Here is a 56,208-nt window from a genome sequence, read left to right as displayed (position 1 = left end):
CAGCACGGCCTTCACGCCGCCGGCGACCGCGATGTGGTTGTCCTTGATCAGGATCGCGTCGTCGAGCCCGAAGCGATGGTTGAAACCGCCGCCGCAACGCACGGCATACTTCTCCAGCGCCCGCAGTCCCGGCGTGGTCTTGCGGGTGTCGCAGATGCGCATCTTGGTCACGCCGGCGTGGCGGATGTAGTCCGACGTCAGCGTGGCGATGCCGGACATGCGGCCGACAAAGTTGAGCGCGGTGCGTTCGCCGGTGAGTACCGCGTGGGCCGGGCCCGAGATGGTGAGCACATGCACGCCCTTGGCGACATTGACGCCGTCATGGGCGTGGGCCTGGATCCGGACGTCGGGCGATAGCTTCAGAAAGGTCGCAACAGCCAGCGGCAAGCCCGCGATCACGCCAGCCTGCCGCGCGACCAGTTTGGCAAAGGCCTGCGTGGTGGTCGGGATGGTCGCGATCGAGGTGACGTCGCCGGCGCGGCCGAGGTCTTCGGCAAGCGCCCGCGTCACCGCGTCATCGATCGCCAGCGGCGACAGAAATGCATGCGGATGCATGAGGGCGGCGGGGTTCAGGACATCGGTGACGCTCACCTTCAAACTCCCATGGATAGTTTAGCGGATCGTTTGGCGATTGCACCGTCCGACAACATTAGCGCGATCCCTCGCGCGTCGTCGAGCGTCGTCACGGTGCGGTGCCGTTGTGCCGGGTCTTCCGCCGGATAATCGGATCGATAATGCGCCCCGCGGCTCTCGCGCCGCGACCATGCGGATGCCGCGACGATCAGCGCGGTGGTCGCCATGTTGCGCAGCGCAATGTTGCCGGTGTTCTGCTCGATAGCGGCGAATGCCTGCACGGCTTCCATCAGCCGGTCGCCGTCGCGGACGACGCCGACATGCGAACTCATCATGGCGCGCAGATTGGCTTCGGTGGGTGCCGGCATGGCGCTGTCATGCGGCGTGTGCGACGGCACCGCGAGCGGACCACGCGCAAACACGTTGCCGTCGATGTCTTCGGCGATGCGCGCGGCATAGACCACGGCTTCGAGCAGCGAGTTGGAGGCGAGGCGGTTGGCGCCATGGGCTCCGGTGCTCGATACTTCACCGCCGGCCCACAGGCCTTTGAGAGAGGTGCGTCCGTGTCTGTCCACCGCGATGCCGCCCATGTGATAATGCGCGGCAGGGGCAATCGGGATCGGCTGTGTCGCGGGATCGATCCCCGCCGCCATGCAGCTTGCGTAGACCGTCGGAAATCTTTTGGCGAATGCCGCGCCAAGCGCCCTGGTCGCATCCAGATACGCGCCGCGGCCTGCGGCGATTTCCGCGAACACACCGCGCGCGACGATATCGCGCGGCGCGAGTTCCGCGAGCGGGTTGAGCGCCAGCATGAAGCGCTCGCCCTTGCCGTTGATCAGCGCCGCGCCCTCGCCGCGCAGGGCTTCGGTCGCCAGCGGCGCGGGATCGCGGCCGACCATGATGGCGGTCGGATGAAACTGTACGAATTCCGGATCGGCGATGATCGCGCCTGCGCGTGCCGCAATCGCAAGACCTGAGCCGCTGGCCTCGGCCGGATTCGTCGTCACGGCATAAAGATGCCCGATGCCGCCGGTCGCCAGTACGATGGCGCGCGATGGAATGATGACGGGTGCGGCTGTCTCGTCCCCCGCCTTGCGCAACTGCAGGCCGGACACGGCATCGCCCTCCGCGATCAGGGCTTCCGCGACGTAGCCTTCGATGACGCGGATCGACGGCGTTTTGCGCACCGCCTCGATCAGCGCCGCGATGATGGCCTTTCCGGCCATGTCGCCCTGAACGTGAACGATGCGCCGGGCGGAATGCGCCGCTTCGCGGCCGACGGCGAGCCTGCCTTCGAGGTTGCGGTCGAACGGCACGCCATATTGCAGCAGATCATGAATGCGCGCGCCGGCCTCGCGCGCGAGGGCGAGCGCGACATCTTCATCGACGATGCCGCCGCCGACCGCAATGGTGTCGGCGGCATGGGCCTCGGCGCTGTCGCCCTCTGCAACTGCGGCTGCGATACCACCTTGAGCCCACGCGCTCGACGCGCCTTCGCCGAGAGGAGCGGCGGAAATGACTGTGACGGGCCGGGGGCTAAGTTTCAGCGCACAAAACAGCCCCGCGAGTCCGCCGCCGACGATGATGACATCGTCGATGGCACGCGGGACATCAGCGTGTGACGTTTGGCTCATGACCGATTAGCCAATTCTGCCGGAAGATCCGGCTCAGTTCTTCAGATTGATCATGCGTTCCACCGAACGCCGGGCCTTGTCGATGATCATCGGGTCGATGGTCACTTCCTCACGCATGTAGATCAGGCTGTCGAGAATCTTCGGCAGCGTGATGCGCTTCATGTGCGGGCACAGGTTGCACGGCTTGACGAACTCGACGTTCGGCAGTTCGGCCTGCACGTTGTCCGCCATCGAGCATTCGGTGACCATGACGATCCGCTTCGGCTGGTGCTTGCGCACCCAGTCGATCATGTGCGCGGTCGAGCCGGTGAAGTCCGCCTCCGCAAGAACGTCGGGCGGGCATTCCGGATGCGCGATGATTTGCACTGATGGGTCGGCTTCGCGATAGGTGCGCAGTTCGTCGCCGGTGAAACGCTCGTGCACTTCGCACGCGCCTTTCCACGCAATGATCTTCACGCTTGTTTTCGAGGCGACGTACTTCGCCAGATACTGGTCGGGCAGGAAAATCACGGTCTCGGCGTTGAGGCTTTCCACCACCTGCACGGCGTTCGACGAGGTGCAGCAGATATCGACCTCGGCTTTTACGTCGGCCGATGTATTGACGTAGGCCACCACCGGCACGCCGGGGAAGCGCTCGCGCAACAGGCGCACGTCCGCGCCGGTGATGCTTGAGGCCAGCGAGCAGCCGGCGCGCGAATCCGGGATCAGCACGGTCTTGTCCGGGTTCAGGATCTTCGAGGTCTCGGCCATGAAGTGCACGCCGCACTGGACGATGACCTTCTCCTTCACCTTCGTCGCCTCGCGGGCGAGCTGCAGCGAGTCGCCGCCGATGTCGGCTACGCAGTGGAAGATCTCCGGCGTCTGGTAGTTGTGCGCCAGGATCACAGCGTTGCGCTGCTTCTTGAGATCGTTGATCGCCTTCACGTAAGGCGCCATGAACGGCCACTCGATCTCGGGAATGACGTCTTTCACCTTGGCGTAGAGATGCGCAGTGGCGCGCCCGACCTCGGGCGTCCATTCCAGCGAGGGCATCGGCAATGCGCGCGCACGCTCCGCATCAGTGACGCGGGCGCGGGCCACGCTCTCGGCGCGGCGGACGGGCATCCCGAAATCGTCGGGACCGTAAATTCCGGTAATCGGCATCGCAGCCTCCTGAAGTCACCTAATATACTCAATTTGAGCATATTGGGGCTTTGAGAAATCCGGCCTTTTGGGCCGGCGTTCCAAACTCGGTTTCCCCTGCTCGTCAGGCAAAGTCATTATACTCAAAACGAGCAAAACAAATATAGCAGGTCGGCCCCGGGCTCGCCAGAGGTGTGTTCGGAATTTTCCGCATGGCGGAAATGCATCTGCCCTCAACCCATGCGATCCTGAGGCTAAGGGCTTGGCAAACCGGGCCGGAGCCGCCAATCAGGGGGCCGGATTCAATCGCACAAGAAAAAACGGAGATCGGGTTTGGCAACCTTCAAGGCAATCAGGATCGACAAGGCCGACAAAGGCACCACGGCAGCGCTGACGCAGTTCGACGAAGCCGAACTGATGGAAGGCGACGTCACCGTCGCGGTCGAATGGTCCACGGTGAATTACAAGGACGGCCTCGCCGTCACCGGCAAGTCGCCGGTGGTGCGCCGTTTCCCGATGATTGCCGGTGTCGATTTCGCGGGCACGGTTCTGGAATCGTCGCATCCCGGCTGGAAGGCGGGCGACAAGGTGGTTTCCACCGGCTGGGGTCTGAGCGAGACTCATCTCGGTGCGTATGCAGAAAAGGCGCGCGTCAAAGGCGACTGGCTGGTGCGGTTGCCCGATGGCATGACCGCGCGTCAGGCGATGGCGATCGGCACGGCGGGGTTCACAGCGATGCTCTCGGTGATGGCGCTGGAGAAGCACGGTCTCACGCCGAAGAACGGTCCGGTGATCGTGACCGGTGCTGCCGGCGGCGTCGGTTCGGTGGCGGTGGCGATCCTTTCCAAGCTCGGTTTTCACGTCATCGCATCGACCGGCCGCGCGGCCGAGGCGGATTATCTGCGTGACCTCGGCGCAGCCGAAGTGATCGACCGCAACGAACTGTCCGGACCGGCCAAGGCGCTCGCCAAGGAGCGCTGGGCCGGAGGCGTCGACAGTGTCGGGTCGACCACCCTGGCCAACCTGCTGTCGATGACGAAGTACGGCGGGGCCATCGCCGCATGTGGTCTGGCGGCCGGTATGGATCTGCCGTCGTCGGTCGCGCCTTTCATTTTGCGCGGAGTGTGCCTTTTGGGCATCGATTCCGTGATGTGCCCGATCGAGCCGCGCAAGGCCGCCTGGACGCGCATCGCGAAGGACGTGGACCACGCGAAACTTGCTGAAATGACTACGGAAATCGGCCTTGGCGAAGTTTTCGATGCGGCTCCGAAAATTCTCGCCGGGCAGCTTCGCGGCCGGACGGTGGTGAAAATTTCCTGAGGACGTTCAGACTTTGCAAACCATGGTGCTCCAATGTTGCCATGGTTGGTATGGTAATCACCGGGTTAAGGCGTAAACCGCCGGGCGCTTCGCCCGGCCGGTTCTTCTGAATCCGCAGTTAGTCAGTTGGAGTAGCCCGTATGCTCGTCCGCATCGTTCTCGGAGCCGCGCTGGCCTGTTCGGCTGCAGCGCCAGTGTTCGCTGAAACCCTGAACGCGGACGAAGCCCGCAGGTTCGTCGCCAACAAGATGTTCGCCTTCACCTGCTTCGACGGCACCAAGGGCGTTGGCAAGATCACGCCGGATGGCGCGGCGGCGGGCGCGGTGCAGTTCAGCGGCGCCGGCGAGACACGTCATATGCGGCTGCCGTCCAACACGCTTCAGGTGCGCGGCCAGCAGATCTGCGCATCGATCAAGGGCATTCCCTTCGAGCCCTGCTTCAACCTGAACAAGACCGACAATGTCAGCTTCCGCGGATCGGTGTCGGGCATGGGCTTCGCCTATTGCGATTTCCGCAAGCACGGCAATGCGCGGGTGTTCCTCGCGCGTTCGATCTCGCGTCCGCGCTCGCTGCGCGCGCCGGGGACTCAATCGGCGGACGCGACACCGCGCGCCGAAGTGCGTCCGGCTTCGGTTCGCAGCGAACCGGCGCTTGAGCTGCGCCGCTCCGCCAGCGAGTAACTTCAAGGATACTGCTTCGCCGTCATTGCGAGGAGCGCTTGCGACGAAGCAATCCAGTCTTCTTGTTGCTTCTGGATTTCTTCGCTTCGCTCGCAATGACGAACAAGTGGATTACGCCGTCGTGCTGTCCACAGCCGGCGGCGTTCTCGTCTGCCTGAACAGGATGCGCTGGTACAGCCATCCGATTGCCACCAGCACCAGTCCCAGACCGATGAACGAGAACGCCCGGTAGGCCCCGGTCAGGTTCGACATGTCGATCAAAAACACTTTCAGGATGGTGATGGCGATCATCACCGCCGACGCAAGCCGCGCGCGTTGCGACGGCATCAGCAAACCGATCCCCAGTAGGACCACGCCGAACACCAGCCACGCCACCGAGTAGGTGTACTGCTCGGCGTCGAAGGTGCGGAAGCTGTTCAGGTAAGGTCCGTGATAGAGGTGACGGATTTGCAGCGTGATGTAGGCCAGCGCAAGGACCAGCGCACCGGCCGCGATGGTGTTGGCATAGGTCGCTGCGCGGCGTCCCGCCACCGCATAGGACAACAGCAGCGCGAGGATCGCCGGGATCGCGTAGCCGAGGATCAGCGGGTTGATGAACGTGCCCGATATCTCGATGCTGCGCAGCAGCGGATTGGCGATACCGAACAATCCAAGCACAACCGCGAGGCCCGCGAACCATGTCAGCAGCAGCGCCCCGGCGTTATGAATGACGCTGCCTGTCCGGATGCGAAGCCGCTCCAGTCCGATCGCCATCGCGAGTGCGACGCAGACCTGAAGGCCGACTTCGATCAGGCTCGACGATGTCCGATAGATGTCGCCGTTGTTGATGTAGTGGCGGATCTCGGTGAAGGCGAGCAGCACAGTGAACAGGATCGCGGCGGCTTCGACGCTGCGCAGCGGGCCATCGTCGCCGCGACGGCGCAGGAAAATGCTGCCAAGCCAGAACGAGGCTGCCGGAATGCCGTAGCCGAGCAGCAGCCAGTTGAAGATCGGCGTGGTGCCGAGATCGTTGCCGGCGATGCGCGGCTCGTGGCCGATCCGCAGCACAACGATGCCCGCCAGAATTGCTGCGAGCGCACGCAGGAACGGGATCGGCCGCTTCATGGAAATCCATGCGGTGCCGAGCGACATCAGCGCGAGTGCGATGGTGAGCCAGCCTTTTTCCAGTGCGAACGTAAATGACAGCGCCAGTGCGGCGAGCGTACCGGTGGCGAATATCGCGGTTGAGATCATCTGGCCCGGCCGTGCGTCACGCTTGGTCAGAAGTTCAGTCGCTGCGGCGAATGCACCGGCGACGGCAATGGCGATAATCGCGAAGGGGATCGAACGATCCAGATGCGCGATGCGCGCGTAGAGCGCGACCAGCAGCGCCAGCGGTGTGAACACACCGGCCGCCGCCCAGATCACGGGAATAATTGCACTGATCGAGCGGCCTTGTGCGAGGAAACCTGCCGCGCCGAACGCCACGCCGAAGCCCGCCGCCGTGATGAGATGCATGCTGATCGAACCTTCGTCGGCGCGCGTGCCGATACCGGGCATCGCGCCGCCGGGCATCACTGTGAGTTCGGGATTGGCGCGGATCGCCCATTCGGCAAACACGGCGAACACGAACAGCGCGGCTGCAACGATGGCGCCAGTGGCGCTCTCCGCGCGCCAGGCGATGGCGAAGGTGGCCGCGACCAGCAATGCGAACACAACCATCGCTGCATCGGCGTGGTTGTTGCCCAGCACCAGCGCCGTGGCGCCGAACAGGAACATCGCGAGCGATATCGACGATACAGGCTCAACCCGGCCTGGCTCCGCCGACGGGCCGAACATGAATCCGGCGACCACCAGAACTGCGGCGAGCGCGAAACTCACAATGATATCGAACGCATGCGGACCGAGCGTATCGGCACGGACGATATCGAACAGCATCCAGGCCGCACCGAATACGATGGTGGTGACGGCGAGCCAGCGCCACAGCCGGATACGTGCAAGGCCGAAGGCGGCGGCAGTCACGATGGCGATGTAGATGTAGAGCGCCCAGTAGTCGGGTTTGTCTGACGACACCAGCACCGGCGTCACGAATGCGCCGACGACACCGAGCCCCGCGAGAGCCGGACCATGCAGAAGTGCTGCGGCGAGGGTGCCGAGCGCGACCGCACCGAGCAGGACGAATGCGATAGGCGGCGCGAGGAAACCGTAGAGCGCGTAGGACGCGTACACCGTCGCGAATGCGACCGCGGTTCCGGCCGCCGTGAGAATTGCCGGGATGTTGGCAATCGGCAGCGGGGCGATGGACGAGAGGCTTTCCTTGCGGCGCGCGAATTCGCCGACAGCGAGCAGCGCCAGAGCCAACAGGCCGCCGAGCAGCACGCGCACCTTGGGGCCGAGCAGGCCGGCCTCGATGGAATACTTGACGAGAAACACACCGCCGAGTGCCAGCGTCAGCCCGCCGACCCACACAACCCAGCGCGTGCCGAGGCGCTCTTCGAGTCCGGGGCCTGTTTCGGCGGGTGTTGCAGGCGCTGCCGATACCACCTCGTCAACTGGTCCCGTGTAGGGCGCGTTCGCTGGCGGCAATGGGGGCGGCGTGACGGGTGCACGTTCGCTTGTGTCGGTTTCGGTTGCGGTTGTCTCCGGCACGATCGGCGGGGCGACGGAGGAGTCCGCCGTCAGCGGTGTGGGGCGCGCGCCGCTTGCGAGCGAGGCTTCGAGCTGCGTTAGCCGCGCGTTCAGTTCGCGCGACGTGTTGTTGGCTTTGCGTGCAAGAATTAAAGCAATGAGGGCAAGGACCAGCGCAATAAATTCCATCGTTCCTCCTTGCGCGATCCGCCTGCGCCTGGCGCAGGCTTCGGGTCGTGCGAAAATTCAAGGCGGCCCCGCATGCGAGGCCTTATTTTTAACGGCGTCCGCGTACGCGTAGTCCGGGTGCGGGCCGCTCCTGCAACACTTCGCGGCGGAAGCGAAACAGCGCAGCAGGCCGCCCACCGGTCTGTGTCGACATCTCGCCGGTCGGTTCGACCAACGCACCGGCCTCCACCAGACGGCGGAAATTCTGCTTGTGCAAATGACGCCCCGAGATCGCCTCAACGGTCCGCTGCAAGTCCGTTAGTGTGAACTCCGGCGGCAGAAGTTCAAACACCACCGGGCGATATTTCAGCTTGGCACGCAGCCGCGCGATGGCGGTCGCCAGAATTCTGCGGTGATCGAACCGCATCGGCGCGCCGAGCGCAGGCATCGTCTTGCGCGCCAGCGCCGCGGGGCGCTCGTCGCGCCGGGATTCCTCGATCAGGCCCGCCTCATAGAGCAGTTCGTAGCGGTCAAGCACGCGCTCTTCGTCCCACTGCGCCCCGTGGGTGCCGAAATAGAGCCGCACACGGTCGCCGCGCGTCAGCGCGCGCTCGGGTTCCGGCTTCTCGGATTGCGCCGCCCAGGCCTCAAGCGCGGGAAGAATCTCCTTCTCGATCACCGCCGGGCGCTCGTCGCGCCAGTCCTCCCACGGAAAGTAGCGGTACCACGGCTTGAAGGTCGCCCCCGCCACCTGCGGCTTCGAGGTGCTGTCCGCGGCGCGCGTCAGCGCGAGATATCCGACCGAGGCGACATGGGCGTCGGTGTCGCTGCGCTGGGCGTGGCGGCCGCGGTCGCCGAATGTGTAAAGCTGTTCGACATAGCCGAGGCGCAGGCCGGTCTGCTCCTCCACCCACGACCGCAGCCCGATTTCCAGCGTGCGATGTGCGACCGCGTCGAACGGACCGAAGGGAAGCCCTTCAAGAGCGTCGCCGTTGCTGCCGGATGCGGTCAGGATCGACGGTTCGTTGCCGTCGATCGACACGATCGCCGCCGTCAGTCCGATCTCGATCGGTGTGAGGATTTTATCGGTCATTGTGCGAGAGCCTCGTCATTGCGAGGAGCGCAGCGACGAAGCTTCGCTCGCAATGACGGATGATCTCCAAAACAGCTTGTACGGCCTGGCATCCGGGATGAAGCCGCTCTCTCATTCGAGGTCGACCCGGAACGGCCGGCCCTCGATGGTCATGTTGCCCGGACCCATGGCGTCGAGCGCGCGGACCATGCGTCCGTCACGCCCGAGCAATTCATCGGCTAGCGTAACGATCAGACGGTTGGGATACGCACTCGGCGATGCCGCGCGGATCTGCCGGGCGATGGAGGTCTCGTCGCGATTTGGATTGAGCGCGCACGCGGCCATGAACGCACTTGCGGTGGAGCGGCTGATTCCGGCGTAGCAATGAATGACCATGGGCGCCGCGCGATTCCATTTGCGGATAAAAGCCAGCGCCCGTTCGACATGTTCATGCGACGGCGCGGTGAATCCGTCCGCGGGCTCGTTAATGTCGTCCATCTGGATGCGCAGGTGATTGGCTTCCAGCACCGAGGCCGGGCGCACCACCTGGGCGACATTGGCCATCACGGTCAGGATGTGTTGCGCCCCGGTGGCCTCGACGGTCGCGGGCAGGGCGGCGAGCGAGCAGACGTGAATCATGGCGGTCCTTATGTTCCGCCCGAGTATATGCCTGCTGTCTTCGCTCGTCATGCTGCACGGCAAACATGCCGTGGATGATTATGACAAAAGCGCCTTGAATCGTGCGAGGAATTGCTTTTCGGCGCGACCGGCGGACCATGGAGTCACATAATCCTTTTCCGTCGCGGCGGGCAGCTTGGGATCGCGGCCGAACAGGCGCCTGGCTTCGGCCTGTGCGAAGCCCGCAAGGTGTGTCGCTTCCAGATAGGCCGCGCCCATGTCGGCGGCCTTGATCTGCTGTTCGATTTCGGCAGGGAGCGCGGCGGGCAGGCCAAAGCGAATGTGGATCGCCGACAGCAGCCGCTTCTCGACGATCTTGTAGGAACCGCCGATCACCGCCTTGAACGGCGAGATCATGTCGCCGATGACGTATTCCGGCGCGTCGTGCAGCATCGCCGCCAGCCGCACGCGATGATCGACGCGCGGCGTCTGCTGGCGCAGCACGGCTTCGACCAGCAACGTGTGCTGCGCCACCGAGAAGATGTGCGCGCCGTGGGTCTGCCCGTTCCAGCGCGCGACACGCGCGAGGCCATGGGCGATGTCCTCGACCTCGATGTCGAGCGGCGAGGGATCGAGCAGATCGAGGCGGCGGCCCGACAGCATGCGTTGCCAGGCGCGGGCCGATTGCTTGTGAGGATCTGTTTTCTTTGCGGTCATGTGAGGATGAGAATCGATTGTTGATGCGACGCGTGCGGGACGATTTGATAGCATCAAACCGCAAGCCGGGCATCGCCGAAACCGAACCCTTGGGTGTAGACTGCGTCTGAGTCAGGCCCCGCCCGCAGAGGTCATTGGTATGGTAGCGCCTCCGCAAGATACGCCCCGACGCAAGCGGCTGCTGAGTTTCAAGACCGCGCTCACGCCGATCTATCTGCTGGCGCTGGTCAATGCCATCGTGTGCTGGACGATCGCTTGGGTGTTCTGGGACCGGTTCGAGTTTTCCGCGACGTTGCTCGGTCTCGGTGGTTTTCCGATCGTGGTCGCGGTCTGCGCGTATCTCTATCTGCTGACCAAGAAGGTCGAGCGGAAATAGCGCGTCAGCGCCGCTTCGGTTTCTTCATTTTCCCGCATTTGCCGTGGCAATGGCAGGTCACGAGATGATCGTTGACCATGCCGGTGGCCTGCATGAAGGCGTAAACGATGGTCGGCCCCACGAACTTGAAGCCGCGCGCAACAAGCTCTTTCGACATCTTCGTCGAGACCGGCGTTGCTGCGGGCACCGACGCCATGGTCTTGAAATTGTTGACCTTGGGCTTGCCGTCGACGAAGTCCCACAGGAACGCTGAAAAGCCCGGACCTTCTTCCAAGATCTTCAGATAGGCTTTCGCGCCGTTGACCGTGCCTTCGATCTTGGCGCGGTTGCGCACAATCCCGGCGTCGTTCATCAGCGCGGCGACTTTCTTGTCGCTGTAGCGTGCGATCTTGGCAGGCTCGAAATCGTCGAACGCCTTTCGGAAATTGTCGCGCTTGCGCAGGATCGTGATCCACGACAGCCCGGCCTGAAATCCGTCGAGGATCAGCTTCTCGAACAGCGCGCGGTCGTCGTATTCGGGCACGCCCCATTCGGTGTCGTGATAGGCCATATAGAGCGGATCTTCGCCGGGCCACGGGCAGCGGACCAACCCATCGTCGTGCAGACGCGCGCCTTTCATGCGGACGCCTGCTTCGGCGCAGCCTTCACGTCATCGGGCGAAACGAGGCTGATCGGCAGGCCACCGGCGGTGAGCGCCAGTCCCGCATCAAGCGCATCGGAGACGCGATCGGTGCGCAGCAGGGCAAGGCCAAGGCCGTTGGCGGACGAGCCCATGGTGCCGACGGACTTGTCACCCGCATTCACCGGCAGGCCGATTTCCGGCACCGAGCCTTCGAGCCGCACTCGGATGGTGCGCGTCCGCGCGGTGCCGCGATGCTGCATCCGGGAGACGACCTCCTGGCCGACATAGCAGCCTTTGTCGAAATCGACGCCGTGCAGACGGTCCATGTTGGTTTCGTGCGGGAAGGCGTCGCTGTAGATGAAATCGACGCCGCCGCGCGGCACGCCGCAGGCGATGCGGTGCGCCTCGTACGCGTCACTTTCACTCACCTCCGCGCCGATGGCGGCAGCGGTCTCATCCACCAGATCATCCGGTACGAAGACGCGCCAGCCGAGCTGCGGATCGCGCGGGTCTTCGAACGCGAGGTCGGGCTTCATCGCGGGCGTACCGCCCCACGCGGCCATCACACCGAGTTGCGATGACAGGTTGTCGACGGTGACCTTCTTCCGCAGCTTGTAGAATCCGAGTTTGGTGGCGAAGGCCTGAGCCAGCGCCAGCGGAACGTCGAACACGAAGCCGCCGCCATGCGCTTCCGGCGCTTCGGTGAGGAGAAAGTCCACGATGATCTTGCCCTGCGGCGTCAAGAGCGCACCGAACCGGCCCACACCGGGCCGCACCAGTTCCACATTGGTGGTCATCAGCCCGTCGAGGAATGCCCTCGCATCTTCGCCGCTCACTTTGACGACGCCGCGATCCGGCAGAAACGCTGCTTTCATAAGGCTTTCTCGGTTCTCTCGGTATTCATTGGGGATATGCATCCCGCAGGTATGACACCGCAACGTAAGGCGCTAAGGTGCGGACAACAAGGCCCGCGCGGCCCTGCGCAGACTGTATTGGATGCGCAGAATCAGCCCAACACCAGACGAGTTTCGAGCATTGGCCCAGACATTTGATGTGATTCTAAAATCCGGCACCGTGGTCAACCAGGACGGCGAGGGGATCCGCGATATCGGCATCTCCGGCGGGCGGATCGCGGAAATCGGGGCGCTCGGTGGGGCCAGTGCAGGTGAAGTGATCGACTGCAAGGGCCTGCACATCCTGCCCGGCGTGATGGACACGCAGGTGCATTTCCGCGAGCCGGGTCTCACCCACAAGGAAGATCTGGAAACCGGATCGCGCAGCGCGGTTCTGGGCGGCGTTACCGCCGTGTTCGAGATGCCGAACACCAATCCGCTGACCGTGACGGAAGAAGCCTTCACCGCGAAGGTGAAGGCCGGGCATCACCGGATGCATTGCGATTTCGCCTTCTTCATCGGCGGCACCCGTGAGAACGTCAATCATCTGCCCGATCTCGAACGCGCGCCGGGCTGCGCCGGCGTCAAGGTGTTCATCGGATCAAGCACCGGCTCGCTGCTGGTGGAGGACGACGACAGCCTGCGCCGTATTTTCAAGGTGATCCGCCGCCGCGCCGCGTTTCATGCCGAAGACGAATACCGCCTCAACGATCGCAAGCATCTGCGCATCGAAGGCGATCCGCGCTCGCATCCGGTGTGGCGCGACGAGGACGCGGCATTGATTGCGACGCAGCGCCTGGTGAGGCTGGCGCGCGAGACCGGCAAGCGCATCCATGTGCTGCACATCTCGACCAAGCAGGAAATCGAGTACCTGCGCGACCACAAGGATGTCGCCTCCTGCGAGGCGACGCCGCATCATCTCACCCTCGCAGGCCCCGAGGCCTATGAACGGCTCGGCACCCGCGCGCAGATGAATCCGCCGGTGCGCGACGCCAGCCATCGCGAAGGCATCTGGCGCGGCATCGAACAGGGCATCATCGACGTGCTCGGCTCGGACCATGCGCCGCACACGCTGGAAGAGAAGGACAAGGTTTATCCCGCCTCGCCGTCCGGCATGACCGGCGTGCAGACGCTGGTGCCGATCATGCTCGATCATGTGAACGCCGGAAAGCTGTCGCTGGCGCGCTTTGTCGATCTCACCAGCGCCGGTCCGGCGCGGCTGTTCAACATTGCCTGCAAGGGCCGCATCGCCGCAGGTTACGACGCCGACTTCACCATCGTGGACATGAAGCGCGAGGAAACCATCACCAACAAATGGGTCGCCTCGCGCGCGGGCTGGACGCCTTACGACGGCGTGAAGGTCAAGGGCTGGCCGGTCGGCACCTTTGTGCGCGGCAGGCGCGTGATGTGGCAGGGCGAGGTCGCGACGCCATCGACTGGCGAGCCGGTGCGGTTTCTGGAGACGCTGAAGGCTTAGTGTCGGCGGGCCGTTATGGGGCACGGGATTCCAGTGTCTGTCATTCCGGGATGCGCCTCTTGGCGCAGGCCCGGAATCCATAATCTGGATTAGCCAGCGTAGCCCGGATGAAGCGAAGCGCAATCCGGGGCCGCTCACGCTGGTGCTGTCCGCATTTCGCTACGCTGTATGCGGGCTACAAGCCCGAAACATTTCGTGATGGCACGAACCCATTCCTTGACAATTTCATTGATAGGACTATATTCCTTCTTATCCTGCCCCGTTATGAGGGGCGTTTCGCGATCGTCACGATACGCGGGGCGGGATGCGGTGGCCGCTTGCGGCGTTCGGTTCGTGGCTGTGAAAAGCACCGCGAACGACGACGGCGCAGCAGCGGACGGCCAAAGTCGCGTGGTCCCGGCGTCGCGGTGCTGACGTCGAAAGGAGCGGGAGGGTCCGTCGTCCCTGTGGCGGTGGAAGTCACTCACGATCCAGAACGGTGGCGAAAGAGCCGTCCACCGGGGAGAGCGCGAACGAGGTCGTTCCAACCATTGCGTGCGGAACGCCGGATGCCTCCGGCGCAACCGTGGTGACGACACTCGTGTGCTTTCTACCTTGCACACGGGGCTGCGGATGCGCTCGCGCATCCGGCGTTCCGCGCGCCCTCAATCCTGAGAGGGCGGGACGTTCACCGCAAAACTCGGACGCAATCGCGTCGCGAGATCGCGAAGCTGTATCTGGAAATTGCAGACGTGATTGGAAATGGCTGTTTGAAAATCAAATCGGAGCGAGACGGGGCTACTGCCGAAATTCCACCACCGAAAATTCGCCGCTGCGGATGCGGCCGGCGAGGCCTTCGACGAACTTCGCCACCGCATCTTCGCCATAGGTGCTGACGAGTTCAGCGAACGCGGCGAACAGGCTCGCCTGCGCCAGGCAATCGCCATCGACGCCATCGTGACGCGCTTCCGCCCATGCCTCATTCAGATAGTTCAGCGCCGCCCGCTTCTGATCCTGATCGGGCGAAAGGCCGTGAGCGGACGTCCAAGGGTAGGAATGCGACATGAAATCAATTTGCCTGTGGAACGCGTCCGGCGGACTGCACGGTTGAAACTGCACAAGGAATAGCATGCAGGACGCGGCCCGCGAGCCGGTTCTTTAGGAAAGGTTAACGGCGGGAACGCAAGTTATTGCGTTATTTCCTGCATTTTCTTCCGGGCGCCGGAACGCCATCCACCGGAAAATGTCAGTTGGCGTAGCGCGCCGTCAGGTCCCGGGAGATTTTCGAGCCTTCTTCCAGGTAGCGGCGAATCGCGACATTCGCGGCCGGGGTGCAGGAGCGGTAGGTCTGCTGAAACCCGTTATAGCCGCGGTTGAAGCTCGCGATCATACGGCTGCGGCGCTCGCCGGAAGGTGTCTCGGCATCGACCAGCGCCTGCATCTCGGCGCGCCACTTCTGACCTTCATTGGTGCCGCAGATTCCGCGCAGGTAATGCAGCGTGCCGAGGATTTCGGCGAGCCTCTGCAAGTCGCCGTCGAACGGCGCAGCCGCGTCCTGGGCCCGGACCGGAACCGGACCGGCCACTGCCGCCACAAGGAAAATTGCGAAAATCCGCTTGATCATGAAGGCCGCCATATGCCCGTTCAACGGGCCGGAAGCAAGGCAAAGGCCCTCTTTACAGGCCCATCATGGCCGCGGCGGCCCGAATGGTTTCGTCCAGTCCCTGGGTGACCCGCAGGCCGTCGACCGCGGAGGAGGGCGAAAGCCAGCGGGCGTCGTCCAGTTCGTCGTTAAGCGCGACTTCATTCGCGACCCAGCGGGCGGCGAACGGCAGGACGACGAAATGGCCGTGGCCGCCGGTGCGGGCCGGCAGCGCTTCGCGGTAGCCGACAAGGCCGACGATCTCGATCACGAGGCCGGTTTCCTCGCGGATTTCGCGGGTCAGGGCGTCGGTCAGGCTTTCGCCGTACTCCACCCGGCCGCCGGGAAAGGTGTAGACGCCCTTGGCCGGCTCGCGGGCGCGGCGGACCAGCAGGATCTTGCCGTCGCGGAAAATGCCGGCGCTGACGGCCAGACGGGGACCGGTATGCGAGAAGTCTGCCACGGTCAGCGGTTCATGATCTGGTCGACGTCGTCAGCGTCGCTGCTGCCGCCGTTGATCATGGCCCCCGCCAGGGTGACGAGGGGCTTGATCCAGCCCGCGGCCTGTTCGGCGAGGATGGCGCGGGTTTCGTCATGCCGGGCCTGACGCATGGCCGCGCCCACCGACGTCAGGATCGAGGTCATGGTCGTGGTAATGTTGTCGAACTCGGTGCGCAGGGCAGGGTCGCTCGAATCATAAGCGCTGATGGCGAGATCGCGGGCCTTGAAATTCGAGGCCGCGAAGTGCTCGCGATAGCTCATGGGCTCCCAGCCGAGGAAGTCGTCGATGCATTCGGGGAGATCCGGGACCATTTCGAGAAGCATGATCGCCTCATTGAAATGATTCAGGTAATCGGTCGCCAGCCCGGTGCGGGGATTGATGTTGGCCTCAATCAGGCGCTGGGCGTGGGCGGCCGCATCGTCGGTGGGGGGCATTTCTTGCAAGGCTGATTTCGACATCGTCGTGGATGTTTGAGCATCTGAAGTTAAAGGTGGCTGAACAAGTTTTACTTATGTGTCATTTTCCACCGCAGATGACGTATTTCGAGTCTTTTTATGTGCGGGCGATACGTAATTGCGTCTAGTCCTGAAGCGCTGCGCCGCCTGTTCGGCTACAGCGAGCAACCCAATTTTCCGCCGCGGTATAACGTCGCTCCGACCCAGCCGGTACCGGTGGTTGTGCTCGAGAATGGCGCCCGTCAGTTTCGGCTGATGCGCTGGGGTTTCCTGCCGTCGTGGGTGAAAGACCCCCGCACGTTCGCGCTCATCATCAATGCGCGCGCCGAAACGGTTCTGGAAAAACCGTCGTTCCGCAACGCCATCAAGCGGCGGCGGTGTCTTCTTCCGGCGGACGGATATTACGAGTGGCAGGCGTCGCCGGCGCGCAAGCGTCCGTTTTTCATTCGCCGTCGTGACGGCGAGCCGGTCGCCCTTGCCGGTGTTGCCGAAACCTGGACAGGGCCGAATGGCGAGGAGGTCGACACCGTGGCCATTGTCACGGCCGCGGCGAGCCCGGAAATGGCTGCGCTGCACGAGCGCGTTCCGGTGACGATCGATCCGCCGGACTTCGATCGCTGGCTCGACGGCAGCGTGACCGAGGCGGACGAGGCGGTGGACATGATGGTCGCTCCGCCGAGAGGGACGTTCGTCTGGCACGAGGTCTCAACAGCGGTCAATCGCGTGGCCAACGACAGTGCGGACCTGATCCTGCCGTGCAGCGAAGAGGACATCGCGATTGCCGAGGCTGCGAGCCGCAAACAACCGAAAGAGTCGCCAAGAAAGGCCAAGGTCTCTGCGCCCGAGGACAACGGTCAGGGCTCGTTGTTCTGAGGCTCTTGGCCTCGATCACGTTGCGGGAGGGTCGCGGAAAATGTTCAGGGCCGCGTATTGTAGCAGCATAATCGTCTTGGCGTCGATTATACGGCCGTTCGCGATCATCGCGAGCGCCTCGGCAAACGGCAGTTCGAGCGTCTCGATATCCTCGCCTTCGTGGGCTAGGCCGCCGCCGTTTCCGATCTTCATGTCGGGCTGATATTCCGCGACGAAGAAGTGAAGTTTTTCGGTGACCGCGCCCGGACTGGTGAAGGCTTCGAAGATCTTTTGGACGGGGCCAAGGCGATAGCCGATCTCCTCTTCCGCCTCGGAGCGGACACGCGCTTCCGGTGCGGCATCGTCCAGCGAACCGGCCGGTGCTTCGACCAGCAGGTCATCATATCCATTGGCATAGGTAGGATAGCGGAATTGCCGGATCAGGAGCACGGTCCGGCGCGCAAGGTTATAGGGAAGAATCGCGACACCATCGCCGCGATCGAAGGTTTCGCGATGCAGTGTCTGCCATTCGCCGCTGGAGCGCCGCCAGTCGAAGGTTGTCGTCCGCAGCTTGTATCTGTTGTCAGAGAGCAGTCGGATATCTTTGATGCGAATGCGGTCGCTCACGCTCATGCAGGTCCCCAAAATTTGCCGGAGAGTTGTAGTCAGGGCGTCATCGGGCGGCCGTCGAGCCATTTCGCGTAGACGACGCGTTCCTGCTGATTGTAATCGAGTGTTTCGTAAAATGCCTGCACGCGGGTGTTGTCCGCGCGCACGAGCAATTGAAGCTTCTCGATGCCGCGTGTGCGTAACCAGTCTTCAGCTGCCGCCATGATCGCGCGCCCGTACCCATTTTTGTGATGATCAGGATCCACGGCGACGTAGTAGACCCAGCCACGGTGTCCGTCGTGGCCGACCATCACGGTTGCGACGATGGTGTTTCCATCGCGTCCGACCAGAACGTCTGAACTCGATCCTTGCCGTGCACGGACGATGTCTGAGTGTGGGTCATTCCAGGAGCGCGTCAGTTCGCAGCGCTCCCACAACGCGACGATCGCCGGAATGTCGGCGTCCTCCACGGCTGCGACGGCCAGATTGCTTTTCGGAACGGGTGGTTCGCTCACAACACCTTGCCCGGGTTCATGATGTTGTTCGGATCGAGCATTTTTTTGATCGAGCGCATGATGTCGAGCGCGACGGGATCTTTTACATTCGGGAGTTCATCGCGCTTCAGTACTCCAATGCCGTGCTCGGCGGAAATCGATCCGCCATGCTTTGCGACGACCGCATGCACCACGTCGTTCATCTCATGCCACCGGGCAAGATATGCTGCCGTGTCGGCCCCGATCGGCTGGCTGACGTTGTAGTGAATATTGCCGTCGCCGAGATGACCGAAGGCGAAAGGACGCGCACCGGGGATCAGTTTGAGCACGGCAGCATCGGCTTCGCGCAGAAAATCGGGTACGGCAGCGACCGGCACGGAAATATCGTGCTTGATCGATCCGCCCTCAGGCTTCTGTGCTGGCGAAATCACCTCGCGCAGTTTCCAGAACGCATTGCGCTGATCGAGATTGGCGGCGATCACCGCGTCGTTGACGATGCCGCCTTCCATGCCGTTGGTCAGGATCGCTTCGATGGTGTCGCGGGCATCGTCTCGGGGTGAGGAGATTTCCATCAGCACGTACCACGCATGCTGGCCCGGTAACGGCGCACGGATCGAGGGGCCGTGCTTCACCACGAAGTCGATGGCGATTTGCGGGATCAGTTCGAAGCTGGTCAGGTTTCCTGCTGCGATACTGCGGGAGATGTCCAGCAGCGTGAGCGCATCTTCCGGGGAAGCAATGGCGGCGAACGCCGTCTCGACGGAGCGCGGCTTCGGAAACATCTTCAGCGTTGCGGCAGTGATGAAGCCCAGGGTGCCTTCCGCGCCGATGAAGAGATCGCGCAGATCGTAGCCAGTATTGTCTTTCTTCAGGCTCGACAGGCCGTGCATGATGCGCCCGTCGGCGAGCACGACTTCAAGCCCGAGTACGAGGTCGCGCGCGACGCCATAGGCCAGCGCGGCGATGCCGCCGGCATTGGTGGAGAGATTTCCGCCGATGGTGCAACTGCCTTCCGCGCCCAGCGACAGGGGAAACAGCCGGTCTGCATCGGTTGCGCGTTGCTGCGCGTTGGCGAGGATCACGCCGGCTTCGACGGTCATCGCGTTGGACTGCGTATCGACCGCGCGGATCTTGTCGAGTCGCCGTGTCGAGACCACGACTTCGCCGTTGTGCGGCGTCTGTCCGCCGACGAGGCCGGTGTTGCCGCCCTGCGGGACCAATGCCGTCCGGGTCTCGCTGGCGAGTTTGCAGATCGCCGCAACCTCCGCTGTCGAGCCGGGCCGGAGCACGAGCGGCGAGTGCCCCTGAAACAGGCCCCGCTCTTCAGTCAGGTAGGGCGCAGCTTCATGCGGATCGGTGACCGCGTATTTGTCGCCGACAATCGCCACGAAGCGGGCCAGCAACTCGGGCGAAAGAACGGACGGCGGTGGCTGCACGATATTCATGTTCTTTTCTTTGTTCTTGCCCAAAATCCTGACGTGATCAGCTTCGCGGAACGGCGGCGCGTTGCAGGCGATCGTTGATAGCCTCGCCGAGCCCTTCATGCGGAACCGGCATCACCGCGATGGCGCGAGAACCTCTCGTGTCGAGTTCGCGAAGATAGCTGAAAAGATTCGCGGCGGCCTCCACCAGATCGCCGGCTTCCGACAAATTCATGGCGATGGCCCGCCCGGAGTCAGGGATGATGTCAGGCCCGAACGCCAGCAGCGCTTCGCCGGATTCCAGTTTGAGCGCGTTGAGCCGAACCGGCGTACGCGGCGCATAGTGCGAGGCCAGCATGCCCGGTGCGAGCGGATGAGTTTCCGATGTGCCGGGTTCGTCCGGCATCCGCGCAAGCTTTTGGCCCAGCACCCGCTCAATGTCCTCGCGGGGGAGACCGCCGGGCCGCAGCAGCAACGGCGTCTCGAAACAGCCGACGATGGTCGATTCGACGCCGACAGAAACCGGCCCGCCGTCCACGATCAGATCGATGCGCCCGGCGAGGTCGCCCAGGACATGCTCTGCAGTTGTCGGCGAGACGTGGCCGGAGATGTTGGCCGATGGCGCAACCACAGGCTTTCCGAAGGCGCGCAGAATATCGCGCGCTGCCGGGTGGGCTGGGATGCGCACAGCGATGGTCTCAAGTCCCGCGGTGGCAAGATCCGAAACCGGACAGGTGGAAGTCTTGGGCAAGACCAGCGTCAGTGGCCCCGGCCAGAAGGTTTCCGCGAGCCGAAGGCTTTTGTCGTCGAAACGGGCGATCTGCCGTGCGGCCGTTAAATCGCAGACATGGGCGATCAGGGGATTGAAGGAGGGGCGGCCCTTCGCCTCGTAAAGCCGGGCGACGGCGCGGGCATTGGTCGCATCAGCGCCAAGGCCGTAGACGGTTTCGGTCGGAAACGCGACAAGTCCGCCGCCCTCAAGGCAGCGCGCGGCGGTATCTGCTGCTCCATCGGCCGGGATTATCGCTGTATTCAAATCGAGTTTCATTGCGTGAGCCGCGCCATGGGTGGCGTTTCCGGAAGGGGTTGTCCCCTTATACAGCTTCTTGCGATCTGCGAGAGCCGACGCTATACCGGCGCCCATGTCGGAGTGTGGCTCAGCCCGGTAGAGCACTGCGTTCGGGACGCAGGGGTCGCAGGTTCAAATCCTGCCACTCCGACCAAAATCATGTTTAAAATCAAATACTTATAAGGTGGCGAGCACTGCGTTCCGAGCGCTGAGGGTAAGACTACGGTAAGATTACCGTATCGCAGCGTACCTCGCCAAAGTGCGCCTATTGGATCGCAGAAATCGCCGCCTTCACAATGCATGAAGTCAGGGGCGGCGAGTGGCGAATAGAGACACAGCATCGACCAATAATGCGCGCCTTGTGGCCTTCGGTAAGCTGCTGGAAAAATTGTCGCTGGAGAAAGGCTGGACAGCAGCCGATCTGGCCAGAGAGATGCAGAAGCACGCGCCGGAAGGCACTCTGATCGGGCGACATTTGCCGAGTGCCTATATGCGTGGTGCGAACGAACCGACCCAGAAGAACCTTTTATATATTTCTAAGGTGTTCGGGATGAAGCCGGAGGAACTGCTACCTCCGGCTCTGGCAGAGGGGGAGTGCCCCAACTTCGCTCAGGCGACCAGTACTCTTGATGGGCGTACGCGGATAGTCGTTGACGCCGAGGTCGACGCAGAGACTGGCATAAAGATTTTGGAACTCGTTCGAGAGGGACTGCTCTCGCCGACGCTGAAAGCAACTTCGTAGAAAATTGCTTCGCGCGAAGCTCGTACTAAGTTCGGTTGAACGAATCGCGAATTTGCTGGATCAAATTCATCGCCAATTCGGTGTCTAGTTCAGCATCAACTATCAAGCGAGTCTTCCCATCGAGGGAGGTGATAGCTTGAACCTGCGGTTTTAACAGGACTCTATTTCTCGGCAGCAGCAGTTCGCTTGGTTCTACTCCTAAGGCTCTGGCTATATATGAGAGGTTAGCGCTGCTCGGCTCGTTCTCCGCTCTACAATAAGCAGAAACAATGTGCCGTCCGATGACGTGACGCTTGCCGTTCCGTTTGCGATGGGCGTCCGGAACAAACTTGCTAGCCTCGCGAGCAAGGTCTGCTCCTGACCAATGCCTCTCTTGCAACATTCGATTGAGCCTCTGGGCAAAGGTAAGCAACCTTTGGCGATCGTGAGCTTCGTGTTGTGTCTTTTTCATCTATTGCGTCATCTTTGGCAGGACTTATGCATTACACTATCATACATACCTGCCAAGATGGTAAGACTACGGTAAGCCAACGTTCGCCGCGTTCTTGATCCTTCGGGGAGTTTTCGTGCCTATTTGTCGGTGTTGTTGAATACAGACGTAGCAATATCAAACACTTGCAAGTGAACTGATAGGTTCGGGACGCAGGGGTCGCAGGTTCAAATCCTGCCACTCCGACCAATAAAATCAATAACTTACAGGCAGGTCATTCAAGCGGATTTCCGCGGTTTTGGCCCGATATCCGGTCACGCGCACGGCCGTTTCGGGTGATCGGGATGGTGACGGCCGCAACCTGTTCCAGCATTCCGACTGATATAAAGAAGTCCGCCGCGTCCCCCGCTCGTCGACGCCTGCCCGTATAGCCGATGCCGGCCGTGTGCTCCGAAAATGTGACCATCAAGCCTGTTCGCGCGACGGCGCAAAAAAGCGCCCCTCGGCTTGACTGCTCACCGTTGCGAAATCAGCAAACAGCATTTCATGAGCAACCCGGCGCGTGTGGGCGAGCGCTCGCTTGGGTGAAACCTTCATTCCGATTTGACAGTCAGTAGTGACTGTGTATATTCGATTGACAGTCACATCTGACTGTCAACGGAATTTGGTCTGAAGCATGAAAACCGTGCCTAAATCCGAGCTTCCCATTCGCGCTTCCCAGCATGAAGCGACCCACAAGCGCATTCTCGATGCCGCGGTTGCGCTTCTTGTCGAGGAGGGAACTGCCTCGACGACAACTGTGGCCGTTCAGCAGCGCGCTGGCGTTAGCCGGGGCGCGTTGCTCCATCACTTCCCGACTCATGCAGAACTGCTTGCGGCGACGGTCGACGAGCTTGTCTGCCGAAACGAAGCTGCCGCACGCAAAGCGCTGGCGGGACTAACCGACAACGCCGATCCGATCGATCGTGCGACGCGTGCGCTTGCCGATGCGTTTGCGCAGCCTGCTTATCTCGCCGAACTGGAGCTATGGGCGGTGTCTCGTGCTGATCCGCAGCTGCGGGCAGCGCTGCGTACCGCTGAACGGCGCGCGCGTCGCGATCTTGATCGTGTGGTCAGCGATCTGTTCGCGCCCTTGAAGGATCGTCCGGCTTACTCAGTCGTTGTCGCGCTGACGACCGAATTCGTGCGCGGCCTCGCGCTGGCCGGTGTGCTGCGCAACGATCGCGCGCGCCGGGGCCGTCTTCTCGACGAATGGATTTGGGCGGTTCGCATTCTGCTTGAGCAGAAGCCGAACGTCTCGACTTAACCTTCCCTTTAACTCAGGAACAACTACGGATGACTGACTTCCAGACTCTTCGTTATGAAACGCGCGACCGCAAGGCTTACATCACGCTTTCGCGCCCCGACCGCCTGAACGCTATTGACGATCGCATGCCGCGTGAAATTCGCGCCGCCGTGGAACGGGCAGATGCTGATCCGGATGTCCACGTTATTATTCTCGCTGGAGATGGTCCCGCCTTTTGTGCGGGCTATGACCTCAAGAAGTTCGCTGAGGAAGGCAACAGCGAGTGGAACCAGGAGAGCCCCTCCTGGGACGTGATGCGGGACTACCGGGGGATGCGTCGCAATACCGACGACTTCTTCACGCTGTTTCGCTCCTTGACGCCTTCGATCTGCAAGATTCACGGTTACGCCGTCGCTGGCGGCAGCGACATCGCTCTGAGCTGCGATCTCGTTGTCATGGCCGAGGACGCCAAGATCGGCTACATGCCGGCGCGCGTCTGGGGTTGCCCGACGACTGCGATGTGGGTCTACCGCCTCGGGGTTGAGCGCGCCAAGCGAATGCTGTTCACCGGCGACAAGATCAACGGTCGCACCGCCGCTGAGTGGGGGCTCGTGCTTGAAGCCGTACCGGCCGATCAGCTTGACGCCCGTGTCGAAGCGCTTGCCGACCGTATCGCTTCGGTGCCGACCAACCACCTTGCGATGCACAAGCTTATGGTCAATCAGGCCTTGGACAACATGGGTCTGAACTCGACGCAGACGCTGGCAACGCTATTCGATGGCGTCACCCGCCATTCGGCCGAAGGGCGTTGGTTCAAGGAATTCGCAGAGCAGCGCGGTTTTCACGCTGCGGTCGAGTGGCGGGACTCCGGTCGGCCGATGCCCAACGGCGGTGGCCCAATTCCAAAGGAGTGATCATGACGCATTCCTATTGGCCCGCAGACAGGTCGCGTCCGATTCTGGATCTGACGGCTGGCGATGCGTTGCGCGAGGCCGCTCGCGCTGCGCCGGACCGCACTGCGTTGGTCGAGGTCGTGCCCAAGGGCATGGCCTCGCTGGTCGGTGCCGATGCTACCGACCGCCGCTGGACTTATGCCGAGTTGCTGGCCGAAGCCGAAGATTGCGCCCGCTGGCTACTGGAGAGTTACACGCCGGGTGAGCGGATCTGCATATGGGCCCCCAACGTACCAGAGTGGGTAATCGTGCAGTACGGCGCAGCATTGGCCGGGCTCGTGCTTGTCACTGCCAATCCGGCGCTGCGCGTCGGCGAGTTGCGCTATGTACTGCGTCAGTCACAGTCCGTCGGACTGATACATGCGGATCAATTCCGTGGCACCGATATGGCGGGCATCGCGCGTGAAGTCTCCGATGAGGTTCGCGCGACATTCTGTATGGCCAACTGGCAAACAGCGGTGCGGGGACAAGCCCGCACGGGCACGCTGCCTGTGGTGAAGCCGGGCGATCCCGCCCAGGTTCAATACACGTCGGGGACAACTGGTGAGCCGAAGGGCGCGTTGCTGCACCATCGCGGGCTGGTAACCAATGCCAGCTATGTTGCCGCCCGGGCCGGGTTGGACAACGGCGTGTTCGTGAGTCCATTGCCGCTGTTTCACACTGCGGGATCGGGCATGAGCGCCCTCGGCTGTGTGACGACGCGCTCGACCTATGTGCTGCCGCTGCTGTTCGATCCGGAGCTGGTGTTGGCTGCGATCGAGCGGGAGCGGGGCGATCTCACTCTTGGTGTCCCCACCATGCTGATCGCGCTGCTAGAGCAGCAGCGCAAGAGCAACTACGATCTCTCGTCGCTGCGCACCGCATTGTGCGGCGGAGCTCCTGTGCCGGTCGAGTTGTTGCGGCGTGTGGAGCAGGGTCTCGGTTGCGATCTTACGCCGGTCTATGGCCAGACCGAACTCAGCCCGATCGTGTGCCAGACTTCGCCCAACGATTCGCTCGAGGATAAAGCCAACAGTTCGGGCCGGCCCTTGTGGCAGGTTGAGGTTAGGGTCGTTGACCCGGCTAGCGGCGAGATTCTGGCCTCTGGTCTCGAAGGCGAGATACAGGCGCGTGGCTACCAAGCCATGATGGGCTATTTCGACATGCCGGAAGCGACTGCCGACACCGTTGGTGCCGACGGTTGGGTGCGTACAGGCGATCTCGGGACAATGGATGCCCGCGGATACATTCAGATCACCGGCCGTTTGCGCGATATGATTATTCGCGGAGGAGAAAACGTCTATCCGCGTGAAATCGAAGCCGAGCTGTTCGCTCACGCTGCAGTGGCCGATGTTGCCGTATTCGGCATCCCCGACGATCACTGGGGAGAAGTTATCGGTGCGGCGGTGCGTGCCGCCGATCCGGCAAAGCCGCCGACGGTGTCGGAACTGCAGGCGCACTGCCGTGCAAAGCTCGCGCCGTTCAAGACGCCCACGGAGTGGTTCATTTGCGCGGAGTTTCCGCTTACGGCCTCGGGCAAGGTGCAGAAGTTCAGGCTTCGCGAGCAACTGAAATCCGGAGCACTGGATCGGCTCGGACGCTGAGAACCTCAGACATCTAACGACAGTCAGCTTGGGCGAAAGGGCTTCGCGCGCGATGCGCGATGTCGCGCGCAGTCTTTGCTGCTGAAACAAAACATAAAGCTAGAACAGGGAGAGATTGTGATGCGTTTGGTTGGTCTACTTTCGGCGGCAGCGGTTCTTGCGGCGACCGGTAGCGTTGTTGCGCAGACATCCAGTGATGTCATAAAGATTGGGGTTCTGACGGACCAGAATGGAATCTATTCGTATGTTGCGGGCCGAGGCACCGTCGAGGCGGCCAGGCTTGCGGTAGAAGACGCCGGCGGAAAGGTTCTCGGCAAGCGGATCGAGATTATCACCGGTGACGATCAGAACAAGCCTGATATCGGCGGAGCAATTGCCCGGAAGTGGATCGATCAGGAGAACGTGAATGTGATCGTGGCTGGTACCGGATCTGCATCCACAGTCGCGATTCTAAATGTGGTGAAGGATAAGGACCGCACGCTGCTGGTCGCCGGCGCAGGTTCTTCAGACATTACCGGGAAGCTCTGCTCACCAAATACGACGCAATGGGCCTATGACACCTACGGTGTTGCATCCAGCGTGGCGAGGGCTGTGGTCGAGCAGGGCGGCAAGACCTGGTTTTTCATTGCCGCCGACTATTCGTTCGGCCAGGCTCTGACGCGCGATACGACCCGCTTTGTCGAAGCAGGTGGGGGCAAGGTGCTCGGAGCTGCGCGGCATCCGCTGGGTTCGACCGATTTCGCTTCTTATCTCATGGCGGCGCGTGCGTCGGGGGCGTCCGTCGTGGGGCTGGCCAATGCCGGAGGTGATACCGTGACAGCGGTCAAGCAGGCTCACGAATTCGGCCTTGCGCAAGGAGGTCAAAGGCTTGCCGGACTGTTGCTGTTCGTCAACGATATCCAGGCATTGAGTCTCGATACCGCGCAGCAAACGCTGGGAGCGGCGTCGTTCTATCATGACCTGAACGATGACACGAAAGCCTGGACCAAGCGCTACATGGAGCGCTTCCCGGGGAATAATTTGCCGAACATGAACCACGCTGCCGCCTATGCAGCAGTCAGACACTACCTGAAGGCGGTAGAAGCAACGGGGACCGAGGCTGCTGCTCAGGTCGGTCAGAAAATGCGCGAACTTCCCGTCAACGATTTCTACAACAAGGGTATCAAGATTCGTCGCGATGGTCGCGTCCTGCACGACATGATGCTGTGGCGAGTAAAATCGCCCGCCGAATCCAAAGGTCCACGCGACCTCTTTGCGATCCTGCAATCGCTTCCAGGCGCGCAGGTGTTTCGGCCCGAAAGCGAAGGTGATTGTCCGCTCAACAAATAGCGCCCCCCAAAAGCGGAAGCCGCCCGTCCTCCCGGTCCGGCAATCGAGCTGAAGGACCTAACTATCCGGCCAGATATTCTGGCCGGATTTTTTTGTGTTTACTAACCCTAGCTTGCCAAGGAGAGCGGCCGCTTTTCAATGAGACAGCATAACCCAGCCCGGTGGATTCATCAGAATCGATCGTGTCGCGCCGCCAAGAATGAACTCCCGGAGCTTTGAATGTCCGTAGGCGCCCATGACCAAGAGGTCGGACCTGTGATTGGCTATGTAGTTTTCGAAACAGCTGCCGATGGTGTGCTGGCTGGTCTTCTTCACCTCCTCGTAAATGGCATCGACGCCTTCCGAGGAGAGTTGCTGCGCGATCTCACGTCCGCGCGTCGCAGACGTCATAGGTTTATCGTCTGTAGCTGAGAAGATACGGACCTGCGATGCGCGCCGCAGGAATGGCATGGCATCGCCGACAGCGCGGGCCGCAGGCCTGCTGCCGTCCCACGCGACCGCGATCCTGCTGAACGATTTTGACAAGGGACGAGGGGAGTGCTCCGGAAATATCAGGACTGGACGGCCGGCGTCGAAAATCAGCCGCTCTGCGATGTCCTGGTAATGGCTATCGTCTCGTCGGACAGGAAGCGCGGTCATATGATGAACGCGGGCTTCCTCTACCAGAAGACGGAGACACTCATAAGGATAGCGCCTTTCTATTCTGCATGCCGTCAGAACGGGGTGAGTTGCGGCGATCCTTTGGAATGTTGTTGCGAGCTCCTTGGCATTGGTTGCACTCTTTCTCGCTTCGGCTTCAAAGAAATCGCCGATGTGGGCGCCCTCAAAGTACAGTCCCGGTTCGATCTCCGTTTCCAGGACAAGTGCGGATATGCGCGTGCGAATCTGCCTGTAAGTTCCGTTGATGGCGCAGGGTTTCGACAGGCTTTCCGCCAATTCCAGGACTGCGCCGATAGCGGCCTCGCCGGTCGGCTCTGGATAGTTGAGAAGCGGAAGTAAGACGTCACGAATGGCCATGGCCAATTCTCCATTTCGCGCCTCATCAGGAGGGGAGCCGATTGATTATCGATCAGCGGCTGCCATGAAGATCATTGCGATTGATCGTCACGGTTGCGGCGTAACCTGAGAGATCAGCTATCGATGTTGTGCAGCTTACGGCGATTCCGAAGCACAATCTGGCGCGCACCGGAAAAGTCGAGCGCACCTTCGCTGTTGAGTTGCGAAAGCGCGCGCGAAACTGTTTCCAGCGTTAGGCCGAGATAGTCAGCAATATCCCTTCGGCACATTGGAAGCGCCATCGTGCCCGTGACGGAAAGGCGGCGATCCATTTCAAGGAGAAATGTCGCGACACGTTCGCGCGCGGTCTTTCTGCCAAGCAGCAGCATGTGATCCTCGGCCCCCGCGGGTCACTTCAAATTCCTCCGGGTGTGGTCAGTCAAATTCCTCCACCCCGCGAGGCAGGACATGATGATTGTTAGTTTGACATTGTTTCCCGGGCAAGGGCTTCAGCGGCCTCTTTGAGCCGATAGCTTCGTCCATCGAACTCGAGCAGATGGCAATAATGCATCAGGCGATCGAGGATCGTCGTGCTCATGGTGTTGTCCCCCAGGTATGTTCCCCAATCCTGCACGACGCGATTGGAGGTGACGATGACGCTGCGGCGCAGTTTGTAGCGCTGATGGATCAGGGTCTGCAGCAAGGCGCCGGCGTCGTCAGGGATGGCGCGGGCGAGGAACAGATCGTCCAGCACGAGGAGATCGCAGTCGATGATGGTTCGCAGCCGGACCTCGCGTTGCGCCGGGGAGTTCAGGACGTAGCGGTGGAAGAAGTCGTCGGTCTCAAGATACTGGACCTTGTGGCTTTGCAGGATCGCCTGATAGGCAATCGCCTTGGCGATGTGGGACTTCCCGGTGCCAGGTTTGCCGACGAGCAGCGCGTTCTCGCCGGCGGCGATGAACGCCAGGGTGTGGAGCTGGAAGCAGGTTTGGCGCGGCAATTTGGGATTGAAGGACCAGTCGAACTCGGCGAGCGTGAGCTTTTCGTCGAGCCCGGATTGCCGGTATCGTCGCTCGATAAGGCGGGACTGACGACGGTCCAGTTCGTCCTGCAGGATCAGGGAGAAGGTCTCGAGGAAGGGCTGGTTGGCGCCCTGCGCCTGCAGCACACGCGTCTGCAGCGTGTCGCGAACGCCCGACAGGCGCAGCTGTCGCAGGCAACGTTCAATTTCCGGCATGGTCATCATGTGGTTTGGTCTCCAGTTTGAGGTGAGAAGCCGCGGGAGCGCTCGTGGCGCCGGAGCTGGTCGGGGTTGCGCAGGCGCCACGAGCGCGGGTTGCAGGGGCGCGGTCGTCGTGAGCCTCGGCCTGCCGGCCATTGGCGCCGGCATCGTGCCGCGCGGCACGGCTGAAGAGATCGCCGTATTCGGCTGGAGCGCGGATCAGCGGATGATCCTGGGTGAGCGGCGATGCCGGCTGTGGCGTCGCTCCAACCTGCGCGATCGCCTGTTCGAACAACCGCTCGACGGTCGCACGCACGTGCTTGTAACGGTAGATGCGGTTGCCGATGGCGTGCGCGCAGGCCTGCTCGACCAGCCGTGCCGGATACTTCCGGCTCAGCCCGACAATGCCCCACATCGCGCGCTGTCCGGGGCGCCCCTCGGTGTCGAACACTTGCTGGCAGAGCGCCCTGGTCTGCGGACCGATGCGCTCGGCGCTCGCCAGCAGCACCGCGGTTTGCCGCGACGGATTGAACGGCCGTTCGCTGGTCGGCAGGACGACCGAACCGGGATGCGCCATCCGGGGATGAACACGCAGCAGCGCATGGGTGTGGCGATCGCGGATCTCGATCGTCGAGGCGTAGATCCGCACCACGACCTGGCTGCCGATGGGCGCAGGCCGCGCGGCGTAATAGCTGCTATCAACACGCACGGTGGTATCGTCGCAGACGGTCCGAACGACCTCGGTGAAGATGCGGAAGGCAGCCACTGGCAACGGCCGCAGGTGGGGCTTCTCCTCCTGGAACATCGCCTCGACCTGACGCCGCGTGCTGCCGTGGATTCGCTTGGAGGCCCAATTCTCCTCCCAGTGCCTCAAGAACTCGTTCTGGGCTTCCAGTGTCTCGAAGCGCCGTCCGGCCAGCGCGGTGCCCTGGGTATGTTGAATCGCGCTCTCGACGCATCCTTTCCGATTGGGATCGGCCACCCGCGCGGGATCGGCGACCACGGCGTAATGAGCCAGCATCGCGCTGTAAATCGGGTTGAGCTCGGGCTCGTACAAATCCGGCTTGAGGACGCCTTCCTTCAGGTTGTCGAGCACGACATAGCTGGGGACCCCGCCAAAATACCGGAACGCCTCTTCGTGGAGCTGCGCCCAGACTTGCTGGCTGGATTGCCACACCACCCGCCGGAAGCTGCGCCGCGAGTAGCGCAGCGTCATCACGAACAGGCGGGGACGGCGGTACCGGCCGCTCCTGGGATCAATCGTCAGAGCGCCCTCGCCATAGTCGACCTGGGCCTCCTCGCCGGGGAGGAACTCAAGTCGATCAAACTGCTCGGGATCGCTGTGTCGCAACGTGCGCACAAACCGCTTGACGCTCTGGTAGCTGGACGGAAAGCCAAATTGATCGACCAGGTCCTGGTAAATCGCCTGCGCATTCCGCTTCAGGCGGACCTGTTCTTCGATCCACGTCCGATGCGGTTCGCAAGCCGAACGGGCCAGGCTGCCGGCGGCCGTCGCTCCCGATGCCCCAGAAGCCGGTGGTCGGGGTGGAGGAATTTGGCCGTCCGCGCTCACCGGGCCGGTGGTCACTTCCCCGGGGGAATTTGCCTCCGTACCAGCCCGCAGCGCCCGGTAACGCCGGATCGTCTTGCGGTCGACCCCCGTCAGCCTGTGGATCTCGCGCTGGCTGGCGTTGCGATCGAGTAACGTAAATACCGTGCTTTGCAGGTGTGGCTTCAAGACGTTCAACTCCCCGGCCCCTTGCTGGTTAAAGGGACCGAAAATAAACGTCCTGCCTGATCGGCTACCGCTGTTCAGCGGCGCTGACCGCGATTATCGAGTGGGGGAGTTTCAAGTGACCATACCCGGGGGATTTTGACCGACCCACGGGGCCTCGGCCCGCCGCAGATCTCGTGCCGTCATGGCCCAAAGATTGCGTGCGACGTGCACGTCGGTGTCCGCCGCCAGCTCGAGTGACTGACGTTTGACAAGGCGAACTCTAGTATCGTCGATGGCCTCGGCCGTCAGACGGTGAACATTCTCCAATCCTAGCCCGAAGACATCGCCGGGTAAGTGAAAGGCGCCGATTTGACGCCGGCCGTCTGAAAGCGATTTGTAGGTACGTACCGCCCCGTGGACGACCTGATAGACATATTCCGCTGGCTCGTCTTCTCCGTAGATTTCCTCATCCCGCGCGTAGCAGAACTCAGTCTCAACGAGTTTGGCGTGACCAGCGAGGACGCCAAGCCGATCGGTGGTCGGCATCGTCGGAACAACGGAACTGCTAGTGACGATCGGATCGGCTGATTGGTTCAGCATGGCCATCTCCATATGCGGGACGGCTGTTTCTAGGCGGAGCTGTGATTCGGAGACATTTCGCGCGATATCTTAGGGGCCGCACCCTAAGTAGTTTACCGGAGGGGCGCGCCGCCGATATCGGGGTTCCATTGAAGAGCCGCGCGAATCCGTGAAGCCAGCCGCTCCTCTGCGTCCGGCTTAAGTAAAACCAGATCGATGCCGGCGGAGGCTGCTTTTGCCCGGATGTTTTCGTCAGGATATCCCGTCACCAGAATAATGGGGGCCGAAACCTTCCGGTCTCGCAAGCAGTTTGCGATCGCTATCCCGTTCATGTTGGGCATTACAAAATCGAGCACGAAACAGTCAAACTGCTCGGACCCCACCGAATCCAGCATCGCTGCGCCGCTCTTGAAAGTTCGGACGTCGAAGCCCTCCGTTTCGAGAAGAAAACGAAGCGAACTGAGTACATCGAGGTCGTCATCGACGACGCAGATATTGGGCTTTTGGAACGGAGATGGCATCTCGAGGGCCGCAACGTGGGTGAGTGGCGCATTGATCAATGGTAGCGTCGCCGCACGGTCCCGTTTTGACTTGCCTCAATCCTTCAGGATGCCGCCCCTAATCGCGAGGCGAACAAGCTCGGATATGCTGCCAGCTTGCATCTTCGTCATTACGTTGGCGCGATAAACTTCAACGGTCCGGGGACTGATATTATAGTCTCGGGCAATTTGCTTGTTGGAAAGCCCGGCGACCAGACCATCTACGACCTGCCGTTCCCGTGGACTGAGCGAGGCAATCCGTGATGCGACGTCAGCGACAGCCGCTTCATCTTTCTGATGGCTCGCCGCCTGGCCGAGCGCGGCGCCAATCATGACGACAAGCCGCTCATCCTCGAATGGCTTTTCAAGAAAATCAATCGCTCCGAGCTTCATTGCTTCCACAGCAAGGGGTATGTCGCCGTGCCCCGTCATGATGATAACAGGAAGCGTCTTTGGCCCTTGCTTGAGCTGTCGCAGCAGATCGATCCCGTCCATGCCCGGCATCCGAACGTCGGAAACGACACAGCCAGGCGCGAGGTCGGGCAGGTCCTTGAGAAACGCCGATGCATTGTCGAAAAGGCTTACATTGAAGCCCGCCGCGCTGAGCAGGAAATCGAGCGAATCCCGCATCGCAGGATCATCATCGATGACATATACGTTGCCCGTTTGCGACATCAGTCGAGACTCTCGCTCGATGCAGCCGGGAGCGTAAGACGGAATGTGGCTCCGCCCCAGGAATTGCTTTCCACGGACATTCGTCCTCCGTGCGCCTCCACAATGCTCCGGCTGATCGAAAGCCCCACGCCCATTCCGGTTTCCTTGGTCGTAAAGAACGTCTGGAACAGCTTCGCCCGCACGTCGTCGCCGAATCCGTGCCCCGTATCAGAAACCTCAACTTCGATCATGTCTTCAGAAGCCCGGGTATTGGTGATCACAAGCTCACGCCGATCTGTGTTCGCCATGGCTTCTAGCGCATTCCGGAACAGATTGACCAGAACCTGCTGGATTTGAACACGATCGACCAATACCAGATCGCAATCGGGATCCAGGTTGAAACGCAGCAAGATACCTTGCTCCCTCGCGCCGGTCAGCCCCAAGGCGCCGGCCTCCTCGATCAGCTTTGATAGACTCTCGATGCGCTTCTCCGATTCGCCGCGAGCCACGAAATCGCGTAGTCGCCGGATAATCTGTCCCGCGCGGAGGGCCTGTTCCGCTGCCCGATCCAAAGCGGCGGTAATCCTTGCTGCATTCGGATCCTCGCTCGACGCAAGCAGGCGGCGCGAGCCGTTCATATAGTTGCTAATCGCTGCCAGCGGCTGATTGAGTTCGTGTGCTAGGGCCGACGCCATCTCACCCATCGCGCTCAATCGTGAGACGTGAGCGATTTCTGATTGAAGTTCCTGAAGCCTCGCTTGAGTCTGCTGATACTCCGTCAGATCGCGAACGAAACCGGTAAAGAAGGGTTGACCGCCAGACTTCATCTCGCCGATGGAGAGATGCATTGGAAACGTCGTTCCGTCCCTGCGCTGGCCGGTGACGATCCGGCCGATTCCAATAATGTGCCGCTCGCCCGTGGACTGGTAACGGGCAAGGTATCCGTCGTGGCGGTTTCTGTCAGGATTCGGCATCAGAATGCTTACGTTCTGACCGATAGCCTGCTGCTCCGTGTAGCCAAACTGCCTTTCAGCGGCGATGCTAAAGAGCTGGATGATCCCGCGTCCGTCAATGACGATCATCGCATCCGGTATTGTTTCGAGGATCGATCGCAGATGTCCTTCTCGTGTCCGCAAGGCCTCTTCGATCTGCTTCTGGTCGTCGATATCGAGGACTATCCCGCTCAGATGATGCGAAGCGCCGTCATCACCCTTTACGATGCTCCCGCGGGCGCGAACCCAACGGCCACGTTCGCCCCCACGAACGCGGCATTGAATGTCTAGATTACAGCCGGTTTCGACAGATCGCGTCACTGCAATCTGGACATGGTCACGGTCTCCAGGCTCGAGCAAGGCGAGAAAGAGCTCGTAGCCCACCGGCTGGTCACCTGGAATGCCAAACAGGTTCCTCGTGGCCGCGGACCAGATCATTCTTTGGGTCGTTAAGTCGATATCCCAAGTGCCGATACCGGACCCGTCGATACCAAGCCGCAGGTGCTCGTCGCGAAAAGCCCCGTCGGACGATGCCTCATCGTCTATTTTCAATATCCGCCTCTCGATCCCGCGCAGGGTCTCATGTTCCGCAATGGGAAAGCGTGGCAAGAACCCTTCGATGCGAGTATTGGCCCAGTCGCGCATGTTGCTCAAGTCCGAACCGAGCCAAAACTGCGAGATTGAGGAAAGCCCGAAAGACGGTTCAGGAGTGCCGTATGCATCACGGATGTGATCGCGATTGATCTTGATCAAGTTATTCTGCCGGAACAGCGTGCAAATATCAAATAATCCACGAAGGCACTTTTGTGCTGATTTCCATGCCAAGCGCAGGACGCCTCTTTGTACAGGTTTATCGAGGAAACGGCTGCCGGTTGTATGACGCGCGAGGTGAAGACCGTAACGCGTGAAACAGAAATGCATAGTCTGTTAGGGCTGTTCGAGCGGGACAAGTTTAACGCTTATCCGGTGACCGAGGATGCGCATGTTATCGGTCTTGTCACGAAGTTCGATTTTCTGAATTGCTTTGCATTTGCACCCGCGCAAATGGTTCCGAGATATGAGGCTCTTATGAGCCGCACTGTCGCCGACATTATGAACCCGGCATTCATCTATGTAAGCGGCGTTACAAAATTGACCCGGGTGCTGCAGCTCATGGTCGAGCATCGGACGCAAAGCATTCCTGTCATCGAAGGGGAGCGGCTGGCGGGGATAATTTCTCGCGAGGACGTCATGCGGTCGCTTAGGAAATGCGCTACCGACGACTAGGACCAGGACGCTGACTATCGGCGGTAGGTTTTATTCGAGGCTTTTCATGAATGCGAGAAGGTCATTGATCTGATCTGGATCGAGTTGAAACGCCGGCATAGTGGGGTGGCCGGTATAAATCCCCTCCGCAAAGGCCTCTGCGAGCGTCTCGATCTTGTAGCGCCGATGCAGTTCGCGGAACGGAGGCGCGATCTTGAGGGGACTCGCATTGAATCGATCGATGGCATGACAGCGAGCGCAATTGGTCTTTGCGAAAATAAAGCCGCGCCGCTCGCCGGGAGACGCTGCCTCGACTCCGAACGGCATCGCCGAGATGATCGCAGCCGCCAGGTAAACGTAAAGGTATCGCATCGTCGATATTCTGGTGTGAGGCGCCGGAGTTGCGCGTGTCTTTGGATTTTCCTGCGCTCGCCACGCCCCGCATTGATTTGCATCAATCCATCACCGTCAAAGTCGCTATGATTTGTTCTGACGAGCATTTGAACCGGCAAAACTTTGTGAAGGCGAGAGTCCTGGATGTGTCATCGCATTCCTCCGGGTCATCCGGACAATGAACCCGCGGGCTGCCTCCTCTGTGCAATACGCTCGCTCAGTATCTGTGACGCCCTCGATGAAAGTGAACTTCGAGAACTGGTGAGGCTGTCACAACGCGTGCGTTTTGGTTCAAAGGAGCCGTTGTTCTCGGAGGGAGATCAATCCGACGCGAGCTTCAATGTCTCTGAAGGGACCGTTAGGCTCTACAAGTTGCTGCCAGATGGCCGGCGGCAGATTATCGGATTTGCGCTGCCCGGTGATTTCATAGGAGTTGCGACGGGCATTCGTTACGGCCTCTCCGCGGATGCGGTCGAGCCGGTCAGGGCATGCCGGCTTCCAAAGGAGCCCTTCTCCCGATTCATCGAAAGTAAGCCTCGTATGTTGCAGCGGATGAACGATTTTGCGCGAAATGAGCTCGTACTGGCTCAAAATCATATGGTCTCGCTAGGACGACGATCTGCGGAAGAGAAAATTGCGGCGTTTCTCATTGGCTGGCGGGACCGTTTGGAGAGGATTGGCCGTTCGACGAAAACAATCCACCTGCCCATGAGCAGACAGGACATTGCGGATTATCTCGGGCTGACGGTTGAAACCGTCAGCCGGACACTGACCAGACTCGAGCGTGAGAATACGATCTTGATTGTCCCTGGGGGCGTTCGCCTGATCAATCTGGGGCGAGTCGAAGCACTGGCCGTAGCCTGACTCTCACTGTTTCACGCTGGATTGTCCCGGACGCAAATTGCGTCAATAGCCGCCCTAAATTGATCCGCATCAAAGACGGCGTTTGACAGGTGCTCCACGCTGCTCCCTGACAAACGGGAGACGGCTATGCCTGCCAATGCAATGATTCTGTCTGCGATTATCGTGACCATGTTTGTAATGTTTGGTGCTGTTCTGATGTGGGCGGATTTTCAGACGAGGCCACATCGCTTGAAGAACGATGTTGCAAAGCCCCGGCGAAGGGCGTTCTGAGCGGTCAACCAGAAACACTTGCCGCGGTTTTGTGGATCCTGGCGATCTCGTCCAGTCCACGGAAGAATCTCGTTCAGATGCAGGAGGAATCGATGGAGCGACGTTTCGGAAGTGTTCCGATGATTGGTCATGTTGTTTCGTGGGCAAAGAGGCTCTCGCATCGATTCAGCCAATCGGATGAATTGCGGAAGCTGGATCCGGAGGAAATCAACAGGATTGCCAGAGACTTCGGAGTATCCGTCTCCGAGCTGTTAGTGGTTGCCAAAAGTGACGTCGGTGTGCAGGCGCTTCTGAAGCAACGGCTTGTGGAAATAGGACTATCCGAGGAACTCCTGCAGAATCGGTATCCGAAGCAATTCGGCGACCTCAATCGCGTTTGCGCGAGTTGCTCCTCGGCAAAGCGATGCGCCAGCGACTTTCAGCAGAAAAAATCCGGCCGGTCAGATTACTGCCCCAACACATTCACTCTGGAAGCTTTGCGCGCGAAGAGCGAAGCGGCCGCCGAACAGCGCACCCCACCGCTGCAGGTTTGACTCGATAAGATCGGGGCAGATTGGTGCGCGGTTGATCTCGATCAAGTTTCTCAACGCAAGGTCATGATTGATGATGTGGACAAGCACCGAGAAATTTCAATCATGAACCGACAAGAGATCAAGTGGATGACGTTCGGAGAGGGCAGCCTGGCTGCCTTTTTTGCGTCTTCAGTGTTGCTCTGCATCGTCGCTGCGGCAAGGGCGCACGATACAGCATTCGCATTTCATGCATGGGTGAGCGCAGCGGCCAGTCTGCTGGCTACGTTCGCTATCGTGAATCGCTATTTCGACCGGCCGGCATCTCTGCCTCCACAGGAAATCAACGGTCAACCGAACTATAGCTTCGGGCCGATCAAATTCGCCTCGGTGATGGCGGTGGTCTGGGGGGTCGCCGGATTCGCCGTCGGTCTTCTCATCGCTTCGCAGCTCGCATGGCCGGCGTTGAACTTCGATCTGCCGTGGACGACGTTCGGGCGGATGCGACCGTTACATACCTCGGCGGTCGTTTTCGCGTTTGGCGGTAACGTTCTTATCGCGACGTCCCTCTATGTCGTACAGAGGACATGTCGTGTACGCCTCGCGGGCGATCTCGCTCCCTGGTTCGTTGTGCTCGGATACAATTTCTTCATTCTGATCGCAGGTACCGGCTATCTGCTCGGCGTGACGCAGTCGAAGGAGTATGCCGAGCCGGAATGGTACGCCGACCTCCTGTTGACGATTGTATGGGTGACCTACCTGCTCGTGTTTCTTGCAACACTGGTCAAGCGCAAGGAACCTCATATCTTCGTCGCGAACTGGTTCTATCTTGCATTCATCGTCACCATCGCGGTGCTTCACCTCGGTAACAATCCGGGGGTGCCGGTATCGTTGTTCGGTTCGAAGTCCTACATCGCGTGGGGCGGCGTACAGGATGCGATGTTCCAGTGGTGGTACGGCCACAACGCAGTCGGTTTTTTCCTGACTGCCGGCTTCCTCGCTATCATGTACTACTTCATTCCGAAGCGGGCGGAGCGGCCGGTCTATTCTTATCGTCTTTCGATCATCCACTTTTGGGCGATCATTTTCCTGTACATCTGGGCAGGCCCGCATCACCTCCACTATACCGCTCTTCCGGACTGGGCGCAGACGCTCGGCATGACGTTCTCCATCATGTTGTGGATGCCGTCATGGGGCGGCATGATCAACGGTCTGATGACGCTGTCCGGTGCGTGGGACAAGCTGCGTACCGATCCGGTTCTTCGGATGATGGTCGTTTCCGTCGCTTTCTACGGCATGGCGACGTTCGAAGGACCGTTGATGTCGATCAAGGCCGTCAATTCGCTGAGCCATTACACGGACTGGACGATCGGCCACGTGCATTCGGGTGCGCTCGGATGGGTCGGATTCGTTTCTTTCGGCGCGCTCTATTGCCTCGTGCCATGGCTGTGGAATCGAAAGGGGCTCTACAGTCTCAAACTCGTCAACTGGCACTTCTGGATCGCGACAATCGGCATCGTTCTGTACATCTCCGCCATGTGGGTATCGGGCATCCTGCAAGGCCTGATGTGGCGGGCCTATACGTCGCTCGGCTTCCTTGAATATTCCTTCATCGAAACTGTCGAAGCGATGCACCCGTTCTACATCATCCGGGCCGCGGGTGGCGCGTTGTTCCTGATCGGAGCGCTGATCATGACCTACAATCTCTGGATGACTGTACGTGTTGACGAGGTCTCGGAAGTCGCGCCGGCGCCTGCTCTTCAACCTGCCGAGTGAGGAGCGGTCACATGTCATTCTGGAAACGTCATCAGATCTTCGAGAAGAATTCTGTCATCCTCATTATCGGAATTCTCGCAGTTATTGCGATCGGTGGTCTCGTTGAAATAACACCATTGTTCTACCTGAAGAGCACGATCGAGAAGGTCGACGGCATGCGGCCGTACACTCCCCTCGAGCTGGCCGGGCGCAATGTCTATGTCCGCGAGGGTTGCTATCTCTGCCATTCGCAGATGATCCGTCCGCTGCGCGATGAAGTCGAGCGCTACGGGCACTATTCGCTCGCGGCGGAGAGTATGTACGATCATCCGTTTCAGTGGGGCTCCAAGCGGACAGGCCCTGATCTCGCTCGCGTCGGCGCAAAATACTCAGATGAGTGGCACGTCACGCATCTGGTGAATCCGCGCGCCATCGTGCCGCAATCGGTTATGCCGGGCTATCCGTTTCTGTCAGAGACCGAAGTCGATGCATCAACCATTGCCGGTCACCTGCGCGCGAACCGCACGGTGGGCGTGCCGTATTCGGACGAGCAGATCGCCAACGCGGCCGCGGATCTCAAAGCGCAGGTCGATCCGGATAACGGTGACGTCGACGGCTTGACGAAGCGTTATCCGAAGGCGATTGCGCGGAATTTTGATGGCAAGCCGGGAAATCCGACCGAGATGGACGCGCTGGTTGCCTACCTGCAGATGCTTGGTACGCTTGTCGATTTCAAGCTGTACGACGAAAAAGCGAACCTTCGATAGGAAAACCAGGACATGAAAGCGATTCTTACCGTCCAGAATGCCGTGTCTGGTTTTGTCGTGACTTGGTGGACGCCCATATTTGTAGGCATCTTTTTCTCCATTGTTGTCTACGCACTGTGGCCTCGCAACAAGGCGATGTTCGATGCCGCATCGCGACTTCCGCTACGAGAGGACTGACGGTTTATGACGGATCACAAGGAAGAGATTGATTCCGTAACCGGAACGTCCACAACAGGACACCAGTGGGACGGGATCAAGGAGTTGAACACTCCGCTGCCACGCTGGTGGATTCTGACATTTTACGCGACCATTGTGTGGGCCGTCGCATACTGGATCGTTTATCCGGCATGGCCGCTCGTTCAAAGTTACACCACGGGTTTCATCCAATACTCGTCGCGTGCGGATGTCGCAGTCGAGCTTGCGAATCTTGAGAAGGTTCGTGGTGCGAAGATGGCATCTCTCAACGTCACACCTCTTGCCGATATCGAAAAGGACCCGGCGCTTTTCGCGCTGGCGCGCGCGCGCGGTAAGGCTGCATTCGGTGACAATTGTGCCCCCTGCCACGGCAGCGGCGGCGCAGGTGCGAAAGGCTACCCCAATCTGAACGACGACGAATGGTTATGGGGCGGTTCGGCGGCCCAAATCGGTCGAACCATCGAGTTCGGCGTGCGATCAGGTCATCCCAAGGCGCATGAAGGGGCCATGCTTGCTTTCGGCAGAGATGGCATCCTGAAGAAGGACCAGATCGTCACGGTCGCCAACTATGTCAGGTCGCTGTCGGGTCTTTCCACGGCCAAAGACTTTGACCGGGTCGCCGGACAGAAGATATTTGCTGAAAACTGTGCAGCTTGTCACGGCGATAACGCCAAGGGCAACATTGAACAGGGGGCGCCAGACCTCACTGACAAAATCTGGCTTTATGGATCGGACGAGCAAGCCATTATCGAGAGCATCACCAACGGCCGGGCAGGTGTCATGCCGGCCTGGAGCGGTCGCCTCGATCCAGCGACGATCAAGGCCTTGGCGGTTTACGTCCATTCGCTCGGCGGCGGAAAATAGTGAGTGCAAGTCGCATCGTGGCTATCCGGCTCCGGCTTGAGTTGGATCAATAATGTTGGAGCAGTCACGGCTATCGTGAGGTAGCGCGAGGCCAATCCCTCATGAACCAAAACACCACATCTGATCAAGAAGCCGATGACTATGGGCCGCTGTATGCGGCTCAAAAGAAAGTCTATCCGCAGAGTATCTCGGGAACATTCCGCAGCATCAAATGGAAGCTGATGGTTGTTTGCCTTGGCATCTACTACTTTCTGCCATTCATCCGGTGGAACCGTGGCGTAGGTGCGCCCGATCAGGCGGTGCTGGTGGATCTACCGAACAGCCGCTTCTACTTCTTCTTCATTGAGCTTTGGCCGCAGGAAGTCTACTACTTCACAGGCCTCCTGATCCTCGCCGCCTTGACGCTGTTTCTAATGAACGCGGTCGGTGGCCGAATCTGGTGCGGCTATCTGTGCCCGCAAACGGTCTGGACGGATCTCTTTTACGCGGTCGAGCGCGTCATCGAGGGAGATCGCCGCGAGCGCATGAAAAAGGACGCGGAGGGCTATACGCTCCAGCGTTGTTCTGAAATCGTGCTGAAGCATTCGATCTGGATCATGATCGCGTGGTGGACGGGCGGCGCCTGGGTTTTGTATTTCAACAACGCGCCCACCCTCGTGATGCAACTCCTGACCTTCCAGGCGCCGATGCTGGCCTATGTCTGGATCCTGATCCTGACATTCACGACCTATGTGCTGGCGGGGTTCATGCGCGAGCAGGTTTGCGTTTACATGTGCCCATGGCCGCGGATCCAGGCGGCCCTGACCGACGAGTGGGCGCTGAACGTCACCTACAAGTACGACCGGGGCGAGGAGCGCACATCACTCAAGAAGGCGCTGGAGCGGCGCGCGCTTGGTGAGACGGTAGGCGACTGTATCGACTGCCGCCAATGCGTTGCGGTTTGCCCGACTGGAATCGATATTCGGGACGGCGCGCAAATGGATTGCATTCAGTGCGGCCTTTGCATCGATGCGTGCGACACCGTGATGACAAAGATCGGCAGGCCGATCCGCCTGATCGGTTACGACAACGATATTAACATTCAGCGTCGGCGGGCCGGGAAGTCCGAGATATTCAAGATCGTTCGCCCGCGGACAATTGTCTATGCCGCCCTGATCGCCGGTGTCGGAAGCATCATGTTGTATGCGCTCCTGACGCGTTCATTGCTGGATATTAGCGTGCTGCATGACCGCAACCCCGTCGCCATCAAACTGAGCGATGGCTCGATCCGCAACGCGTACACGGTGCGCTTGTTGAACAAGCGCGGCTTCGATCGGACGATCGCGATCGATGTCGACGGTGTAAGCGGTGCGATAGCTCATGTGGTCGGCGCGGATTCGATCACACCGGACAGGCCGACGGTAGTGCTGGGACGCGATCAAACAACAGAGTTGCGTGTTCTCGTTACGGCCAAGCCAGCCGGCGAACTTCCAAAAACAACGCCGCTCACGTTTCGCATCACAGATATAGGCCTCGGGGAAGCGGCGTTCGCGACGGACAATTTTGTCATCCCATGACACTCACAGATGGATAGCTCTCATGAGTAGCTCGACCACAGCAGGAAGGCCTCTCACCGGGCGGGCTGTGCTGATCATGCTCGTCGCCTTTTTCGGGGTGGTGATCGGCGTCAATGCGTTGATGATGCGATTCGCGATCGACACATTGCCCGGAACAGATGTGGACAGTGCCTACCGTGCGAGTCTCGCCTATGAACGTGAGATTCAGGCTGCGCACGAGCAGGATACGCGTCACTGGCGGGTCGTGGCGCGCATTGAGCGCGGCGCCGCCGACAGTGCCAACCTTCGGGTCGTGGCGCGCGACAGCAAAGGGGCGCCGCTGACCGGCCTGGATTTTTCCGGCCGTCTGGAGCGCCCCGCGGACAAGCGGGCTGATCGGACTGTAACCCTGACGGAAGTTGAGGCCGGCATTTACAAGGGGAGCGCCGAAGGAATCCTCGCAGGGCAGTGGAACCTGGTCCTTGAGGGCGATGCAGGCGGCAAGCGCGTATTCCGGTCGCGAAACCGCGTCGTGCTGGGCGATTGAGGAGGCATCATGGCTGCTATCCGGGACTTCTCTTACTACGTCAAGGATCTGGGCTCAGGTCTTGCGCATCTCGATCTCGCGGTTGAAGGCGTTACCTGCGCTGGATGCATGATGAAAATCGAGCGCGGGCTTTCCTCGATTCCGGACGTGACGCTCGCGCGTGTAAACCTGACCGATCGGCGTCTGGCGGTGGAGTGGAAGAAGGGATCGCTCGACCCGGCGCAGTTCGTCGATCGCCTCGCTGCACTTGGATACAAGGCCTATCCGTTCGAGCCGGTCCGCGCGGAAGTGGTTGAAGTCGAGCAGTCGCAGTTTCTACTGCGGTGTCTCGGTGTGGCAGCCTTTGCCACAATGAATGTGATGATGCTGTCGGTGCCGGTGTGGTCAGGCAACGTGACGGACATGATTCCCGAGCAGCGTGATTTCTTTCACTGGTTGTCGGCGTTGATCGCCTTGCCGGCCGCTGCATATGCCGGGCAGCCATTTTTCCGATCGGCATTGGCCGTGCTTCGCGCGCGCAGCGTCAACATGGATGTTCCCATCAGCATAGGAGTTTTGCTGGCGCTCGGCATGTCGGTCGTCGAGACGGTTCATCATGCCGAGCATGTCTATTTCGACGCGGCTATCATGCTTCTCACCTTTCTGCTGGCGGGGCGCTATCTCGACCAGAACATGAGGCGCCGCACGCGGGCCGTTGCGGGGAATCTGGCGGCGCTGAAGGCCGAGACGGCGACCAAGTTCATTTCCGCCACGGAAATCAGCGTAATCCCCGTTGCCGCCATCGCGGCTGGCGACATCGTGCTTCTGCGTCCGGGTGAACGATGCGCTGTTGATGGCACCGTCATTGATGGGCGGTCCGAGATAGATCAAAGCCTCATCACGGGTGAGACACGGTATGTGGCGGCGGCGGCCGGTACCGCGGTCTATGCAGGAACGATGAATATTTCAGGCACGTTGCGGATACGGGTCGGGGCGGCGGCTGAGGGGACGCTGCTGGCGGAGATCTCGCGGCTGCTTGAAAACGCGCTGCAGGCACGGTCACACTATGTGCAACTGGCAGACCGGGCGTCACGACTTTACGCACCGGTGGTGCACGTAACAGCGCTCCTCACCATGCTGGGATGGGTTGCGCTCGGCGCAAGCTGGCACGACGCGATTGTTACCGCGATTGCGGTTCTGATCATTACCTGTCCGTGTGCGCTCGGCCTCGCAATCCCGACGGTGCAGACTATTGTTGCAGGTTCGCTGTTTCGTGCGGGTGTTTTGCTCAATTCAGGCGATGCGGTCGAGCGCGTCGCAAGTGTCGATACGGTCGTCTTCGACAAGACGGGAACGCTAACCTTGCCTGAACTCGATGTGGTGAATGCCGGAGCCATTCCCACCGATGTCCTTCAGTTGGCAGGACGGTTGGCTCTGGCCAGCCACCATCCGGTTGCGGCGGCAGTTGCCCGCGCCTCGAGGATGGCATCTCCATTGGAAGGGATCGTGGAAGAGCCGGGGCAGGGCGTCAGAGGTTTGATTGACGGAGTCGAACTCAGGCTCGGTAAGCCATCATTTTGCGGTGCGGAGGGGATGGCGAATGAGATCCTGAGTGCGGATCCGGAGATTTCGGCTGTTGGCTTCAGTAAGGGGCGGGATCGATATGTTTTTGCCGTTCGGCAACAGCTCAGACCGGATGCGGCGGCGACGGTGTCGGCTCTCCTCAAGCGCGGCGTCCTGGTCGAAATTCTCTCCGGCGATCGTAAATCCGCTGTAAAGCATGCCGCGGCAGTGCTGGGAATCCGTGCATGGCGTGCGGGTCTCACGCCGGCTGAGAAGATTGCGCATATCGACGATCTCAAGCAGCGCGGTCGTAAGGTCATGATGGTTGGCGATGGTCTGAACGATGCGCCCGCGCTAGCGGCGGCGTCGGTTTCGATGTCGCCTGTTAGCGCTACTCATCTGAGCCAGGCCGCTGCTGACATGATTTTTCTCGGCAAGGAACTTGCTCCTGTGCTGGCCGCTATCGACTTCTCGCGCAAGGCGCTTCAGTTGATGCGGCAAAATCTGGCGCTGGCGATCGGCTATAATGTTCTTGCTGTTCCGATCGCGATCGCTGGATATGCAACGCCACTGGTTGCAGCGGCCGCCATGTCAGGCTCTTCCATACTAGTGATGCTGAATTCGCTTCGCGCTCGCCGCGTTGCGCCGGAGGTGATGTGATGGAGGTGCTTGTCTATCTCGTGCCGATCGCTCTAGCGCTCGGCCTCATTGGTCTCCTTGGATTCCTCTGGTCGCTTAGAAGCGGGCAATACGATGACCTCGACGGCGCTGGGTGGCGCGCGATTGCCGATGATGAACCGGCGGTGCCGTCAGCCAGTCATCCGCAGCAGCTGAAATAGGTCACAGCCGGCCACCTGCGCCAGTGGGTCGGAGTGACTTCGACGCGCTTCATTGTCTGTGCGTTCATCCAGCCAGCCTCGGTGCGAATGCATGGAAAAATCAATACATGCACTTCGTCGTCGATAACGGCTAGCGCGACATCTCGATTGAACGGCGCGGTCGATACATCTTGCCACATGCCCTATTGAACGCGGTCTGCCGTGATCGCGTGTTGATCTAGGTCATCTGGCCGCTCATGCTTCGGAGCTTGAGGCCAGCGCGCCCAATGATGACGAGTTGAATTGATTGCGATGAATCAAGGGGGTATCGGCGTTCCACGCTAAGAGGGAAGGACAGTTATTTGGCGAAGGAGAGCGCAATGGCATTCGAGGACATTCTGGTTTCCCTGACGACCTATCCGGAGCGGACGCGGCTATCGGCGATCGAAGATGCCGTTTCGCTTGCGGTCGCACTCGAATCCCGCGTCTCGGCTATCGCCTGTGAGGTTAGAGTCGCCGCACCAGCTAGCCCGATCGGAAGCGCGTTGCTGAATGTTCCCGCGCTGGTTGCTGCTGAGTTGAAAAAGAGCGCGTTGGCCGCTGAGCAAGCGCTTTCGGAATTTCAAAAGACGGCAGAACGGAACGAAGTGTTCCAGGAAACCATTCTCGAAAGATGCACGACATCACAGTTCCCCGATCTGGTGATTGATTACGCGCGTCTCCGGGATATGACCATCGTTCCGATGCCTGACACAGATACGGTCGAGCGATGGCTCGCTGAAAGCTTGATCTTTGGATCGGGGCGGCCGTCTATCGTCTTGCCTGACCGGCCGCGATGGAGCAAGGCGGTGGCACTCGATATCGCGGTTGTGGCCTGGGATTTCAGCAGGCAGGCCTCCCGTGCGGTAGCGGACGCCCTGCCGATTCTGAAGAAAGCGAAGCAGGTCTTTGTGCTAACGGTGACCAACGAAAAGGTGTTGTCCGGCGGGCGTTCTGGTGCGGAGCTGGCCAAGTATCTGGCGCGACACGGAATGGACGTGGTTCTCGACGAGGTTGACGCTGCTGGCCGCGATATCGGAACGGTGCTGGAATCGCACGTAGCGTTACGCGATGCAGATATTCTTGTGATGGGCGCGTATGGTCATTCGCGTTTTCGTGAATTCGTTCTCGGCGGCGCCACCAGAAGCATGCTTGCGCGTCCACCGGTCCCGGTCTTTCTGTCGCATTGAGTTGACTGCCGGCAGCACTGTCCACGGGGGTTTGTCAACGCAGACAAACGGACTTGCCTCGACCGTAGCCCCTAGAGCGGGCTGTGCGCCTGCCTGATTTCGGTGACGCGATCTGTTTCTTGATTTGTTATGATCGGCTTGGTTGGCAAGTTTGGTCATAATGGGCTAATCGCAGGTGAGCCCACCAAGTTTCGCGAGCAATCATTGCCTCGCGAAAGTTATCCCCGTAAGGCGCACTGAATGGACAAGAACGTTGGTATCGTCGGCATTGGCATCATGGGCACGGCCATGGCGCGCAATCTGTCTCAGGCTGGATTTAATGTCGTCGGATACGATCCGGTGCCGGCAGCCTGCGTACGCCTGGAGAGTTCCGGTGGCCGGGTCTTGGCCTCTCCGCGCGCAGTGGCTGAAGCCGCATCGATCATCATCATGTCGCTGCCAAGGGCAGAGGCCTTGATCGACGTCATTGGCGGCGCCGAAGGCATCGCTCAGGCTGAGGGTACCGGCCAGATCGTCATTGAATGTTCGACGCTGCCGATGGACATCAAGCAAGCAGCCTTCGATGAAATGGAAAGGTACGGCAAAATACTGCTCGATTGCCCGATCAGCGGCACCGGTGCGCAGGCCGTAAACAAAGACCTCGTCATTCTGGGGAGCGGCGACAAGGACGCTTTCGAGCGTTGCGCGGCGGTTTTCGCTGGCATGTCGCGCGTCCAGCATTACCTCGGGACATTCGGGCGGGGCAGTGTCATGAAATACATCGCCAATCATCTCGTCACGATCCATAACGTGGCGGCGGCGGAAGCCATGGTCCTCGGAATCAAGGCCGGGATGGATCCGGCACTGGTCTACGATACGCTTGCAGACAGCGCCGGCACGTCACGTATGTTCCAGATGCGCGGTCCCTTGATGCGCGATCAGAACTACGATGAGCCAACAGCCACCATCCGCATGCAACTCAAGGACATCGCGATCATCGATGGCTTTGCAGATAGTCTTGATTGCGCGCTTCCTGTGTATGCTGCTGCATCCCAGATCTATCATGCTGGTGCCGCGCTTGGTCGCAGAGAACAGGATACCGCAGCCGTTTGCGCTGTCCTTGAGACGATGCACGGAATTGACCGGAAGAAACTGACATCGTAGGTCAGTTCCCACGCTCGTTTTCACAGAACATCTTATCGAAGGGTAGGGGCCGGTATGGCCGATCTGACAATCATGGTCGCGCCGAATGGTGCGCGCAAAGGTCACGCCGAGCATCCCAATCTGCCCCTCACGGCCAACGCGCTCGCAACTGATGCACGCGCGTGTCAGGTCGCTGGTGCGCAGGCCATTCACATGCATGTTCGCGACGGCAATGGCCGGCATACACTCGATGCATCACGCTATCTGGCCGCGACCGAGGCTGTGCGGCGAACGACAGGCCCGGAGTTCGTGGTTCAAATCACGACTGAAGCCGTCGGCATGTTCAAGCCGCACGAGCAGATCGCGGTGGTCCAGGCGGTACAACCAGAAGCAGTCAGCATTGCAACGAAGGAATTGATTCCGGAGCCGGACGCGGAGGCGAATGCGGCGCAGTTGTATCGCTGGGCTCACGAGCAGCGCATTGCGGTTCAGCACATTGTCTACGCGGCGACTGAATTCGATCATCTGCTCGATCTCATCGAACGCGGGATCATTCCAGGTAAACGGCATTCTGTTATTTTTCCGCTTGGCCGCTATGCAGCAGACCAGGAGAGCGATCCTGCAGAGCTCGCACCGTTTGTTGCGAAGATTCGAGACAGTGGAGGCGCTCCGCGGTTCGACTGGTGGGTTTGCGCTTTCGGCGCATCCGAGACTGCGTCGCTGGTCGCCGCAGCGGCTATGGGCGGACATTGCCGGATCGGATTCGAAAACAGCTTTCTCAATGCGGACGGCACCCGCGCAGGAAGCAACGCTGAACGTGTTTCGGACCTGCGCGCGGCATTGAGCGGTATTCATCGGCCTCGCTCATCACGGGCCGAGATCCTGAGGGTGTTGGGCAGGCCCGACTAGTCTTCCCGCAGGACGGCTAACAGACTGATCCATCTTGGAAGTTATTTGTCGCCATGCGCGAATGGCCTCGCGGCGCGTTTTGTGCAGCGCGTCGTGGTCAATCCGCTTGCATTCCTGCCACTGCCGCGTTATTTATCGGGTGATAAATCAAAAAGACGTTGGCAAATTTCGGGAGTGCAAGCATGAAGGTTCTCGGTTTTAATCATCTCTCCATCGGTGCAAAGGATCTGGAAGAGTCGGCTCGCTTCTATCAAACCGTCCTTGGCATGGAGCTCATCCCGACCTACAATTTTGGTTTCAAAACCAAATACTTGCGGTGTGGAGATCTTCAGCTCCATCTCTTTGAACTTGAAGACAGCGTTCCGGTCTACCAGCACTTTGCGCTCGACGTGGACGATTTTCACGCCGCCTACGAACAGGCGAAGGCGATCGGCGCGTTGGATTTCAAAGCGTTCCGGAATGCAGTAAACGAATTGCCGGATGGTTGCGTCCAAATGTATCTGCGCGACCCCGCCGGTAATCTGGTCGAAATCGACTGGCCGGATGTGAATTCGCTGGATCGTTCGCGAATTCCGGAAATGAAGCTGTTGTCTGAATTCGCAACCCAGGATGACGAGGGACTCAAAGCTTCGCTCTATCTTGATCGGCCCCACATCAAGCCGAACGCTCCCAGAAAAGCAGCAGCGCGATAAGAGGCAGGGAGGCAGTCATGTCAGGCACCGTTCACAAGTTGGACCGGCGTTCGAGCGGCCAGGACGACGCGTATTCCGAGATGTTGCAGCGCGCTCATGCGCTCGTTCCGAAACTACGTGAACGTGCCGCAACGACCGAAGAGATGCGGCGCCTTCCTCCCGAGACCGAGAAGGATCTTCACGAGGCCGGTTTGTTCAGGATTCTACAGCCCAAGCGTGTTGGAGGTGCTGAACTGGATTACGTCGCGTTGGTCGATTTTGCCGACGTTGTCGCGCTGGCGGATGCTTCGGTTGCATGGAATCTTGCAAACCTGGCCAGTCATCACTGGATGCTCGGTATGTTCGACGAACGTGCGCAGGACTTAGTCTGGAAGGATAATCCAGACGCTCTTATCGCGTCGTCGTTTGTGTTTCCGGCCGGTCGCGCGACCAGGGTGGCGGGGGGCTATAAACTGTCTGGCCGCTGGCCATTCTCGTCAGGTGTTGATTCAAGCACCTGGAATATGCTCGCTGGAATTGTGTCATCCGATGACGACGCGGATGGCGTCGAGTATCGCGTCTTCTTGCTGAAGCAGGACAACTACAAGATCCTCGACGTATGGAATTCTACCGGCCTGAAGGGGACGGGATCGAACGACGTCGAGGCCAAGGATGTGTTTGTCCCCGAGCATATGACGCTTGCGGTCAAGGATGTGGCGGGCGGCGCCACGCCGGGGAGCATCGTCAATCCCGGCCCGCTTTACGCGCTGCCTGTGTTCGCGTTGTTTCCGTTTGTCCTGTCGGGGGCCGCGCTCGGCAATGCGCAGGCGTGTCTGGACGACTACGTCGAGATCGCACGGCATCGTGCCTCGACCTACAACCGTGCCAAGCTGGGTGATTTGCAGACGACGCAGATCAAGATTGCCGAAGCCTCGGCCAAGATCGATACGGCACGTCTCATCATGCGGCGGACCTGCATTGATGCGATGGCCGACGCCCGGCGCGGCGACATTCCCATGCTCGCAGAAAAGACAAGGTATCGGAGGGACGGTGCCTATGCCGTCAACCTGTGCACGGAAGCGGTTTCGCTGCTGTTTTCCGCGAGTGGTGCGCGCGGTCTTTACACCACGGGCGCGCTTCAGCGGCAATTCCGGGACGCGCATGCAATCAATGCACATATTGCGTTCAGCTTCGATGCAGCCGGGACGAACTACGGGCGCGTCGCGCTCGATCTGCCGTCCGAAAATCTGACCCTTTAAGAGGGTAGCTATGGTCGCCGTTTCGCAGCACCCCACCGAAATCGGAAATGAACTGTCGAGCGACAGCTCATCGATCGATCCGCGTGATTTCCGCAACGCGCTAGGCTCGTATGCCACCGGCGTTACCGTAATCACAGCTGCAACTCCGGATGGCAAGCAGGCAGGGTTGACCTGCAATTCGTTTGCATCAGTTTCGCTCAATCCGCCGCTGGTGCTCTGGAGTTTGGTGATTTACTCGCCGAGCATGAGCATTTTTCAGAACGCGAGCCATTTTGCAGTCAATGTGCTCGGCGCCTCGCAGCAGGCGCTTGCAATGCAGTTTGCCACGCGTGCAGAGGACAAGTTTGCCGGGCTGTCGTGGGAGCCAGGTCTGGGCAATGCACCCGTCCTTGCCGATGCCGTTGCCACATTTCAGTGCCGCAGCGCTGACCGCTATTACGGCGGCGACCATGTAATTTTCCTTGGTGCGGTGGAGGCTTATGCGTACAACCGTGCCGAGCCGCTGCTATTTGCACGCGGTAATTTTGGTCACTTCGTTCCCAGGGCGTGATCCCGCAGGTTTTTATGGCAAAGAAGTCGTCATCATCGGTCACCCGCGTCAAGCAGAAGCGCCTGTCTCCCGAAGATCGGCGCCAGGAATTCGTTCGCAAGGCGACAGAGTTCTTTTCCGAAGAAGGATTCAACGGCGGCACCCGCGAGCTCGCGCGCCAATTGGGCGTGACCCAGCCGCTGCTCTATCGCTATTTTCCGAGCAAAGAAGAGTTGGTCAAGGAGGTTTACCGCAAGGTTTATCTTGAGCCGCTCGACACAGGTTGGGAGAAGCTTCTCACTAATAGGTCGCGTCCGATCCGCGAGCGGCTGGTGCAGTTCTATGAGGCCTACACCAACGTGATCTTCACGCGAAAGTGGCTGAGAATCTATCTGTTCTCAGGTCTCAAAGGTCTCGATATCAACCGCTGGTACGTGGGCGTTGTGCGCGACAAGATCCTGACGCGCATTATCAAGGAATGCAGATTTGAAGCAGGCCTGCCGACGCAGGCGAAGCCAACGGCGGCCGAGATCGAAATGGCGTGGGTCTTCCACGGCGGTATTTTTTATTACGGCGTCCGGCGGTACATCTACGAGATGCCTGCTCTTCAGGAAAAGGAAGAGATGATCGCCAACGCGATCGACGGTTATCTCGCGGGATTTTTGCGGATGTCGGGTCAAGATGCCAAGCGGCCTACCGTGAAATCAAACCGGCTCAATGCTGCCGCTCTTCGCTGAGCGCTGAATGGCCTCGAACGCCCGGACGTTGGTTAGCATCTCATCATGGGACACGGGATAGGAAGCGCCGCCGAGCGCTGCCCGCCCGAACGCTTCCAGATTGTCGCGCACTGCCGGATGGGGCTGATAATAGGTCGTCTCCGGCGATTGATTGCGGAGAACGCGGGTAACATCCCAGCCGGTCGGATTTTCGGGGTGCGTCCGGTCGCGGATCTCCATCCAGCCTTTGGATCCAAGCAGCGCCAAGCGCCCCATGAAGGGTGTCGCAAGAACCGCACTCAACGTCGCTGTCGCACCGCTGTCGAAGCCGATGGTGATCGAGAGTGTGTCGCCGTTCGCGAATTGGCTTCCGAGTGTCGCGAGTCGGGCCCACACATGGGTGGGCTTCCCGAGCATCGCGATCGACAGGTCCACCAGATGAATGCCGGTTGCCGACAACGGGCCGACGGGGTTGACCGTGTTTGACAGGCGCCAGTTGTCGGGCGGCAGGTTGAGGAATTTGTCCTGACTGAAATTGCCTTCGAGCACGAGCGCGTTGCCGAATTCACCATCGGCCAGCCGTTGACGCATTTCGATCACGGCAGGCTCGAAGCGTCGTTCATGACCGATGCCGAGTTGCACTTTTGCTGCTTTGACCGCGGCGATCGCGCGCTCGGCATCGGTCGCTGTCGTGCAGAGGGGCTTTTCGCAAAACACGTGACGTCCCGATCGGGCAGCGGCCTCAATTTGGGCCGCGTGGTGGTCCTGCGGGGTGCAGAGAATGACCGCGTCGATATCGGATCGCGCCAGCGCATCTTCAAAGCGCGCGGATGTTTCAAGCCCCAATGCAGCGCCCTTCGCGCGCATCGGCTCAAGCGGATCAATGCCCAGCACGGGTTTGATAATGTCGCTGGTCGCGAGATTGCTGGCGATGGTCTGCCCCCACCATCCCAGCCCGACAATGGCGGCCCGGATCATTCGCTGTACTCCAATCGGAATTTAAGTCTTGGCCATCTGGCCGCGATACCAGTCACCGATCTCGCTGGCGGTCATCAGCGCCACGCCATCGTGCCCGATGACGTAATCGAGCAGTTGTTCCAGGTATTTGATCCGGTGCGGAACGCCGGTGATATAAGGGTGGATCGAGATTGCCATGACGCGGGCGTTCTCTTCGCCCTCGAGATAGAGCCGGTCGAACTGATCGATGCTCCGCCGCAGGAATTGATCCGACGCCATGTGATGCAGCGCATGAACGACGATGTCGTTGGTCTCGACGGTGTAGGGGATCGTCGTGATGGTCCCGTGAGGCGTTTCGATGTCTTGCGGTAGGTCGTCGATGACCCAGTCGGCGACATATTCAATCCCGTTCAAGCGGAGAAGATCGAGTGTTTCACTGGTTTCAGTGAGCCCGGGACTTTCCCATGACCGGGGAGCCTTGCCAGTGAATTTTTCGATCGTGTCGACTGCGCGTTTGATCGCGTCACCCTGATTGTCAACCTTGTGCATCGGGCCTTGCAGAAAACCATGTCCCATGAACTCGAATCCGGCCTCGCGGGCCGCCGAGGCCACACGCGGATAGGACGTGCAGACGTTCCCGTTGATCGCGAGTGTGGTGGGAATGTTTCTATCTGTCAGAGCCTTGAATTGACGCCAGAAGCCCGCGCGCATTCCGTATTCATGCCATGCCCAGTTCGGCACGTCTGGAAGCAGCGGTTGCCCCATCGGAGGGCTGAGAACCGTGCGAGGCATGGCATTCTCGATGCGCCATTCCTCGACATTGAGGATGATCCAGACGGCGAGCTTTTTGCCGCCTGGAAGTACCAGTTTGGGACGGTCGATGAGGGCCTGATAAGGAACGCGATCGGTGAGGGCCAATTGAGGTGCCTGCTTTTGTCTATTCCGCGGCTTTCGCCAGCTTCGGCGAACCGGCTTTCACTAAAGGCAGCACTTTCTCCGCCGTCAAGATCATGGATTTACGCCCAAGCTCGCGGTCTTTCCAATCCTTGCCGGCGTAGAGCAGCGTGCCGAATGTGCCGACTTCGTTCTGAAATGCAAGGATCTGGTCTGCGACGCTGTCCGGCGTACCGTAGATGATCAGCTTGTCGCAGATCATGTCCAGCGTCACTTCATCGTCGGGTTGATCGCGGTGCGTCTTGAACAACTCGATTCGCCCGTTCTTCTTCAGTTTGGTAAAGAGCGACCGATAGTAGTTCACATAGGGGCCATCGGGATCGGTTGCATAGGCTTTGGCCTTTGCAGCGTCGTCTGCAACGAAGACGCTCTTCGCGACGCGCCAGTTGGTGGGGTCCGCAACCCGGCCGCCACGTTCGCAGCCTTCGACATATTTGGGCCAGTGGCTTTTCACCCACGCCGGCATGAGGAAATTTGCCGAGATTGGGTCCCATCCGCGGACCGCTGCTTCCGTCACGCCCTTTGAAAACGGCGCGACTGCAGTAACGACGATCGGCGGATGCGGTCGTTGCAGCGGGCGGGGAATGTAGCCCTGGCCGATTTCCTTGATTTGCGTACGTTGCGTAGACACAGTCCAGTACTTGCCCTGAAGATTGTAAGGCGGTTCGCCGGACCAGATGCCGAGCACCTGATTGATAGCTTCGAGGAACATCTCGTTGCGGTTGAAGTCGAGATTGCCGAAAAGTTCTGCGTCCGACAGAAGCCCACCGGGGCTGATGCCGAAAATAAACCGGCCGTTGAGCATATGATCCAGCATCGCGATGGTGGCCGCGACTGTTGCGGGATGTGTGTTGGGCATGTTCACGGTGCCGGTGCCCAGCTTGATCTGTTTCGTCGCGGCGGCAATCCAGGCCAGGAACGTGACGCAGGAGGTGATGTTTTCCGCCTTGTCGGTGACGTGCTCGCCGACATAAGCCTCGGTAAATCCAAGCTCGTCAGCCAATAGGAAGGCCTCGCGATCCTCGGCCAGCGATTGACGCCAGTCTTTGTCCAGCGGGTGGATCGGCATGGTGAAGAAGCCGAGGTTCATGGCGTGTTTCCCGATTGCTTGTGAATTGACCGTGAGAGTAACGATTGTGGTCTATTAGAAAAATGATTATTCATAATCTCTGGCATCAGGAAAATTGATGGATGATTTCCCTTCGGCAAATCAGATCCTTCGTCGCGGTGTATGAAGAGCGTTCGTTCACGTCGGCTGCGAAGCGGGAAGGAGCCACCCAGTCCGGCATTTCGCAACACCTTAAGCAGCTCGAGTCTGAGCTTGGCGCAGCATTATTCGAACGCAGTGGCAGGGATGTCGAGCCGACGCTGGCGGGGAAACTCTACTATCGTGAGTGTGTCGAGGTTCTGAAGAAACTGGAGGCCGCTCAGCAATGCGTTGCCGTCAATCATGTCCGCGGTGCGATTCGTGTCGGCTTGATGCCGACCTTCACCAGATCCGTGCTCGCTCCCGCGCTGGAAAAATTCCTTGCGTCCGCCCCGGGTTCTGAAATCAGCGTCACCGAGGCCTACTCGGGTGTGCTGACCGACATGATTCTGAAAGGTGAGTTGGACTTCGCTGTCGTTCCGGCGTTCGAAGGGGCGACCGGCATCTCGCATGGGCTCCTTGCCCGGGATCGCGAGATGCTGGTGAGCGCGAAGCGAGGCAAGAACAACCTCAAGCCGGCCAAGCTATCTGAACTTGGGCCCTTAAAAGTGGTGTTGCCGGGCGTTCAGAACACGCGCCGCAGAAACATCGAGACTTATTTCAGTGCTAACGGCGTTGTGGTCGAGCAGCGGCTGGAGCTGGACGCCATGATGGGTACGCTGCAATTTGTCGCAGCGAGCGACTGGGTCGCCATTCTGCCGTTCGTGATGATGGCATCGGATCTCGACGAGGGGCGCTTCGACGTGAGGCCGCTTGATGATCCGCCCTTCTATTCCGAGTTCGTTTTGATCGAGCCGGCCCGCAAGGTGATGTCTCCTGCTGCCGCGTTGTTCGCTGACATTCTCAAGATGGAGACCGAAAGATCGCGGCTGTTGTTTCAGGAACGCACTGGTAGACAGCAGCTTCCGCGCCGGAGCGCCACGCGCCGACGGTAGGATTTGTGCGGCGCGATAATTCTGTGTGGCGAACTCTGCAAGCCATAATTCCTTAACTCTCACTTTGCTTTGTCGCGCTTGTTTCGCCTTATGGGGATGAGTCAACGACCTTCGATTTCTGCGGTTGATGCGACATCACGCCCATGGTCCAGAAATAATCGTTCGATAAACAACGCTTGACCTTTGATGTCCGGCACCCTCTAATCATTCTCGAAGCCCATCAAAAAATGAGGCGAGGGGAGGTTGCCGGAATGAAAGCTTCGGCTTTCAGCTATACGCGTGCTTCAAGCGTCGTTGACGCATTGGAGTTGCTTGCCCGGCACGGCGATCAGGCGAAGGTTCTTTCTGGCGGTCAAAGTTTGATGCCTGCGTTGAATCTGCGGCTGTCGGCCCCCGAATTGCTGGTCGATATCGGCGCCATCGCCGAGTTGCGCGGGGTCGCTGTTGAGAACGGCGTCCTCAGGATCGGCGCGCTGACCCGTCATGTCGATGT

At 60.2% G+C, this 56,208-nt stretch carries 58 protein-coding genes, 1 tRNA gene and 2 pseudogenes (2 of these 61 only partly in view); 31 read left to right on the top strand and 30 right to left on the bottom strand.

The annotated features are described in order from the left end of the window. The 3 genes in view from nadC to nadA are tightly spaced (at most 33 nt apart) and all read right to left on the bottom strand, a layout consistent with a single transcriptional unit that may run on beyond the window. Positions 1-591: the 5' portion of a carboxylating nicotinate-nucleotide diphosphorylase gene (gene nadC / locus BN32_RS12825; protein WP_040426424.1), read on the bottom strand. 303 nt of this gene lie to the left of the window's left edge; the window shows 591 of its 894 coding nt (coding positions 1-591); the start codon lies at positions 589-591; the stop codon falls past the left edge of the window. Between the two features lie 2 nt (positions 592-593). Next, the gene (locus tag BN32_RS12820) at positions 594-2,207 is read right to left on the bottom strand and encodes an L-aspartate oxidase (protein WP_019198609.1); all 1,614 of its coding nucleotides are present in this window, start codon (positions 2,205-2,207) and stop codon (positions 594-596) included. A gap of 33 nt (positions 2,208-2,240) precedes the next feature. Continuing rightward, complete coding sequence (nadA, locus tag BN32_RS12815) at positions 2,241-3,350, bottom strand: quinolinate synthase NadA (RefSeq protein ID WP_019198608.1); 1,110 nt, start codon at positions 3,348-3,350, stop codon at positions 2,241-2,243. A gap of 312 nt (positions 3,351-3,662) precedes the next feature. On the opposite strand from nadA, the gene acuI reads away from it, so the two are divergent. After that, the gene (acuI, locus tag BN32_RS12810) at positions 3,663-4,649 is read left to right on the top strand and encodes an acrylyl-CoA reductase (NADPH) (protein WP_019198607.1); all 987 of its coding nucleotides are present in this window, start codon (positions 3,663-3,665) and stop codon (positions 4,647-4,649) included. A gap of 140 nt (positions 4,650-4,789) precedes the next feature. Further along, positions 4,790-5,329, top strand: a complete 540-nt coding sequence (locus BN32_RS12805) for a hypothetical protein (protein ID WP_019198606.1) — start codon at positions 4,790-4,792, stop codon at positions 5,327-5,329. A 111-nt stretch (positions 5,330-5,440) separates the two neighbouring features. On the opposite strand, the gene BN32_RS12800 is transcribed toward BN32_RS12805, so the two are convergent. The 4 genes from BN32_RS12800 to BN32_RS12785 all read right to left on the bottom strand — a co-directional run bounded on the left by BN32_RS12800 (position 5,441) and on the right by BN32_RS12785 (position 10,511). After that, positions 5,441-8,125 (bottom strand): DUF2339 domain-containing protein, encoded by a 2,685-nt coding sequence (locus tag BN32_RS12800; protein ID WP_019198605.1) that lies wholly within the window; start codon positions 8,123-8,125, stop codon positions 5,441-5,443. A gap of 88 nt (positions 8,126-8,213) precedes the next feature. Next, positions 8,214-9,197 carry an NUDIX hydrolase gene (locus BN32_RS12795; RefSeq protein ID WP_019198604.1) on the bottom strand — a complete coding sequence of 328 codons (984 nt, stop codon included), beginning with the start codon at positions 9,195-9,197 and terminating at the stop codon, positions 8,214-8,216. Positions 9,198-9,308: 111 nt separating this feature from the next. Further along, positions 9,309-9,815: a tyrosine phosphatase family protein gene (locus BN32_RS12790; RefSeq protein ID WP_019198603.1), complete on the bottom strand. Its 507-nt coding sequence runs from the start codon at positions 9,813-9,815 to the stop codon at positions 9,309-9,311. 78 nt (positions 9,816-9,893) lie between these two features. Further along, positions 9,894-10,511: a YfbR-like 5'-deoxynucleotidase gene (locus BN32_RS12785; RefSeq protein ID WP_019198602.1), complete on the bottom strand. Its 618-nt coding sequence runs from the start codon at positions 10,509-10,511 to the stop codon at positions 9,894-9,896. Between the two features lie 139 nt (positions 10,512-10,650). On the opposite strand from BN32_RS12785, the gene BN32_RS12780 reads away from it, so the two are divergent. Next, complete coding sequence (locus BN32_RS12780; protein WP_019198601.1) at positions 10,651-10,887, top strand: hypothetical protein; 237 nt, start codon at positions 10,651-10,653, stop codon at positions 10,885-10,887. Positions 10,888-10,891: 4 nt separating this feature from the next. On the opposite strand, the gene BN32_RS12775 is transcribed toward BN32_RS12780, so the two are convergent. Both BN32_RS12775 and ygfZ read right to left on the bottom strand, forming a co-directional pair. Beyond that, a complete protein-coding gene (locus tag BN32_RS12775) occupies positions 10,892-11,506 on the bottom strand; it encodes a DNA-3-methyladenine glycosylase I (RefSeq protein ID WP_019198600.1) in 615 nt (204 codons plus the stop codon). Beyond that, positions 11,503-12,384, bottom strand: coding sequence for a CAF17-like 4Fe-4S cluster assembly/insertion protein YgfZ (ygfZ, locus tag BN32_RS12770; protein WP_019198599.1), 882 nt, complete (start codon positions 12,382-12,384; stop codon positions 11,503-11,505). The genes BN32_RS12775 and ygfZ overlap by 4 nt, the downstream gene beginning before the upstream one ends. Positions 12,385-12,544: 160 nt before the next feature. Here ygfZ and BN32_RS12765 point away from each other — a divergent pair, with 160 nt between their 5' ends. Further along, positions 12,545-13,879, top strand: coding sequence for a dihydroorotase (locus BN32_RS12765; protein WP_019198598.1), 1,335 nt, complete (start codon positions 12,545-12,547; stop codon positions 13,877-13,879). Between the two features lie 777 nt (positions 13,880-14,656). On the opposite strand, the gene BN32_RS12760 is transcribed toward BN32_RS12765, so the two are convergent. The 4 genes from BN32_RS12760 to BN32_RS12745 all read right to left on the bottom strand — a co-directional run bounded on the left by BN32_RS12760 (position 14,657) and on the right by BN32_RS12745 (position 16,436). Then, complete coding sequence (locus BN32_RS12760; RefSeq protein WP_019198597.1) at positions 14,657-14,923, bottom strand: hypothetical protein; 267 nt, start codon at positions 14,921-14,923, stop codon at positions 14,657-14,659. 181 nt (positions 14,924-15,104) lie between these two features. Beyond that, positions 15,105-15,482 (bottom strand): TIGR02301 family protein, encoded by a 378-nt coding sequence (locus tag BN32_RS12755; protein ID WP_040426422.1) that lies wholly within the window; start codon positions 15,480-15,482, stop codon positions 15,105-15,107. A gap of 52 nt (positions 15,483-15,534) precedes the next feature. Then, positions 15,535-15,963, bottom strand: coding sequence for an NUDIX hydrolase (locus tag BN32_RS12750; RefSeq protein ID WP_019198595.1), 429 nt, complete (start codon positions 15,961-15,963; stop codon positions 15,535-15,537). A 2-nt stretch (positions 15,964-15,965) separates the two neighbouring features. Then, complete coding sequence (locus tag BN32_RS12745) at positions 15,966-16,436, bottom strand: hypothetical protein (RefSeq protein WP_019198594.1); 471 nt, start codon at positions 16,434-16,436, stop codon at positions 15,966-15,968. 120 nt (positions 16,437-16,556) lie between these two features. On the opposite strand from BN32_RS12745, the gene BN32_RS12740 reads away from it, so the two are divergent. Further along, a complete protein-coding gene (locus BN32_RS12740) occupies positions 16,557-17,330 on the top strand; it encodes an SOS response-associated peptidase (RefSeq protein WP_019198593.1) in 774 nt (257 codons plus the stop codon). Positions 17,331-17,345: 15 nt separating this feature from the next. Here the strand turns inward: BN32_RS12740 and BN32_RS12735 are convergent, their stop codons facing one another. From BN32_RS12735 to BN32_RS12720, 4 genes are read right to left on the bottom strand one after another with little or no spacing between them, the layout of a single operon-like run. Further along, complete coding sequence (locus tag BN32_RS12735) at positions 17,346-17,942, bottom strand: NUDIX domain-containing protein (protein WP_019198592.1); 597 nt, start codon at positions 17,940-17,942, stop codon at positions 17,346-17,348. Between the two features lie 32 nt (positions 17,943-17,974). Beyond that, the gene (locus BN32_RS12730) at positions 17,975-18,433 is read right to left on the bottom strand and encodes a GNAT family acetyltransferase (protein ID WP_019198591.1); all 459 of its coding nucleotides are present in this window, start codon (positions 18,431-18,433) and stop codon (positions 17,975-17,977) included. Then, on the bottom strand, positions 18,430-19,857 hold the full coding sequence (locus tag BN32_RS12725) for an FAD-binding oxidoreductase (RefSeq protein ID WP_040426420.1): 1,428 nt from the start codon (positions 19,855-19,857) through the stop codon (positions 18,430-18,432). Before BN32_RS12725 ends, BN32_RS12730 begins: the two co-directional genes overlap by 4 nt. 37 nt (positions 19,858-19,894) lie before the next feature. Continuing rightward, a complete protein-coding gene (locus BN32_RS12720) occupies positions 19,895-20,881 on the bottom strand; it encodes an L-threonylcarbamoyladenylate synthase (protein ID WP_019198589.1) in 987 nt (328 codons plus the stop codon). Between the two features lie 98 nt (positions 20,882-20,979). Between BN32_RS12720 and BN32_RS12715 the strand changes: the two genes are divergently transcribed. After that, positions 20,980-21,056: transfer RNA gene (locus BN32_RS12715), tRNA-Pro, on the top strand. A gap of 165 nt (positions 21,057-21,221) precedes the next feature. Next, positions 21,222-21,644: a helix-turn-helix domain-containing protein gene (locus tag BN32_RS12710; protein WP_152343825.1), complete on the top strand. Its 423-nt coding sequence runs from the start codon at positions 21,222-21,224 to the stop codon at positions 21,642-21,644. A gap of 25 nt (positions 21,645-21,669) precedes the next feature. Here BN32_RS12710 and BN32_RS12705 read toward each other — a convergent pair whose 3' ends face one another. Next, entirely contained in the window at positions 21,670-22,095 is a 426-nt protein-coding gene (locus BN32_RS12705) for a transcriptional regulator (protein ID WP_019198587.1), read from the bottom strand. 655 nt (positions 22,096-22,750) lie between these two features. Here BN32_RS12705 and BN32_RS12695 point away from each other — a divergent pair. From BN32_RS12695 to BN32_RS12680, 4 genes are all read left to right on the top strand, one after another. Further along, the gene (locus tag BN32_RS12695) at positions 22,751-23,380 is read left to right on the top strand and encodes a TetR/AcrR family transcriptional regulator (protein ID WP_019198584.1); all 630 of its coding nucleotides are present in this window, start codon (positions 22,751-22,753) and stop codon (positions 23,378-23,380) included. A 29-nt stretch (positions 23,381-23,409) separates the two neighbouring features. Beyond that, complete coding sequence (locus BN32_RS12690) at positions 23,410-24,273, top strand: crotonase/enoyl-CoA hydratase family protein (RefSeq protein WP_019198583.1); 864 nt, start codon at positions 23,410-23,412, stop codon at positions 24,271-24,273. Positions 24,274-24,275: 2 nt separating this feature from the next. Next, the gene (locus BN32_RS12685; RefSeq protein ID WP_040425679.1) at positions 24,276-25,895 is read left to right on the top strand and encodes an AMP-binding protein; all 1,620 of its coding nucleotides are present in this window, start codon (positions 24,276-24,278) and stop codon (positions 25,893-25,895) included. Positions 25,896-25,970: 75 nt separating this feature from the next. After that, positions 25,971-27,224, top strand: a complete 1,254-nt coding sequence (locus BN32_RS12680) for an ABC transporter substrate-binding protein (protein WP_244438139.1) — start codon at positions 25,971-25,973, stop codon at positions 27,222-27,224. Between the two features lie 135 nt (positions 27,225-27,359). Here the strand turns inward: BN32_RS12680 and BN32_RS12675 are convergent, their stop codons facing one another. The 8 genes and pseudogenes from BN32_RS12675 to fixL form a co-directional block, all read right to left on the bottom strand. Further along, positions 27,360-28,241, bottom strand: a complete 882-nt coding sequence (locus BN32_RS12675; protein WP_019198580.1) for a universal stress protein — start codon at positions 28,239-28,241, stop codon at positions 27,360-27,362. A 113-nt stretch (positions 28,242-28,354) separates the two neighbouring features. After that, a pseudogene (locus BN32_RS12670) lies at positions 28,355-28,621 on the bottom strand (helix-turn-helix domain-containing protein); the annotation flags it as partial. A gap of 77 nt (positions 28,622-28,698) precedes the next feature. Continuing rightward, entirely contained in the window at positions 28,699-29,466 is a 768-nt protein-coding gene (gene istB / locus BN32_RS12665) for an IS21-like element IS1631 family helper ATPase IstB (protein ID WP_019200278.1), read from the bottom strand. Then, complete coding sequence (gene istA / locus BN32_RS12660; RefSeq protein WP_156946972.1) at positions 29,444-31,225, bottom strand: IS21 family transposase; 1,782 nt, start codon at positions 31,223-31,225, stop codon at positions 29,444-29,446. Before istA ends, istB begins: the two co-directional genes overlap by 23 nt. A 108-nt stretch (positions 31,226-31,333) precedes the next feature. Next, positions 31,334-31,705 (bottom strand): annotated as a pseudogene (locus tag BN32_RS12655) (cyclic nucleotide-binding domain-containing protein); the annotation flags it as partial. A gap of 146 nt (positions 31,706-31,851) precedes the next feature. Beyond that, the gene (locus BN32_RS12650) at positions 31,852-32,298 is read right to left on the bottom strand and encodes a response regulator (protein WP_019198577.1); all 447 of its coding nucleotides are present in this window, start codon (positions 32,296-32,298) and stop codon (positions 31,852-31,854) included. A 36-nt stretch (positions 32,299-32,334) separates the two neighbouring features. Beyond that, the gene (gene fixJ / locus BN32_RS12645; protein WP_019198576.1) at positions 32,335-32,952 is read right to left on the bottom strand and encodes a response regulator FixJ; all 618 of its coding nucleotides are present in this window, start codon (positions 32,950-32,952) and stop codon (positions 32,335-32,337) included. Then, positions 32,952-34,676, bottom strand: a complete 1,725-nt coding sequence (fixL, locus tag BN32_RS12640) for a sensor protein FixL (protein WP_019198575.1) — start codon at positions 34,674-34,676, stop codon at positions 32,952-32,954. Before fixL ends, fixJ begins: the two co-directional genes overlap by 1 nt. Positions 34,677-34,763: 87 nt before the next feature. Between fixL and BN32_RS12635 the strand changes: the two genes are divergently transcribed. Continuing rightward, a complete protein-coding gene (locus tag BN32_RS12635) occupies positions 34,764-35,189 on the top strand; it encodes a CBS domain-containing protein (RefSeq protein ID WP_040425677.1) in 426 nt (141 codons plus the stop codon). A 30-nt stretch (positions 35,190-35,219) separates the two neighbouring features. On the opposite strand, the gene BN32_RS12630 is transcribed toward BN32_RS12635, so the two are convergent. After that, the gene (locus tag BN32_RS12630; RefSeq protein WP_019198573.1) at positions 35,220-35,540 is read right to left on the bottom strand and encodes a c-type cytochrome; all 321 of its coding nucleotides are present in this window, start codon (positions 35,538-35,540) and stop codon (positions 35,220-35,222) included. Positions 35,541-35,705: 165 nt separating this feature from the next. Here BN32_RS12630 and BN32_RS12625 point away from each other — a divergent pair, with 165 nt between their 5' ends. The 17 genes from BN32_RS12625 (at position 35,706) to BN32_RS12540 (ending at position 51,683) form a co-directional block, all read left to right on the top strand. After that, the gene (locus BN32_RS12625; protein WP_051488460.1) at positions 35,706-36,425 is read left to right on the top strand and encodes a Crp/Fnr family transcriptional regulator; all 720 of its coding nucleotides are present in this window, start codon (positions 35,706-35,708) and stop codon (positions 36,423-36,425) included. A 362-nt stretch (positions 36,426-36,787) separates the two neighbouring features. After that, positions 36,788-37,228 carry a hypothetical protein gene (locus BN32_RS12620; RefSeq protein ID WP_244438138.1) on the top strand — a complete coding sequence of 147 codons (441 nt, stop codon included), beginning with the start codon at positions 36,788-36,790 and terminating at the stop codon, positions 37,226-37,228. Between the two features lie 126 nt (positions 37,229-37,354). Continuing rightward, complete coding sequence (gene ccoN / locus BN32_RS12615; RefSeq protein WP_430641919.1) at positions 37,355-38,980, top strand: cytochrome-c oxidase, cbb3-type subunit I; 1,626 nt, start codon at positions 37,355-37,357, stop codon at positions 38,978-38,980. A gap of 11 nt (positions 38,981-38,991) precedes the next feature. After that, positions 38,992-39,726: a cytochrome-c oxidase, cbb3-type subunit II gene (gene ccoO / locus BN32_RS12610; RefSeq protein ID WP_019198568.1), complete on the top strand. Its 735-nt coding sequence runs from the start codon at positions 38,992-38,994 to the stop codon at positions 39,724-39,726. Positions 39,727-39,738: 12 nt separating this feature from the next. After that, the gene (locus BN32_RS12605; protein WP_019198567.1) at positions 39,739-39,903 is read left to right on the top strand and encodes a cbb3-type cytochrome c oxidase subunit 3; all 165 of its coding nucleotides are present in this window, start codon (positions 39,739-39,741) and stop codon (positions 39,901-39,903) included. Between the two features lie 6 nt (positions 39,904-39,909). Further along, complete coding sequence (gene ccoP, locus BN32_RS12600) at positions 39,910-40,785, top strand: cytochrome-c oxidase, cbb3-type subunit III (protein WP_019198566.1); 876 nt, start codon at positions 39,910-39,912, stop codon at positions 40,783-40,785. A 101-nt stretch (positions 40,786-40,886) separates the two neighbouring features. Then, the gene (ccoG, locus tag BN32_RS12595) at positions 40,887-42,341 is read left to right on the top strand and encodes a cytochrome c oxidase accessory protein CcoG (RefSeq protein ID WP_019198565.1); all 1,455 of its coding nucleotides are present in this window, start codon (positions 40,887-40,889) and stop codon (positions 42,339-42,341) included. A 22-nt stretch (positions 42,342-42,363) separates the two neighbouring features. Next, positions 42,364-42,867, top strand: coding sequence for a FixH family protein (locus tag BN32_RS12590; RefSeq protein WP_040425676.1), 504 nt, complete (start codon positions 42,364-42,366; stop codon positions 42,865-42,867). 9 nt (positions 42,868-42,876) lie between these two features. Beyond that, on the top strand, positions 42,877-45,069 hold the full coding sequence (locus BN32_RS12585) for a heavy metal translocating P-type ATPase (RefSeq protein WP_019198563.1): 2,193 nt from the start codon (positions 42,877-42,879) through the stop codon (positions 45,067-45,069). After that, the gene (gene ccoS, locus BN32_RS12580) at positions 45,069-45,248 is read left to right on the top strand and encodes a cbb3-type cytochrome oxidase assembly protein CcoS (RefSeq protein ID WP_019198562.1); all 180 of its coding nucleotides are present in this window, start codon (positions 45,069-45,071) and stop codon (positions 45,246-45,248) included. The genes BN32_RS12585 and ccoS overlap by 1 nt, the downstream gene beginning before the upstream one ends. Before the next feature lie 359 nt (positions 45,249-45,607). Continuing rightward, positions 45,608-46,456, top strand: coding sequence for a universal stress protein (locus BN32_RS12570; protein ID WP_040426399.1), 849 nt, complete (start codon positions 45,608-45,610; stop codon positions 46,454-46,456). 240 nt (positions 46,457-46,696) lie between these two features. Next, positions 46,697-47,599 (top strand): NAD(P)-dependent oxidoreductase, encoded by a 903-nt coding sequence (locus BN32_RS12565; protein ID WP_019198559.1) that lies wholly within the window; start codon positions 46,697-46,699, stop codon positions 47,597-47,599. Positions 47,600-47,653: 54 nt separating this feature from the next. Further along, positions 47,654-48,487 (top strand): beta-keto acid cleavage family enzyme, encoded by an 834-nt coding sequence (locus tag BN32_RS12560; RefSeq protein WP_019198558.1) that lies wholly within the window; start codon positions 47,654-47,656, stop codon positions 48,485-48,487. Between the two features lie 182 nt (positions 48,488-48,669). After that, the gene (locus BN32_RS12555) at positions 48,670-49,179 is read left to right on the top strand and encodes a VOC family protein (protein WP_019198557.1); all 510 of its coding nucleotides are present in this window, start codon (positions 48,670-48,672) and stop codon (positions 49,177-49,179) included. An 80-nt stretch (positions 49,180-49,259) separates the two neighbouring features. Continuing rightward, positions 49,260-50,417, top strand: coding sequence for an acyl-CoA dehydrogenase family protein (locus BN32_RS12550; RefSeq protein WP_430641918.1), 1,158 nt, complete (start codon positions 49,260-49,262; stop codon positions 50,415-50,417). A 10-nt stretch (positions 50,418-50,427) separates the two neighbouring features. Continuing rightward, complete coding sequence (locus BN32_RS12545) at positions 50,428-50,967, top strand: flavin reductase family protein (RefSeq protein ID WP_019198555.1); 540 nt, start codon at positions 50,428-50,430, stop codon at positions 50,965-50,967. A gap of 14 nt (positions 50,968-50,981) precedes the next feature. Further along, positions 50,982-51,683 carry a TetR/AcrR family transcriptional regulator gene (locus BN32_RS12540; RefSeq protein WP_019198554.1) on the top strand — a complete coding sequence of 234 codons (702 nt, stop codon included), beginning with the start codon at positions 50,982-50,984 and terminating at the stop codon, positions 51,681-51,683. On the opposite strand, the gene BN32_RS12535 is transcribed toward BN32_RS12540, so the two are convergent. From BN32_RS12535 to BN32_RS12525, 3 genes are read right to left on the bottom strand one after another with little or no spacing between them, the layout of a single operon-like run. Continuing rightward, on the bottom strand, positions 51,651-52,640 hold the full coding sequence (locus tag BN32_RS12535) for a Gfo/Idh/MocA family protein (protein WP_019198553.1): 990 nt from the start codon (positions 52,638-52,640) through the stop codon (positions 51,651-51,653). The genes BN32_RS12540 and BN32_RS12535 overlap by 33 nt on opposite strands. 21 nt (positions 52,641-52,661) lie before the next feature. Beyond that, positions 52,662-53,537: a polysaccharide deacetylase family protein gene (locus BN32_RS12530; RefSeq protein ID WP_019198552.1), complete on the bottom strand. Its 876-nt coding sequence runs from the start codon at positions 53,535-53,537 to the stop codon at positions 52,662-52,664. Between the two features lie 19 nt (positions 53,538-53,556). Beyond that, positions 53,557-54,663 (bottom strand): LLM class flavin-dependent oxidoreductase, encoded by a 1,107-nt coding sequence (locus tag BN32_RS12525; RefSeq protein WP_019198551.1) that lies wholly within the window; start codon positions 54,661-54,663, stop codon positions 53,557-53,559. Between the two features lie 101 nt (positions 54,664-54,764). On the opposite strand from BN32_RS12525, the gene BN32_RS12520 reads away from it, so the two are divergent. Continuing rightward, the gene (locus BN32_RS12520) at positions 54,765-55,715 is read left to right on the top strand and encodes a LysR family transcriptional regulator (RefSeq protein WP_019198550.1); all 951 of its coding nucleotides are present in this window, start codon (positions 54,765-54,767) and stop codon (positions 55,713-55,715) included. Positions 55,716-55,966: 251 nt separating this feature from the next. Then, positions 55,967-56,208: the 5' end (the start) of an FAD binding domain-containing protein gene (locus tag BN32_RS12515; RefSeq protein WP_019198549.1), read on the top strand. The gene runs 640 nt beyond the window's last position; the window shows 242 of its 882 coding nt (coding positions 1-242); it begins with the start codon at positions 55,967-55,969; its stop codon lies off the right edge, out of view.

It is taken from the genome of Afipia birgiae 34632 (assembly GCF_000308295.2).
Taxonomy (GTDB): domain Bacteria; phylum Pseudomonadota; class Alphaproteobacteria; order Rhizobiales; family Xanthobacteraceae; genus Afipia; species Afipia birgiae.
The sequence above is the reverse complement of the archived record's forward strand: the minus strand, read 5'-3'. Positions and strand labels throughout refer to the sequence as shown.

Bases quoted from the DNA above. Each gene is read 5' to 3' on its own strand.
- BN32_RS12745 (WP_019198594.1), bottom strand. From the start codon at position 16,436: ATGCCCCCCACCGACGATGCGGCCGCCCACGCCCAGCGCCTGATTGAG.
- BN32_RS12685 (WP_040425679.1), top strand. From the start codon at position 24,276: ATGACGCATTCCTATTGGCCCGCAGACAGGTCGCGTCCGATTCTGGAT.
- BN32_RS12805 (WP_019198606.1), top strand. From the start codon at position 4,790: ATGCTCGTCCGCATCGTTCTCGGAGCCGCGCTGGCCTGTTCGGCTGCA.
- BN32_RS12555 (WP_019198557.1), top strand. From the start codon at position 48,670: ATGAAGGTTCTCGGTTTTAATCATCTCTCCATCGGTGCAAAGGATCTG.
- BN32_RS12535 (WP_019198553.1), bottom strand. From the start codon at position 52,640: ATGATCCGGGCCGCCATTGTCGGGCTGGGATGGTGGGGGCAGACCATC.
- BN32_RS12800 (WP_019198605.1), bottom strand. From the start codon at position 8,125: ATGGAATTTATTGCGCTGGTCCTTGCCCTCATTGCTTTAATTCTTGCA.
- BN32_RS12785 (WP_019198602.1), bottom strand. From the start codon at position 10,511: ATGACCGCAAAGAAAACAGATCCTCACAAGCAATCGGCCCGCGCCTGG.
- BN32_RS12690 (WP_019198583.1), top strand. From the start codon at position 23,410: ATGACTGACTTCCAGACTCTTCGTTATGAAACGCGCGACCGCAAGGCT.
- fixJ (WP_019198576.1), bottom strand. From the start codon at position 32,952: ATGTCGCAAACGGGCAACGTATATGTCATCGATGATGATCCTGCGATG.
- BN32_RS12605 (WP_019198567.1), top strand. From the start codon at position 39,739: ATGAAAGCGATTCTTACCGTCCAGAATGCCGTGTCTGGTTTTGTCGTG.
- ygfZ (WP_019198599.1), bottom strand. From the start codon at position 12,384: ATGAAAGCAGCGTTTCTGCCGGATCGCGGCGTCGTCAAAGTGAGCGGC.
- BN32_RS12545 (WP_019198555.1), top strand. From the start codon at position 50,428: ATGGTCGCCGTTTCGCAGCACCCCACCGAAATCGGAAATGAACTGTCG.
- ccoN (WP_430641919.1), top strand. From the start codon at position 37,355: ATGACGTTCGGAGAGGGCAGCCTGGCTGCCTTTTTTGCGTCTTCAGTG.
- BN32_RS12585 (WP_019198563.1), top strand. From the start codon at position 42,877: ATGGCTGCTATCCGGGACTTCTCTTACTACGTCAAGGATCTGGGCTCA.
- BN32_RS12790 (WP_019198603.1), bottom strand. From the start codon at position 9,815: ATGATTCACGTCTGCTCGCTCGCCGCCCTGCCCGCGACCGTCGAGGCC.
- BN32_RS12720 (WP_019198589.1), bottom strand. From the start codon at position 20,881: ATGAAACTCGATTTGAATACAGCGATAATCCCGGCCGATGGAGCAGCA.
- ccoO (WP_019198568.1), top strand. From the start codon at position 38,992: ATGTCATTCTGGAAACGTCATCAGATCTTCGAGAAGAATTCTGTCATC.
- nadA (WP_019198608.1), bottom strand. From the start codon at position 3,350: ATGCCGATTACCGGAATTTACGGTCCCGACGATTTCGGGATGCCCGTC.
- istB (WP_019200278.1), bottom strand. From the start codon at position 29,466: ATGATGACCATGCCGGAAATTGAACGTTGCCTGCGACAGCTGCGCCTG.
- BN32_RS12550 (WP_430641918.1), top strand. From the start codon at position 49,260: ATGTTGCAGCGCGCTCATGCGCTCGTTCCGAAACTACGTGAACGTGCC.
- BN32_RS12620 (WP_244438138.1), top strand. From the start codon at position 36,788: ATGGAGCGACGTTTCGGAAGTGTTCCGATGATTGGTCATGTTGTTTCG.
- BN32_RS12630 (WP_019198573.1), bottom strand. From the start codon at position 35,540: ATGCGATACCTTTACGTTTACCTGGCGGCTGCGATCATCTCGGCGATG.
- BN32_RS12820 (WP_019198609.1), bottom strand. From the start codon at position 2,207: ATGAGCCAAACGTCACACGCTGATGTCCCGCGTGCCATCGACGATGTC.
- BN32_RS12740 (WP_019198593.1), top strand. From the start codon at position 16,557: ATGTGCGGGCGATACGTAATTGCGTCTAGTCCTGAAGCGCTGCGCCGC.
- BN32_RS12520 (WP_019198550.1), top strand. From the start codon at position 54,765: ATGATTTCCCTTCGGCAAATCAGATCCTTCGTCGCGGTGTATGAAGAG.
- BN32_RS12625 (WP_051488460.1), top strand. From the start codon at position 35,706: ATGTGTCATCGCATTCCTCCGGGTCATCCGGACAATGAACCCGCGGGC.
- ccoS (WP_019198562.1), top strand. From the start codon at position 45,069: ATGGAGGTGCTTGTCTATCTCGTGCCGATCGCTCTAGCGCTCGGCCTC.
- BN32_RS12565 (WP_019198559.1), top strand. From the start codon at position 46,697: ATGGACAAGAACGTTGGTATCGTCGGCATTGGCATCATGGGCACGGCC.
- BN32_RS12735 (WP_019198592.1), bottom strand. From the start codon at position 17,942: ATGAGCGTGAGCGACCGCATTCGCATCAAAGATATCCGACTGCTCTCT.
- BN32_RS12525 (WP_019198551.1), bottom strand. From the start codon at position 54,663: ATGAACCTCGGCTTCTTCACCATGCCGATCCACCCGCTGGACAAAGAC.
- BN32_RS12755 (WP_040426422.1), bottom strand. From the start codon at position 15,482: ATGATCAAGCGGATTTTCGCAATTTTCCTTGTGGCGGCAGTGGCCGGT.
- BN32_RS12760 (WP_019198597.1), bottom strand. From the start codon at position 14,923: ATGTCGCATTCCTACCCTTGGACGTCCGCTCACGGCCTTTCGCCCGAT.
- ccoP (WP_019198566.1), top strand. From the start codon at position 39,910: ATGACGGATCACAAGGAAGAGATTGATTCCGTAACCGGAACGTCCACA.
- ccoG (WP_019198565.1), top strand. From the start codon at position 40,887: ATGAACCAAAACACCACATCTGATCAAGAAGCCGATGACTATGGGCCG.
- BN32_RS12795 (WP_019198604.1), bottom strand. From the start codon at position 9,197: ATGACCGATAAAATCCTCACACCGATCGAGATCGGACTGACGGCGGCG.
- BN32_RS12560 (WP_019198558.1), top strand. From the start codon at position 47,654: ATGGCCGATCTGACAATCATGGTCGCGCCGAATGGTGCGCGCAAAGGT.
- BN32_RS12675 (WP_019198580.1), bottom strand. From the start codon at position 28,241: ATGGCCATTCGTGACGTCTTACTTCCGCTTCTCAACTATCCAGAGCCG.
- BN32_RS12725 (WP_040426420.1), bottom strand. From the start codon at position 19,857: ATGAATATCGTGCAGCCACCGCCGTCCGTTCTTTCGCCCGAGTTGCTG.
- BN32_RS12780 (WP_019198601.1), top strand. From the start codon at position 10,651: ATGGTAGCGCCTCCGCAAGATACGCCCCGACGCAAGCGGCTGCTGAGT.
- BN32_RS12540 (WP_019198554.1), top strand. From the start codon at position 50,982: ATGGCAAAGAAGTCGTCATCATCGGTCACCCGCGTCAAGCAGAAGCGC.
- BN32_RS12775 (WP_019198600.1), bottom strand. From the start codon at position 11,506: ATGAAAGGCGCGCGTCTGCACGACGATGGGTTGGTCCGCTGCCCGTGG.
- BN32_RS12570 (WP_040426399.1), top strand. From the start codon at position 45,608: ATGGCATTCGAGGACATTCTGGTTTCCCTGACGACCTATCCGGAGCGG.
- BN32_RS12695 (WP_019198584.1), top strand. From the start codon at position 22,751: ATGAAAACCGTGCCTAAATCCGAGCTTCCCATTCGCGCTTCCCAGCAT.
- BN32_RS12705 (WP_019198587.1), bottom strand. From the start codon at position 22,095: ATGAAAAAGACACAACACGAAGCTCACGATCGCCAAAGGTTGCTTACC.
- BN32_RS12590 (WP_040425676.1), top strand. From the start codon at position 42,364: ATGAGTAGCTCGACCACAGCAGGAAGGCCTCTCACCGGGCGGGCTGTG.